This window comes from Rubellimicrobium arenae (genome assembly GCF_017916275.1).
GTDB classification, from domain to species: Bacteria; Pseudomonadota; Alphaproteobacteria; order Rhodobacterales; family Rhodobacteraceae; genus Rubellimicrobium; species Rubellimicrobium arenae.
Genome location: NZ_JAFMST010000007.1, coordinates 279,610 through 334,476, shown reverse-complemented (window position 1 = coordinate 334,476; position 54,867 = coordinate 279,610). Strand labels below are relative to the sequence as shown.

53 protein-coding genes (1 of these 53 only partly in view) are annotated in these 54,867 nt (G+C 71.1%); 28 read left to right on the top strand and 25 right to left on the bottom strand.

All coding sequences use genetic code 11. The features are described from left to right. Positions 1–91: 91 nt before the first annotated feature. Genes J3P31_RS13450 through J3P31_RS13440 form a run of 3 tightly spaced genes read right to left on the bottom strand, consistent with a single transcriptional unit; the run spans position 92 to position 4,230 of the window. On the bottom strand, positions 92–2,104 hold the full coding sequence (locus tag J3P31_RS13450; protein ID WP_210528980.1) for an acetyl-CoA carboxylase biotin carboxylase subunit: 2,013 nt from the start codon (positions 2,102–2,104) through the stop codon (positions 92–94). A gap of 9 nt (positions 2,105–2,113) precedes the next feature. After that, positions 2,114–3,640: an acyl-CoA carboxylase subunit beta gene (locus J3P31_RS13445; RefSeq protein ID WP_210528979.1), complete on the bottom strand. Its 1,527-nt coding sequence runs from the start codon at positions 3,638–3,640 to the stop codon at positions 2,114–2,116. Next, positions 3,640–4,230, bottom strand: coding sequence for a biotin transporter BioY (locus tag J3P31_RS13440; RefSeq protein WP_210528978.1), 591 nt, complete (start codon positions 4,228–4,230; stop codon positions 3,640–3,642). The genes J3P31_RS13445 and J3P31_RS13440 overlap by 1 nt, the downstream gene beginning before the upstream one ends. A 107-nt stretch (positions 4,231–4,337) precedes the next feature. Here J3P31_RS13440 and J3P31_RS13435 point away from each other — a divergent pair, with 107 nt between their 5' ends. Further along, complete coding sequence (locus J3P31_RS13435; protein WP_210528977.1) at positions 4,338–5,789, top strand: helix-turn-helix domain-containing protein; 1,452 nt, start codon at positions 4,338–4,340, stop codon at positions 5,787–5,789. On the opposite strand, the gene J3P31_RS13430 is transcribed toward J3P31_RS13435, so the two are convergent. Then, entirely contained in the window at positions 5,786–6,673 is an 888-nt protein-coding gene (locus tag J3P31_RS13430) for a cation diffusion facilitator family transporter (protein WP_210528976.1), read from the bottom strand. The two genes, J3P31_RS13435 and J3P31_RS13430, sit on opposite strands and share 4 nt — an antisense overlap. A gap of 250 nt (positions 6,674–6,923) precedes the next feature. On the opposite strand from J3P31_RS13430, the gene J3P31_RS13425 reads away from it, so the two are divergent. Beyond that, complete coding sequence (locus J3P31_RS13425) at positions 6,924–8,249, top strand: Nramp family divalent metal transporter (protein WP_246849481.1); 1,326 nt, start codon at positions 6,924–6,926, stop codon at positions 8,247–8,249. Positions 8,250–8,319: 70 nt separating this feature from the next. Here J3P31_RS13425 and J3P31_RS13420 read toward each other — a convergent pair whose 3' ends face one another. The 4 genes from J3P31_RS13420 to J3P31_RS13405 all read right to left on the bottom strand — a co-directional run bounded on the left by J3P31_RS13420 (position 8,320) and on the right by J3P31_RS13405 (position 11,785). After that, the gene (locus tag J3P31_RS13420) at positions 8,320–8,934 is read right to left on the bottom strand and encodes a VPLPA-CTERM sorting domain-containing protein (protein ID WP_210528975.1); all 615 of its coding nucleotides are present in this window, start codon (positions 8,932–8,934) and stop codon (positions 8,320–8,322) included. 719 nt (positions 8,935–9,653) lie between these two features. Beyond that, entirely contained in the window at positions 9,654–10,577 is a 924-nt protein-coding gene (locus J3P31_RS13415; RefSeq protein ID WP_210528974.1) for an NAD(P)/FAD-dependent oxidoreductase, read from the bottom strand. Positions 10,578–10,671: 94 nt separating this feature from the next. Then, positions 10,672–11,340 (bottom strand): alpha/beta hydrolase, encoded by a 669-nt coding sequence (locus tag J3P31_RS13410; protein ID WP_210528973.1) that lies wholly within the window; start codon positions 11,338–11,340, stop codon positions 10,672–10,674. 88 nt (positions 11,341–11,428) lie between these two features. Next, a complete protein-coding gene (locus tag J3P31_RS13405; RefSeq protein WP_210528972.1) occupies positions 11,429–11,785 on the bottom strand; it encodes a hypothetical protein in 357 nt (118 codons plus the stop codon). 97 nt (positions 11,786–11,882) lie between these two features. Here J3P31_RS13405 and J3P31_RS13400 point away from each other — a divergent pair, with 97 nt between their 5' ends. Beyond that, positions 11,883–12,362 (top strand): HAD family hydrolase, encoded by a 480-nt coding sequence (locus J3P31_RS13400; protein WP_210528971.1) that lies wholly within the window; start codon positions 11,883–11,885, stop codon positions 12,360–12,362. Here J3P31_RS13400 and J3P31_RS13395 read toward each other — a convergent pair. Next, positions 12,299–12,955, bottom strand: a complete 657-nt coding sequence (locus tag J3P31_RS13395; RefSeq protein ID WP_210528970.1) for an SDR family NAD(P)-dependent oxidoreductase — start codon at positions 12,953–12,955, stop codon at positions 12,299–12,301. The genes J3P31_RS13400 and J3P31_RS13395 overlap by 64 nt on opposite strands. A 140-nt stretch (positions 12,956–13,095) precedes the next feature. On the opposite strand from J3P31_RS13395, the gene J3P31_RS13390 reads away from it, so the two are divergent. Continuing rightward, entirely contained in the window at positions 13,096–13,836 is a 741-nt protein-coding gene (locus tag J3P31_RS13390) for an SDR family NAD(P)-dependent oxidoreductase (RefSeq protein ID WP_210528969.1), read from the top strand. 16 nt (positions 13,837–13,852) lie between these two features. Then, positions 13,853–14,677, top strand: a complete 825-nt coding sequence (locus J3P31_RS13385) for an IclR family transcriptional regulator (RefSeq protein ID WP_210528968.1) — start codon at positions 13,853–13,855, stop codon at positions 14,675–14,677. On the opposite strand, the gene J3P31_RS13380 is transcribed toward J3P31_RS13385, so the two are convergent. Both J3P31_RS13380 and J3P31_RS13375 read right to left on the bottom strand, forming a co-directional pair. Continuing rightward, positions 14,628–16,121, bottom strand: a complete 1,494-nt coding sequence (locus J3P31_RS13380) for a DHA2 family efflux MFS transporter permease subunit (RefSeq protein ID WP_368373082.1) — start codon at positions 16,119–16,121, stop codon at positions 14,628–14,630. The genes J3P31_RS13385 and J3P31_RS13380 overlap by 50 nt on opposite strands. A 59-nt stretch (positions 16,122–16,180) precedes the next feature. Beyond that, entirely contained in the window at positions 16,181–17,392 is a 1,212-nt protein-coding gene (locus J3P31_RS13375; RefSeq protein WP_210528966.1) for an HlyD family secretion protein, read from the bottom strand. Between the two features lie 525 nt (positions 17,393–17,917). Between J3P31_RS13375 and J3P31_RS13370 the strand changes: the two genes are divergently transcribed. The 8 genes from J3P31_RS13370 (at position 17,918) to J3P31_RS13335 (ending at position 24,762) form a co-directional block, all read left to right on the top strand. After that, complete coding sequence (locus tag J3P31_RS13370; protein ID WP_210528965.1) at positions 17,918–18,139, top strand: DUF1127 domain-containing protein; 222 nt, start codon at positions 17,918–17,920, stop codon at positions 18,137–18,139. 126 nt (positions 18,140–18,265) lie between these two features. Then, a complete protein-coding gene (locus tag J3P31_RS13365) occupies positions 18,266–19,039 on the top strand; it encodes an L-iditol 2-dehydrogenase (protein WP_210528964.1) in 774 nt (257 codons plus the stop codon). A 119-nt stretch (positions 19,040–19,158) separates the two neighbouring features. After that, on the top strand, positions 19,159–19,608 hold the full coding sequence (locus tag J3P31_RS13360; RefSeq protein WP_210528963.1) for an RrF2 family transcriptional regulator: 450 nt from the start codon (positions 19,159–19,161) through the stop codon (positions 19,606–19,608). 192 nt (positions 19,609–19,800) lie between these two features. Then, positions 19,801–20,811, top strand: coding sequence for a sulfate ABC transporter substrate-binding protein (locus J3P31_RS13355; RefSeq protein WP_210528962.1), 1,011 nt, complete (start codon positions 19,801–19,803; stop codon positions 20,809–20,811). After that, positions 20,808–21,659: a sulfate ABC transporter permease subunit CysT gene (gene cysT / locus J3P31_RS13350; protein WP_368373081.1), complete on the top strand. Its 852-nt coding sequence runs from the start codon at positions 20,808–20,810 to the stop codon at positions 21,657–21,659. Before J3P31_RS13355 ends, cysT begins: the two co-directional genes overlap by 4 nt. Before the next feature lie 14 nt (positions 21,660–21,673). Further along, positions 21,674–22,564: a sulfate ABC transporter permease subunit CysW gene (gene cysW / locus J3P31_RS13345; RefSeq protein WP_210529004.1), complete on the top strand. Its 891-nt coding sequence runs from the start codon at positions 21,674–21,676 to the stop codon at positions 22,562–22,564. Positions 22,565–22,577: 13 nt separating this feature from the next. Further along, positions 22,578–23,297 carry a sulfate/molybdate ABC transporter ATP-binding protein gene (locus J3P31_RS13340; protein ID WP_210528960.1) on the top strand — a complete coding sequence of 240 codons (720 nt, stop codon included), beginning with the start codon at positions 22,578–22,580 and terminating at the stop codon, positions 23,295–23,297. A 19-nt stretch (positions 23,298–23,316) separates the two neighbouring features. Continuing rightward, complete coding sequence (locus J3P31_RS13335) at positions 23,317–24,762, top strand: amidase (RefSeq protein ID WP_210528959.1); 1,446 nt, start codon at positions 23,317–23,319, stop codon at positions 24,760–24,762. Here J3P31_RS13335 and J3P31_RS13330 read toward each other — a convergent pair. The 3 genes from J3P31_RS13330 to J3P31_RS13320 form a co-directional block, all read right to left on the bottom strand. Then, a complete protein-coding gene (locus J3P31_RS13330) occupies positions 24,755–25,924 on the bottom strand; it encodes a lytic murein transglycosylase (RefSeq protein WP_210528958.1) in 1,170 nt (389 codons plus the stop codon). The two genes, J3P31_RS13335 and J3P31_RS13330, sit on opposite strands and share 8 nt — an antisense overlap. Before the next feature lie 12 nt (positions 25,925–25,936). Next, entirely contained in the window at positions 25,937–27,877 is a 1,941-nt protein-coding gene (locus J3P31_RS13325; RefSeq protein ID WP_368373080.1) for a potassium transporter Kup, read from the bottom strand. Positions 27,878–28,012: 135 nt separating this feature from the next. Further along, entirely contained in the window at positions 28,013–28,654 is a 642-nt protein-coding gene (locus J3P31_RS13320) for a TetR family transcriptional regulator C-terminal domain-containing protein (RefSeq protein WP_210528957.1), read from the bottom strand. 206 nt (positions 28,655–28,860) lie between these two features. Between J3P31_RS13320 and J3P31_RS13315 the strand changes: the two genes are divergently transcribed. The 4 genes from J3P31_RS13315 to J3P31_RS13300 all read left to right on the top strand — a co-directional run bounded on the left by J3P31_RS13315 (position 28,861) and on the right by J3P31_RS13300 (position 32,638). Next, positions 28,861–30,111, top strand: a complete 1,251-nt coding sequence (locus J3P31_RS13315) for a Zn-dependent hydrolase (RefSeq protein WP_210528956.1) — start codon at positions 28,861–28,863, stop codon at positions 30,109–30,111. Between the two features lie 83 nt (positions 30,112–30,194). Continuing rightward, positions 30,195–30,623 (top strand): hypothetical protein, encoded by a 429-nt coding sequence (locus J3P31_RS13310; RefSeq protein WP_210528955.1) that lies wholly within the window; start codon positions 30,195–30,197, stop codon positions 30,621–30,623. 45 nt (positions 30,624–30,668) lie between these two features. Beyond that, on the top strand, positions 30,669–32,123 hold the full coding sequence (hydA, locus tag J3P31_RS13305; protein ID WP_210528954.1) for a dihydropyrimidinase: 1,455 nt from the start codon (positions 30,669–30,671) through the stop codon (positions 32,121–32,123). After that, entirely contained in the window at positions 32,120–32,638 is a 519-nt protein-coding gene (locus J3P31_RS13300) for a hypothetical protein (RefSeq protein WP_210528953.1), read from the top strand. Before hydA ends, J3P31_RS13300 begins: the two co-directional genes overlap by 4 nt. A gap of 32 nt (positions 32,639–32,670) precedes the next feature. Here the strand turns inward: J3P31_RS13300 and J3P31_RS13295 are convergent, their stop codons facing one another. Then, the gene (locus J3P31_RS13295) at positions 32,671–33,069 is read right to left on the bottom strand and encodes a cupin domain-containing protein (protein WP_210528952.1); all 399 of its coding nucleotides are present in this window, start codon (positions 33,067–33,069) and stop codon (positions 32,671–32,673) included. 28 nt (positions 33,070–33,097) lie between these two features. Between J3P31_RS13295 and J3P31_RS13290 the strand changes: the two genes are divergently transcribed. The 6 genes from J3P31_RS13290 (at position 33,098) to galE (ending at position 39,940) form a co-directional block, all read left to right on the top strand. Further along, positions 33,098–33,904 carry an ABC transporter ATP-binding protein gene (locus J3P31_RS13290; RefSeq protein WP_210528951.1) on the top strand — a complete coding sequence of 269 codons (807 nt, stop codon included), beginning with the start codon at positions 33,098–33,100 and terminating at the stop codon, positions 33,902–33,904. Further along, a complete protein-coding gene (locus J3P31_RS13285; protein WP_210528950.1) occupies positions 33,904–34,854 on the top strand; it encodes an ABC transporter permease in 951 nt (316 codons plus the stop codon). Before J3P31_RS13290 ends, J3P31_RS13285 begins: the two co-directional genes overlap by 1 nt. Further along, a complete protein-coding gene (locus J3P31_RS13280; RefSeq protein WP_210528949.1) occupies positions 34,851–35,696 on the top strand; it encodes an ABC transporter permease in 846 nt (281 codons plus the stop codon). The genes J3P31_RS13285 and J3P31_RS13280 overlap by 4 nt, the downstream gene beginning before the upstream one ends. A gap of 26 nt (positions 35,697–35,722) precedes the next feature. Then, positions 35,723–36,709 carry an ABC transporter substrate-binding protein gene (locus J3P31_RS13275; protein WP_210528948.1) on the top strand — a complete coding sequence of 329 codons (987 nt, stop codon included), beginning with the start codon at positions 35,723–35,725 and terminating at the stop codon, positions 36,707–36,709. 77 nt (positions 36,710–36,786) lie between these two features. Continuing rightward, positions 36,787–38,796: a hydantoinase/oxoprolinase N-terminal domain-containing protein gene (locus tag J3P31_RS13270; RefSeq protein WP_210528947.1), complete on the top strand. Its 2,010-nt coding sequence runs from the start codon at positions 36,787–36,789 to the stop codon at positions 38,794–38,796. 115 nt (positions 38,797–38,911) lie between these two features. Then, the gene (gene galE, locus J3P31_RS13265; protein WP_210528946.1) at positions 38,912–39,940 is read left to right on the top strand and encodes a UDP-glucose 4-epimerase GalE; all 1,029 of its coding nucleotides are present in this window, start codon (positions 38,912–38,914) and stop codon (positions 39,938–39,940) included. Between the two features lie 46 nt (positions 39,941–39,986). Here the strand turns inward: galE and J3P31_RS13260 are convergent, their stop codons facing one another. Next, complete coding sequence (locus tag J3P31_RS13260) at positions 39,987–40,808, bottom strand: sugar transferase (RefSeq protein ID WP_368373079.1); 822 nt, start codon at positions 40,806–40,808, stop codon at positions 39,987–39,989. A 419-nt stretch (positions 40,809–41,227) separates the two neighbouring features. Between J3P31_RS13260 and J3P31_RS13255 the strand changes: the two genes are divergently transcribed. The 4 genes from J3P31_RS13255 (at position 41,228) to polA (ending at position 45,154) form a co-directional block, all read left to right on the top strand. After that, a complete protein-coding gene (locus J3P31_RS13255; protein ID WP_210528945.1) occupies positions 41,228–41,593 on the top strand; it encodes an HIT domain-containing protein in 366 nt (121 codons plus the stop codon). 4 nt (positions 41,594–41,597) lie between these two features. Then, a complete protein-coding gene (locus J3P31_RS13250; protein WP_210528944.1) occupies positions 41,598–41,894 on the top strand; it encodes a YciI family protein in 297 nt (98 codons plus the stop codon). 76 nt (positions 41,895–41,970) lie between these two features. Further along, entirely contained in the window at positions 41,971–42,333 is a 363-nt protein-coding gene (locus J3P31_RS21870) for a zinc-finger domain-containing protein (protein ID WP_368373078.1), read from the top strand. A 13-nt stretch (positions 42,334–42,346) separates the two neighbouring features. Next, positions 42,347–45,154, top strand: a complete 2,808-nt coding sequence (gene polA, locus J3P31_RS13240; RefSeq protein WP_210528943.1) for a DNA polymerase I — start codon at positions 42,347–42,349, stop codon at positions 45,152–45,154. Positions 45,155–45,253: 99 nt separating this feature from the next. Here polA and map read toward each other — a convergent pair whose 3' ends face one another. The 8 genes from map to J3P31_RS13200 all read right to left on the bottom strand — a co-directional run bounded on the left by map (position 45,254) and on the right by J3P31_RS13200 (position 53,108). Continuing rightward, positions 45,254–46,003 carry a type I methionyl aminopeptidase gene (gene map / locus J3P31_RS13235; protein ID WP_210528942.1) on the bottom strand — a complete coding sequence of 250 codons (750 nt, stop codon included), beginning with the start codon at positions 46,001–46,003 and terminating at the stop codon, positions 45,254–45,256. Between the two features lie 201 nt (positions 46,004–46,204). Continuing rightward, positions 46,205–46,744 (bottom strand): YidB family protein, encoded by a 540-nt coding sequence (locus tag J3P31_RS13230; protein WP_210528941.1) that lies wholly within the window; start codon positions 46,742–46,744, stop codon positions 46,205–46,207. A gap of 66 nt (positions 46,745–46,810) precedes the next feature. Next, positions 46,811–47,065 carry a GlsB/YeaQ/YmgE family stress response membrane protein gene (locus J3P31_RS13225; protein WP_210528940.1) on the bottom strand — a complete coding sequence of 85 codons (255 nt, stop codon included), beginning with the start codon at positions 47,063–47,065 and terminating at the stop codon, positions 46,811–46,813. A 689-nt stretch (positions 47,066–47,754) separates the two neighbouring features. Next, positions 47,755–48,222, bottom strand: a complete 468-nt coding sequence (locus tag J3P31_RS13220; RefSeq protein WP_210528939.1) for an Hsp20 family protein — start codon at positions 48,220–48,222, stop codon at positions 47,755–47,757. A 90-nt stretch (positions 48,223–48,312) separates the two neighbouring features. Next, positions 48,313–49,140 (bottom strand): trypsin-like serine peptidase, encoded by an 828-nt coding sequence (locus tag J3P31_RS13215; RefSeq protein WP_210528938.1) that lies wholly within the window; start codon positions 49,138–49,140, stop codon positions 48,313–48,315. Positions 49,141–49,197: 57 nt separating this feature from the next. Continuing rightward, on the bottom strand, positions 49,198–50,532 hold the full coding sequence (gene glcF, locus J3P31_RS13210) for a glycolate oxidase subunit GlcF (protein WP_210528937.1): 1,335 nt from the start codon (positions 50,530–50,532) through the stop codon (positions 49,198–49,200). A gap of 24 nt (positions 50,533–50,556) precedes the next feature. Beyond that, positions 50,557–51,663 (bottom strand): FAD-binding protein, encoded by a 1,107-nt coding sequence (locus J3P31_RS13205; protein ID WP_210529000.1) that lies wholly within the window; start codon positions 51,661–51,663, stop codon positions 50,557–50,559. An 8-nt stretch (positions 51,664–51,671) separates the two neighbouring features. Then, on the bottom strand, positions 51,672–53,108 hold the full coding sequence (locus J3P31_RS13200) for an FAD-linked oxidase C-terminal domain-containing protein (RefSeq protein WP_210528936.1): 1,437 nt from the start codon (positions 53,106–53,108) through the stop codon (positions 51,672–51,674). 45 nt (positions 53,109–53,153) lie between these two features. On the opposite strand from J3P31_RS13200, the gene J3P31_RS13195 reads away from it, so the two are divergent. Next, positions 53,154–53,909, top strand: coding sequence for a DUF599 domain-containing protein (locus J3P31_RS13195; RefSeq protein ID WP_368373077.1), 756 nt, complete (start codon positions 53,154–53,156; stop codon positions 53,907–53,909). A 9-nt stretch (positions 53,910–53,918) separates the two neighbouring features. Here J3P31_RS13195 and J3P31_RS13190 read toward each other — a convergent pair whose 3' ends face one another. Beyond that, positions 53,919–54,867 carry the end of a hypothetical protein gene (locus J3P31_RS13190; protein ID WP_210528935.1) on the bottom strand. Its footprint extends 1,127 nt past the window's final position, so only the last 949 of its 2,076 coding nucleotides appear in the window; its start codon lies beyond the right edge, outside the window; its stop codon occupies positions 53,919–53,921.

Genomic DNA, 54,867 nt, shown 5'->3' with positions numbered 1-54,867 from the left:
GCGCCATCGACCGAACCCCCTCGCGCCAGGACGAACTCCGCCAACCCCGCCACCCCACTCCCCCCAGGTGAACGCCAGGGCCGGGCCGGGCTCATGCGAACTCCAGGATCACCTGGTCCACGGCCAGCGTCTCGCCCTCGCGCGCGCTTACCCGGGCCACCCGGCCGCGCCGCTCGGCGGTGAGGGTGTTCTCCATCTTCATGGCCTCCACCGTGGCCAGCGCCTGGCCCGCCTCCACCTCCTCGCCTTCGGCCACCCACAGCCGGGTGAGCAGCCCCGGCATGGGGCACAGAAGCGCCCGCGAGGTGTCGGGGGGGCGCTTGGCCGGCATCAGCGCCGCCAGCTCGGCCTCCCGCGGGGTGCGTACATGCGCCCGCAGCTCCGCGCCCTGCGTGCGCAGCCGAAACCCGCCCGGGGCGGGCGCCACCCCCAGCAGAAGGGGCCGTCCCCCCACCCGCAGCCGAGCCAGGCTCTGGCCCGGGGTCCAGCTGCCTTCGACCCGCAGGCGCTCACCGTCGGCAAAGACCACCTCCGTCCCCCCCGCGTCGGCCCGCAGGGTCACGTCCAGTCCCATGCCGTCCAGCTGAACCACCCAGGTCGAGCCCACCTGCCGGGCGTGGTGCCCCAGCCGCCCCGAGATGCGGGCGCGCCGGATCTCCGCCACCCTGTGCAGCGCCGCCGCCGCGGCCGCCACGCGCCGCTGCTCGGGCGCCCCGAGCGTCACCCCGTGGAAGCCCTGGGGCCATTCCTCGGCGATGAAGGCGGTGCTGAGCCGGCCGGCCTGGAAGCGCGGATGCCCCATCAGTGCCGCGAGGAACGGCAGGTTGTGCCCGATCCCTTCGATCTCGAAGTCGTCCAGCGCCGCCGCCATCGCCTCGACGGCCTCCGCCCGCGTCTCCGCCCAGGTGACCAGCTTGGCGATCATGGGGTCATAGAAGCGGCTGATCTCGCCCCCTTCGGCCACGCCGCTGTCCACGCGCACCTGCGCCCCGCCCTCCGCGCCGCCGAGCGGTCCGTCCGCCGGCGGGCGATAGCGCGTGAGCCGTCCCGTCGAGGGCAGGAAGCCCCGCCGCGGGTCTTCGGCATAGACGCGCGATTCCATCGCCCAGCCCCGGAGCGGCACGTCCGCCTGGGCAAAGCCCAGGGGCTCGCCGGCCGCCACGCGGATCATCTGCTCCACGAGGTCGAGCCCGGTGATCATCTCGGTGACGGGATGCTCCACCTGGAGGCGGGTGTTCATCTCCAGGAAGTAGAAGTTGCGCGCCCCGTCGACGATGAACTCGACCGTGCCCGCGCTCTGGTAGCCCACGGCGCGCGCCAGGGCGCAGGCCTGCTCGCCCATGGCCGCGCGCGTGGCGGCGTCCAGAAAGGGCGAGGGCGCTTCCTCGACCACCTTCTGGTTGCGCCGCTGCACCGAGCATTCGCGCTCGTGCAGGTGCACCACGTTTCCATGGGCGTCGGCCAGCACCTGGATCTCGATGTGGCGCGGCTGGTCCACGAACTTTTCAAGAAAGATGCGCCCGTCGCCGAAGGCCGCCTGCGCCTCATTGCGCGAGGCCTGGAAGCCCGCCCGCGCCTCCGCGTCCCCCCAGGCGATGCGCATTCCCTTGCCCCCGCCCCCCGCCGAGGCCTTGATCATCACCGGATAGCCGATGCCCTGCGCGATCGCGACAGCCTCCTCGGCGTCTGCCACCAGTCCCATGTGCCCGGGCACCGTGGAGACCCCCGCGGCCTGCGCCAGCCGCTTGGAGGTGATCTTGTCGCCCATGGCCTCGACCGCCGCCGCCGGCGGGCCGACGAAGGCCACCCCCGCCTCGGCCAGCGCCTGCGCGAAGGCCGCGTTCTCGCTCAGGAACCCGTAGCCGGGGTGGACGGCCTCGGCCCCCGTGGCCCGCACCGCCTCCAGGACCCGCTCGATGCTGAGATAGCTTTGCGACGCCGGCGCCGGTCCCAGGCAATGCGCCTCGTCCGCCATCTGCACATGCAGCGCCCGCGCATCCGCCTCGGAGTACACCGCCACCGTCCGGATCCCCAGCCGCCGGCACGTCCGCATCACGCGGCAGGCAATCTCCCCACGGTTCGCGATCAACAGCTTGGTGAACATGGGATGGCCTCAGAGCGGAAGGTTGTCATGCTTGCGCCACGGGCTCTCGGTTTCCTTGGTGCGGAGAAGGGCGAGGGCGCGGGCGATGCGCTTGCGGGTGTTGTGGGGGCGGATCACCTCGTCGATGTAGCCCCGTTCGGCGGCGACGAAAGGGGACAGGAACCGCTCCTCGTAGTCGCGGGTCCGTTCGGCGATCTCCTCGGGCGGACGGCCGCGGTACAGGATCTCGGCCGCGCCCTTGGCCCCCATCACGGCGATCTGCGCCGTGGGCCAGGCGTAGTTGACGTCGCCGCCGATGTGCTTGGAGGCCATCACGTCATAGGCGCCGCCAAAGGCCTTGCGGACGATGACGGTGACCAGCGGCACCGTGCATTCGCTGTAGGCGAACAGCAGCTTGGCCCCGTGCTTGATGAGGCCGCCGCCTTCCTGCGCCGTTCCGGGCAGGAAGCCCGGCACGTCCACGAAGGTCACGATCGGAAGGCCGAAGGCGTCGCAGAAGCGGACGAAGCGGGCGGCCTTGCGCGAGGCGTCGCTGTCCAGCACCCCCGCCAGCACCATCGGCTGGTTGGCGACCACGCCGACCGTGCGTCCTTCCATCCGGGCGAAGCCCGTCACGATGTTGCCCGCGAACCGTTCGCCGATCTCGAAGAAGTCGCCCTCGTCCACGACCTTCCGGATCAGTTCCTTGACGTCGTAGGGCGCGGCGGGATTGGCGGGGACCAGGGTGTCGAGGCTCGGCTCGGCCCGGTCGCCCGGATCGTGCGACGGCCATTCGGGGGCGCCGTCGCGGTTGTTGGCGGGCAGGAAGTCGATGAAGCGCCGAAGCTCCGCCAGGGCCTCGACGTCGTCGTCCCAGGCGCCGTCCGCGATCGAGGAGCGGGTGGTGTGGACCGTGGCCCCGCCCAGCTCCTCGTGGCTGACGATCTCGTTGGTCACCGTGCGGACGACGTCCGGCCCGGTCACGTACATGTAGCTCGTGTCGCGGACCATGAAGATGAAGTCGGTGAGGGCGGGCGAATAGACGTCGCCGCCCGCGCAGGGGCCCATGATCAGGCTGATCTGCGGGATGACGCCCGACGCGACCACGTTCTGCTTGAAGATCTCGGCATAGCCCGCCAGGCTCGCCACCCCTTCCTGGATGCGCGCCCCGCCCGAGTCGTACAGCCCGACGATGGGGCAGCGGGTCTTCAGGGCGAGGAGCTGGACCTTGCGGACCTTCTCGGCATGGGCCTCGGACAGGGAGCCCCCGAAGACGGTGAAGTCCTTGGCGAAGACGAAGATCCTGCGCCCGTTGACCGTGCCCCAGCCCGTCACCACGCCGTCGCCGGGGATCCTGGTCCGGTCCATGCCGAAGGCGGTCGAGCGATGGGTGACGAAGGTGTCGAACTCCTCGAAGCTTCCTTCGTCGAGCAGGAGCTCGATCCGCTCCCGGGCGGTGAGCTTGCCGCGCCGGTGCTGGGCCTCGATCCGCGCCGCGCCGCCCCCCAGATGGGCCGCGTCGCGCTTGTGCTCGAGTTCCTCGATGACGTCGCGCATCACAGGCCTCCCGGGCGGCGGGTCGGGTGCGGCAAGGCGCGGAGCAGCATCGCGGCCAGGGCGGTCTTGACCGCGCTGCCCAGCAGGAACGGCGCGGCTCCCGTGGCCCAGGCCCCAGGCAGGCCGGTGAAGGTCGCGAGCCAGAGGACACCCGGCACGAAGACCAACGCATGGCCCACCGCCAGAGCCCCGACCAGGGGCAGCCAGTGGCGCGCCGCGCCCCGGTCCACCGCCCAGCCGATCAGCATCGCAGCCAGGAGGAAGCCCAGGAGGAACCCGCCCGTCGGCCCCGTCATGTAGGCCGGGCCACCGCCGCCCGCGAAGACCGGGAGGCCCAGCGCGCCCTGGCCCAGGTAGGCGATCACCGCGGCCGTCCCGAGCCGCCGGCCGAGCCCGCCTGCGACGAGGAGCAGCGCCAGGGTCTGGAGCGTCATGGGCACAGGGACCATCGGGACCGCGACATGCGCCGACGCCGCCAGAAGCCAGCTCGCGCCCAGGACCAGGGCGGCCTTGGACAGCCATGGGCGCGCGGCAGCGGGCGGGAGGGCGGCGATGCCCGGGGCTGCGGAACGGGGGCGATGAGACAACATGCAAATCCTCTGGCAGGACGGCTTGCCGGAGAAGAAGCACAAAACATGTGGAGCGTCGCGGATCTTCGTGCCAATCTGCAAATCTGCGAAGGTCTCTGATCCAGAAAATGCGAAAGCGGAAAGTCTTCTCCGGCGAGGCGGTGCGCAACCTTCGGCAGGGCGCGCGCATGACTCAGGCCGACCTGGCCCGGCGCCTCCTGATCTCCACGAGCTACCTCAACCAGATCGAGCACAACCAGCGGCCCCTCACGGCGGGCGTGCTCCTGGAGCTCTCGCGCGTCTTCCGCGTGGACCCTCAGGCCTTTTCGGATGACGAACAGGACAGGCTCCTTCTGGGGCTCCGGGACGCGCTGGGCGATCCGGCCCTGGGCGGGGGCGACATCCCGGCGGCCGAGATCAAGGCCGTGGCGCAGGCCGCGCCGGGCGTCGCCCGGGCGCTGCTCCGGCTGGGAGCCGAGCATCGGGCCCTCCTCGACCGCTACCAGTCGCTGGACGAGGCGCTGTCCCAGCCCCGCGCCGCTCCGGGCGGGCCGCATCCCGGGGGCGCGCCCAACCTGCCCTATGACGAGGTGCGGGACTTCTTCCACAAGATCGGCAACTATGTCGGCGCTCTCGATGTCCTGGCCGAGGGGCGGGCGGGGCGGCTGTCCCCCGGCGATCCGGCGGCGGCCCTGGCCCGCGCCCTCGAGCAGGATCACGGGGTGGCGGTGACGCTGGACCGCAGCCTCGACACGCGGCGCCCGATGCGCCGCTTCGATCCCCGCGCCGGGACGCTCGTGCTCGACGCCTTCCTCGAGCCCGCCTCGCAGCGGTTCGCCATGGCGCACCAGATCGCGCTCCTCGAGGCGGGGGAGGTCATCGAGGAGGTGGTGGCCGGGGCGGGGTTCGCCAGCGCGGACTCGGGCGCGATCTGCCGCATCGCCCTGGCCAACTACTATGCCGGGGCGCTCGTGCTGCCCTACGGGGCGTTCCAGGAGGCCGCCTCGCGGCTGCGCCATGACGTGAGCGCGCTGGCGGCCAGCTTCGGCGCGAGCCTCGAGCAGGTCTGCCACCGGCTGTCCACCCTGCAGCGCCCGGGGCAGGAGGGCATCCCCTTCTACTTTCTCCGGGTGGACCGCGCGGGCAACATCACCAAGAGGCACAGCGCCACCCGCGTCCAGTTCGCCCGGTACGGCGGGGCCTGCCCGCTCTGGAACGTCCACGAAGCCTTCGAGCAGCCGGACCGGATGCTCGTGCAGATGGCCGAGATGCCGGACGGCACGCGCTACCTGTCCATGGCGACCTGCGTGACCAAGGCCGCCGCCGCCTACGGAGAGCCGCGCCGCCGCTACGCCATCGGCTTCGGATGCGAGCTCGCCTACGCCGACCGGCTCGTCTACGGCGACGGGCTGGAATGGAAACGGCCCCGGGCGCTCACGCCGATCGGGGTGAGCTGCCGGCTGTGCGACCGCCCCGACTGCGCGCAGCGGGCCTTCCCCCCGGTGGGCCGCCGCCTGTCCGTCGATCCGAACCTTCGGGGCGACGTCCCCTACGAGCTGCCGCCCACCGGGCGCCCCTAGAGGACGATGATGCCCGAATGCTTGGCCTTGTTCTCGGGCTCGACATGGATGGTGATGAGGACGGGCTCGATCTCGGCGCGGATCGCCTGCTCGATGCGGTCGCAGATGTCGTGCGCCGTCGAGACCGTCATGTCGCCGGGCACCACCAGGTGGAACTCCACGAAGGTCAGGGGCCCCGCGTTGCGCGTCCGCAGGTCGTGCGCCTCGATCGCGCCGTCGGCGTTGGCCGAGATCACGCCCCGGATCTGCGCCAGCATCGACTCGGGCAGCGACACGTCCATCAGCCCGCCCACCGACTCGCGCATGAGCTGCCAGCCCGACCACAGAATGTTGAGCGCCACCAGCGCCGCCAGGGCGGGGTCGAGCACGGCCCAGCCGGTCGTGATCGCCAGCAGCACGCCCAAGAGCACCCCGGCCGAGGAGATCACGTCGGTCAGCAGGTGCCGTCCATCCGCCACGAGCGCCGGCGACCTGAGCCGCCGCCCGCGGTGGATCAGCACCCAGCACCAGACGGCGTTGACCGCACCCGCGAGGCCGTTGACCAGGAGGCCTTGGGGCGCGGCCACGAGCGGTCGGGGGTTGCGGTAGCCGTGCCAGGCTTCGCTCAGGATCAGGAGCGCCGCGACGACGATGAAGACCCCCACGATCACGGCCGAGAAATACTCGACCTTGCCGTGCCCATAGGGGTGGGCGGCGTCGGCCGGCTTGGCGCTGGTCCGCACGGCCAGCAGGGCGACCACGGCGGTCACGACGTTGACGATGCTTTCCAGCGCGTCCGAGTAGAGCGCGATGGAACCCGTCAGCCAGAAGGCCGCGAACTTGAGGCCGAGGACGAGGAGGCCGACCCCGATGCTGCCGGCCGCGATCTTCTGAACGCCGTTCATGGAACCTGTCGCCTCATGCCGTTCCCCGTGTCGGTCACAGGCGGGGCCTGCGGGCCGCTCCCTTAATCGAGCGGGACACGATGTGCGAGTCCCGGGGCCGCCCCGGGCGGTTTCCGACGCACCTTTGCCCAAGGGACGGGGCCCAATGGGACGTGGAAAGGTTTTCCTGGCCCGATCTCAACGGGGAGATTGACGAACCGCCCCGGCCGCCCCAGCTTGCACATGATAATCATTCGCAGGAGTGGACGGAATGTCCCTGATGAACGGCTGGCGTCAGGACCGCGAGGCCCCCTCCCTGTCCGAGGTTTACCGGACGGTGTCGGTGGGGCTGGGCGGCACGCGCCTGCGCCGCTTCCTGGCCTTCGTGGGGCCGGGCTACCTGGTGGCGGTGGGCTACATGGACCCGGGCAACTGGGCCACGTCGCTGGCCGGAGGGGCGGCCTTCGGCTACGCGCTCCTGTTCATCGCGCTGTTGTCCAACATCATGGCGATCCTGCTCCAGTCGCTTTGCGCGCGGCTTGCCATCGCCTCGGGGCGGGACCTCGCCCAGGCCTGCCGGGACGCGTTCCCGGCCTGGGTGGCGCGCCCCCTCTGGATCCTGGCCGAACTCGCGATCATCGCGACCGACCTGGCCGAGGTAATCGGGACGGCCATCGGGCTCAACCTCCTGTTCGGCATCCCTCTCGAGATCGGGATCTTCATCACCGCGGCCGACGTGTTCCTGATCCTGTGGCTCCAGAACAAGGGTTTCCGCTGGGTCGAAGCCCTGATCATCGCGCTCCTTGCGGTCATCGCGGTCTGCTTCGGCCTGCAGATCGCCATGGCGGACCCGGACTGGGGCGCGGTCATCGCCGGCTTCGCCCCCACGCGCGAGATCGTGCTGGACCAGCAGATGCTGTATCTCGCGCTCGGCATCATCGGGGCCACGGTGATGCCTCACAACCTGTACCTGCATTCCGGCATCGTGCAGACGCGCGACTTCGGGCGGGACGCGGCATCCCGGCGCGAGGCGCTGACGCTCGCCACCTGGGATTCGACCATCGCGCTGATGTTCGCCCTGACCATCAACGCCTCGATCCTGATCCTGGCCGCGGCCACCTTCCACCGCGCCGGCGTGACCGAGATCGCCGAGATCGACCAGGCGCACCTGCTGCTGGAGCCGCTGCTGGGGTCGGCGCTGGCCCCCATCCTGTTCGGCGTGGCGCTGCTCTGCTCGGGGCTCAATGCGACCGTCACGGCGACCATGGCGGGGCAGATCGTGATGGAAGGCTTCGTGGCGCTGCGGATCTCGCCGGTGCTGCGGCGGCTCCTGACCCGCACCCTGGCCATCCTGCCCGCGATCATCGTCATCCTGATCTGGGGGAACGAGGGGACCGGAAAGCTCCTGATCCTCAGTCAGGTGGTCCTGAGCTTCCAGTTGCCCTTCGCCATCGTGCCCCTGGTCATGTTCACCGCGTCGCGGTCCAAGATGGGGGGCCTCGTCGCCCCGTCCTGGCTGACCGTGGTCTGCGCGATGATCGCGGTGCTGATCGTCGGGTTGAACGTCAAGCTGCTCTACGACGTGGCGCTCGGCTGAGCCGGTCGATCCGGCCGAAAACGACAAGGGGCAGCCGAACGGCTGCCCCTTTCCGCATCCAGGGTGCGGCTCAGGCGGTCTTGCGGCGGCGCAGCGCGCCCAGTCCGCCCAGCGCGCCCAGGAGCAGGACGCCCGCTGCCGGGACCGGCACGGGCGCCGGCGGGGGCTCGGGCGCATCCACGAGCCGCGCATAGACGTTGACGTGCGACAGCGCGTTCTTGCCGGTGGTCGCCCAGGTCCCCGAGGTCACGCCTTCGGGCAGCAGGAAGGCGGCCCAGGTCGAGATGCGGCTGCTGTTGCCGCCGGTTTTGAAGGCGATGATCAGGTCGGTGTACATCTTGCCGGCCGGCGCCATGAGCGATCCGATCGACCAGGCGCCGCCCAGGGTTCCGTTGGCCACCGTGAGCGCGAGCGGGTTGCTGCCGTCGGTGCTGTTGTCCGACTTGTCGACGAGTTGGAGGCCCGTGCCGTAAAGGCCGAAGATCGGGTCGGGGTTCGCCCCGTTCGGATTGCCCGAGATGTTGCTGCTGCTGGTGGTCGCCGTGGCGAAGCAGGTCGCGTCGGGCGTCGTCGTCAGCGTGAAGGTTTGCCCCGTTCCCACGCAGGTCGCAGCCGAGGCCGCGCTGATACCCAGACCCAAGGCGGAGGCCATGGCAACACCGGCAACGATCGAAACAAGTCTCATTTTGGTCCCCTTTAGGCTTAATTGTGGCCTTATGGGTGACACATTTACGGCAGGATTGTGGCTCCCGCAATTCTAAAGTCGTGGGATTGTGATCGGATGGTAAACGCTCGCTCCGCCGTTCGGTCAGCGCGGTCATCAATCGACAGGAGTAGCCTCAGGCCCCAGCCCCCGGGCATCGGCGCATCTCCCCATGCCTGACCGGCAAAGACAGTCTTACAAACATCTGTATTGGTTATGTTATTGGGTTGATGCTTGGATTGGCGCTGGTGGGCCGGTGCCCGGATGCCTCAAAGCCCTTTGCTGAACTCCAGGTTTTCGGGAGGCTGGAACTCTCTCGCCCGAGTTGTCTGTAGTTGATGAAATGCAGACAATTGGAACGATCTACGGATCGACCGGAAAGTCGAAAATTGATCAACCAGTAAGCGAATGAGTTTCGTAATGTCGGACCCAATTCCGGGCCCATCGGCACCCTGGAGCGAGGCTCTGTCCCCTGTGCTGCGCCGGTCGGCGCGCAAGGTTCGACACTCCCCCCGAATCAGTCCGAAGTGTCAGCCGCGGAAACAGGCCGCACCGGCGCGGCCTGGCGTGCCCGGGACGTCCTCGGGCCGAGGCATCACGGCCGGGAAGCCCGGACGCCGCGCCGGAGCGGGGCGGCAACGCCGGCCTGCGTCAGCCCCGCAGGTGCCTTCGGGGAACGACGTCCCGGACGTGGCCGGCGCTCAGGCCGGCAGGCACAGCCCTTCGGCGCGCCGCAGGGCGTTGTGGATGTCCACGGCGGCGACCTCGGCCTGTGCCATGGCCACCGCGATCTGGTTCAGGCCGGTCACCGCGTCGCCTGCGGCATAGACCCCGGGCGCCGAGGTGCGCTGATGGGCGCCGGTGACGATGCGGCGGTCCTCGGTCAGGTCCACCCCCAGCGACGCCGCCAGATCGGTGCGCGGCTCGATCCCGAGCCCGCTATAGGCCGCCTCGAACGCCAGGGTCGTCCCGTCCTCCAGGTGGATCTCGACGTCGCCGCCCTCGCAGAGAAGTCGCCGGACCGGGGTCTCGATGAGCCGGACGCCCGCGGCCTCGAGCTGGCTCCGCGCCGCGCCGTCCACGTCCAGCGGCATTCCCAGGGTCACCAGGGTGATGTCGCTCGTGTAGGTCCGCAGGAACAGGGCCTCGCCCGCCGCGCAGGGCAATGCGCCCAGGACGGCGATGCGGCGGCCCGTGACCTCGTAGCCGTCGCAGATGGGGCATTGCCGGATCGTGCCCTGGCGGACATGGCCCACGGCGTCCTCGACCGGGGGGAGCCTGTCCTGAACCCCGGTGGCCAGGATCAGGTGGCGGGCCCGGAGATCGCCGGCCGAGGTGGTCACGCGGAACCGGCCGTCCGCCTCCCGCTCGACGGCGCTGACGGTGCCGTCCCGGCGCAGGCCGCCGAACTCCTCGAGCTGCCGGCGCATCCGGGCCAGCAGATCCTCGCCGTTGATCCCGCCCGGAAAGGCCGGATGGTTGTGCGACCGCGGAATCCACGAGGCCCGGCTGTCGCCGCCATCCATCACCACGAAGCGCCGCCGGAACCGCGCAAGGAAGATGCCCGCCGTCAGACCCGCCGGGCCACCGCCGATGATGCAGCAGTCGAGATCCTGTTCGGCCATGCCCACTCCACGTCGTTGAGGTTCCGCCCGGCCCTTGCGACCGGCCGGAACGGATGAAGCGCCGGACCCCGCCGTGGTTCCCTGCGCCGTGAGGTCACGGCGTCGCCGCCAGCACGCCCTCGATCCACGCCAGGAGATCGCGGTCGAGCGCATCCCTGCACTGGTCGAGCCCGTGCCGGCAGCCCGGATAAAGGATCAGCGACCTGGGCTCGCCCGCCCGCGCATGAAGATCGCGCGAGCAGGCGGCGGGCAGGATCTCGTCCGCCTCGCCATGGATGAACAGGGTGGGGCGGGGGCTCAGCCGCGCGACGGCCGAGGTTCCGGCGGTCTGGCTGCTCAGGGCCGCGACGGCGATCACCCGATCGCTCAGCGCGCCCGCGCCGATCACCACCGCCCCGCCGAAGGAATGCCCGACGAGCACCACGCGGCGCTGCCCCAGGCTTTCCAGCCAGGCAAGGCCCACCAGCACGTCCATCACGCAGCCCTGCAGTTCGCCCGGACGCCGATAGTCGAGCTCCAGCGACGTGACGCCCGCGGGCTGGAGGCGCTCGGCCAGACGGCTGTAGAGGCCGCCCGCCGGGCCGCCCAGCCCGCCGCCCGAGCCGAAGACCCACAGGACGGCCGCGTCGCCCTGGGCCGGGTGGAGCCGCCCCACGAGGGAGCCTTGGGAGGTGACCAGCTTCACGAGGTCCGACTGCTCGTCTTCCGGATGTCGGACGACCTCCGTCAGGGTCAGGGAGGCGGCGGGACCGGTTCGGGGCATCAGGGGTCTCCGGGCGGAAACGGCATCGACGGGGGATCCGTCGGACCGGCGACCGAACCCGATCGCGGCGCTGTTGTTCCGGCCCCCGTCAGGACGCGAAGCGGTGAACCCCGCCATTCACGGCGATCCGCGACACGGTGGCAAGGTTGATCGAGCGCGGCCCCCGGGCGCGCACGTCCCAGACGGGCAGGAGGTGTGGGTGACGCTCCTGCCGGGTGAAGGTCGCGCGCCGGGCGGCGTCGCTGGCGGCCTCGCCCTTGAGCCGGTGGCGCAGGGCCGCGGGCTGGACCTGCATCAGGCGCTCGCTGCCGTCCTTCTTGGTGAAGGTCACGGCGCAGAAGCGTCCTCCGGCCGAGGCGATGAGGTCGCGCTTGGCGGCAAGGTCGGGGGGAAGGGGCCACGCGGCGACAGCCGGGGCCCGGCGGTCGGTCCGGAGGCGGGCCATGATGGGACTCCAGGTTGGGATAGGGTGGATATGGGGATCTGGACAGGGCTTTTCAACGGCTTAGCTCTGTCCCGACCTCCCTGTTCGGATCATGGCGATGCCCCGGCTCTTTCTGGATTGCGATGGCGTTCTGGCCGACTTCGACAGCTACGCGACCGAGCTTCTGGGCATGCCCCCGCGCGAGTTCGAGGCCCGCCAGGGCTCCCGCGCGTTCTGGCGGCGCATTGCCGGGCACGAGGACTTCTTCTACCGCCTGCCGCTCATGCCCGACGCGCGCGAACTCTGGGACGCGGTCGCGCATCTTCACCCGGTGATCCTGACGGGCCTGCCGCATGGCGACTGGGCCGCGCCGCAGAAGATGCGCTGGGCGGCGCGGCATTTCCCGGCCGCGCGGATGATCACGACCATGGCGCGGGCCAAGCGCGACCACATGGAGGCGCCGGGGGACGTGCTCGTGGACGACCTGCTCAAGTACCGGTCCCTCTGGGAGGAGGCGGGCGGCGTGTTCGTCCATCACCGCGACGCGCGCGGGACGCTCGGGGCGCTCCGGGCCCTGGGCTTCGACGTCCGGTCCTGAGCCAGGTTCAACCCGCCCGGTCCGGTGCGGGGACAGGCTCGGGCGGGGCGGGAGCCATGCCGTGAAGCCGGAGGTTCGTCCGGTTGCAGGAAGATGACGTCGATCAGCGGGTCGATCCAGGCGACGAACGCGTTCAGGATCACCAGGGTAGGGACCGGCGGCAAGGCCAGGGGGAGCGCGATCCGCCGCAGCATCTGCACGTCGTTCGCGCCGTCGATGATCGCGGCCTCGACGGCTCGACGGCCATCGACGGCGTGAGCGCGATGACCCTGGCCCTGGCGGCGTCGCAGGACCCGTCGCACCCCGGGACCCGAAGCCCTGGACCGAGGCGACATGGACATCCGCCCGCCGCCGGCCCGGACCATGTGCGGGGCCACGAGCCTCGTTCCCATGTAGACCGCATCCAGGTTCACCGAGATCGTCCGGCGCCACTCCTGCGGGTCGTCCCCAGGGATCGTCAGGGCCGGAGGGTTGATCGCGGCGTTGCTCACCAGCACGTCGATCGGCCGGCGCGCGGCGACATCCGCCACCAGGGCGCTCATCCCGGTCGCGGGCCCGTCCCGATGGGCGAGGCCGGTGCGGTCATCTGCCATCTTTTCACGATTCCGGTATTTCGGAATTGCCTCCGGAATGTCGGAAACTGTAGGTTCGGGTCGGAATGCCTGTCAAGCATGGTGGCACAGGCCACCGGCGAAACCGCCGGGCTATGGGCCGACCCTAGGGGAGGAAGCAGATGAATCAGTACGATTTCTCGGGCCGGGTCGCGGTCGTCACCGGCGGCGCGCAGGGCATCGGCCTCGCGGTCGCGCAACGCTTCGCCGCCGCAGGCGCCCGCGTGGCGATCTGGGATCGCGACGAGGATCTGGCCCGGGACAGCGCGGCCCGGATCGGCGGGACGGCCTATGCGGCCGACGTGACCGACACCGACGGCATCGCGACCGTGGCCGCCCGGACCGCGCAGGACCTGGGCCCGGTGGCGCTCCTGGTCACCTCGGCAGGGATCGCGGGCTCGAACGGCAAGGTCATGGACTACGACCCGGCCGAATGGCGGCGCATCATCGACATCAACCTGACCGGCACCTTCAACTGCTGCCGCGCGGTGCTGCCGCAGATGGTGGCGGCCAACTACGGACGGATCGTCACCATCGCCTCCATCGCCGGCAAGGAGGGGAACCCCAACGCGGGCGCCTATTCGGCCTCCAAGGGGGGCGTCATCGCCCTGACCAAGTCGCTGGGCAAGGAACACGCGGGCCAGAACATCGCAGTCAACTGCGTGACCCCCGCCACGGCCAAGACCCGCATCCTCGATCAGCTCAAGCCCGAGTTCATCGACTATATGCTGAGCCGCATCCCCCGAGCGCGCTTCCTCGAGGTCGAGGAGGCTGCCTCCATGATCGCCTGGCTCTGCTCCGAGGAGAACAGCTTCACCACCGGGGCCGTGTTCGACCTCTCGGGGGGACGGGCGACCTACTGAACGGGGCGACCGGGCCATGGCCGAACGGGACGGGTCCAGCGGGCGGAGCCTCCGGCGGGCCATCGCGATGGTCGAGCTGCTCCATGAGCGGGGCAAGCCGCTCAGCGTGGCCGAGATGGTCGAGGCGCTGGGCATCCCCAAGTCCACCGCCTACGAGCTCGTGGGCGTGCTGACCAAGGCCGGTTGGCTCGCTCCGGCGGGGGGCGGTGCCCGGCTCGCGCTCGGGCGGCGGCTCCACGAGATCGGGCAGGGCTACGGACAGGAATCCGACCTCCTGCGCGAGGGCGGGCGCGTCGTCCGCGCGCTGCGCGACGAGACCGGCGACACCGTGCAGCTGTCCGTCCTGGACGGCGACCTGATGATGGTGCTCCTCAAGGAGGAGGGCCTGCGGGCGTTGCGCATCGTCTCCCAGGCCGGGTCGCGGGTCCCGGTGAACTGGGCGGCGGCGGGGCGGCTCCTGGTCTCCGACCTCGATGACGCGGCGCTCGTCCGTCTCCTTTCGGCGACGGTGGCGCCCTCTCCCACGGGGCGGGCAGAGACGGACGTGGCCCGGCTCGTGCAGGAGATCCGCGCCGTCCGCGCCCGCGGCTACGCGACCGAGCTGGGCCAGGCCAACGAGCATGCGGGTTGCGTGGCGGCTCCGGTCGTCGACGCCCAGGGCCGCTGCGTGGCCGCTCTCAGCGTGGCCGCCCCCGAGCAGAGGCTCCAGCCCCCGCACCTCCAGACGCTTGTCGAGGCGGTCATCCGCAGCGCGGCGGACCTGTCGCAGGCGATCGCCCGGACGGCGGGGGCTAGTGAACCGCCGGCCCTTCGCCGCCGGCGGCCTTCGGGCGGTGCATGAGCCAGAGCAGCGGAACGAGGGCGATGGACTGGATCGCCAGCAGGTCGAAGACGAAAAGGAACCCCTGCAGTGACGCCTGCGTCGCCAGCACCTGCTCGATCATGGCCGCGCCCTGCGCGCTTTCGGGGGACAGGCCCAGCGGCTGGAGGTAGGCGCGCGCCGCCTCGGAGTAGGGTGTGACGTTCTCGCCCAGCCGGGCGGTGGCCACGCCCGTCGCATGGGTGAGCAGCGCCCCCACCACGGCGATCCCGATCGACGAGCCGAGCTGCCGCGTCACGCCGTAGAGCCCGGAGGCCTCGGTCTGCCGCTCGCGCGAGATGCTGTCGAAGGCCATCGTGGACATCGGCACGAAGACGAGCCCCATGCCGAGCCCCGCGACGACCCCCGGGAGGGCCAGGTCCCAGAACCCCACCTCGAGCGTCAGCCGGCCGGTGAGCCAGTTCCCCGCCGCCGTGAGCGCCAGGCCCACGGTGGCCAGCAGCCGCGGATCGAAGCGGCGCGACAGCACCGAGCCCGTGATCACCATGGAAAAGCCCGCCGCCAGCCCGCGCGGGATGAAGAGGTAGCCGGCCAGCATCACCGGGTAGCCGATCAGGCCCTGCACGAAGAGCGGCAGGATCGCGATCCCGCCGAACATGGCCACCGCGAAGCCCGCCATGACGACGTTGGCCAACGCGAAATTGCGGTCCTTGAAGAGCGACAGGTCGATGACCGGGGCCGGGTGGTCGAAGCGCAGCAGCAGGAAGGCGAAGGCCGCCCAGGCCGACGCCGCCACCGAGGCCTGGACCAGGGGGGACTCGAACCAGTCGCGCTCGGCCCCCTGGTCGAGCGTGAACTGGAGCGCCCCGATCGCCGCCGCCATCAGGATCAGGCCGGGCCAGTCGATCGGTGCGGGCTGCCCTTCGTCATGCGGAAGTTGCGCCGCGAGGACCGAGAGCGCCAGGCCCGCCACCGGCAGGTTCACGAAGAAGACCATCCGCCAGGAGAAGTATTCGGTCAGCAGCGCCCCCAGCGTCGGCCCGAGGACCGGCGCCACGACCACGCCCAGCCCGAACAGCGCCATGGCCTGCCCGCGCTTTTCCTTCGGGAAGGCATCGAACAGGATGGCCTGCGACAGAGGGATCAGGAAGGCGCCGAACAGCCCCTGGCCCATGCGGAAGACGACCATTCCTTCCAGGCTGGTGGCGAGCCCGCAGGCCGCCGACATCAGCGCGAAGCCCCCCACCGCCGTCAGGAGGAGCCGCCTGCGCCCAAGCCTCCGCGCGAGCAGCCCGGTCAGCGGCATGACCACGACGGCGGCCACGATGTAGCTCGTGAGGACCCAGGTGATCTGGACGTTCGTGGCCCCGAACGCCGCCTTGATATGCGGGATCGCGACGTTGACGATGGTGCTGTCCAGCACCTCGAGCACGGCGCTCAGCACCACCGCGACGACGATGGCCACGCGGACCTGCCCGCCGGTGGTTCCTTGAGCCGGGGGCCCGGCGGGATCGGCGGCGGCGCTCACGGCGCGGCGGCCCCAACCGCAGCTCCGGCCGCGGCCCCGGTTGCGGCCCCCGGTGCCGTCCCTGTCGCGCCCGTGGCGCCGGGGGCAGGGCCATCCGCCGCGCTGGGCGCGCCCATGTCGGCGCCCGCGCTGCCCGGCAGGGCGCCTGTCGCGACGGCATCGCCCACCGCCCCGCCGTCCCCGCCCGAGGCCAGGGCCGGCGGCGCGTCCTCGCCGGCCGGCGTGCCCGGCTCTGCGACCTCGCCCTGGGTGTCCACGGTCACCGTGGAGCTGGCCCCCGCGCGCAGGTCGACGCCCGGATCGTCGAGAAGGACCCTCACCGTGAACCGCTGCGCGACCTTGACCCAGTTGCCGCTCGCGTTCTGCGGGGGCAGCAGGGCAAAGACCGACCCGGATCCGGCGCCGATGGTGGACACGCGGCCGCTCAGCTCGACCCCCGGCAGCATGTCCACCTCGATGGTGGCGGGCTGGCCGGGGCGCAGGCGGGGCAGGTCGGTTTCCTTGAAGTTGGCGTCGACCCACCAGTGTCCGGCCCGGACGATGGAGAACAGCGGCTGGAACGCCACCACCGTTTCTCCCACGGGAAGCGAGACGTTGGACGCCCGCCCGCGCATCGGGGCCGTCACCTGGGTGTAGGAAAGCTGGAGCTCTGCGTTGGACACCGCCGCCTGCGCCCCCACGAGCTGCCCGCGCAGGGTCTCGAGCGAGGATCGGGCGGACGCCCGCTGCGCCCCGGCGGCGTTGACGGCGGCGCGGGCCTGGGCCTCGGTCGAGGTCGCCTCGTCCAGCCGGGCCCGGGGCAGGTCGCCGGACGCCACCAGGGAGGTCGTCCGCTGGAGCGCCGCGCGCGCCGCGATCTCGGCCGCCTCGGCCCCCTGGACCTGGGCCTCGGCCGCCTGGAGCGCCTCCTCGGCCGCCCGCTGCGCGGCGGTGAGCGCTTCGAGCTCGGCCCGCGCGCTTTCGACGTTGTTGCGGAAGGTGCGATCCTCGATCCGGAACAGCAGCTGTCCCTGGTCCACGAGCTGCCCCTCGGACACCGCGACTTCGACCACCTGGCCAGAGATCTGCGGGGCGACCGACAGCACGTCGGTTCCGACATAGGCGTCGTCCGTGGAGGGATAGCGCGCGCTGCGCTGCCACCACCAGGCCAGGCCGATCCCGATCCCGGCCAGGACAACGAGAAGGATCACGATGCGAACGATCTTCATGACGGCCCTCGTGGAACTCGGGGCGTAACCGCCGCCCTCGGGCGGATGTTCCCAGCCGATCCGGGCCGCGGTCGTGCAGGGCCGGAGGGTTCCCGGGCGGCGCCCCATCCACCGCCGGCCGGACGTCCCCGTCCGGGCGGGCACGTCATGGAAAAAGGGGGTGATTCTCCCGCCGTCCCCAGTCCGGCCGGGCTTTCGGGACACAGGACCCGTGCGGCCCGCGGCGCCTCACTTGACACAGATGCGGCGGTTTCGTCCCGGGCACGACCATGGATTGGGCAGGACGGTCCGGATCTGCCGGGAAGAATGTCGGGCACATGGCGCATCCAAGGCCGCCGCCCGTCCTTTGGGCAGAATTGTTGAGAAAACGTTAGATTTTTCCATGCTCTTGCTGCATGGCAGCATTGTCCGGACGTCCATTGTGCAGCTGCAGCAATTGGCTATCTCTCCTCCCGAGAGCGCTAACATCGCGCGTTGTCCGGAGCCCGCCGAGCCGCGGGCAAGCATCATGAAAAGGGGCATGTCATGGCCTACACGACCCAAGATACCCGCAGCCTGTCCGCCGGTTCGGTCCGCACCTCCGTCGGTGGCCTCCGCGCCGAGTTCGCGCGCCGTCTCGCGCAGTACCGCCTGTATCGTCAGACCGTCAGCGAACTGGCGTCCCTGACCGACCGCGACCTCGCGGATCTGGGCATCCACCGCAGCCGCATCCAGGAGATCGCGGCGCAGGCCGCCGCCCGCGCCTGATCCTGCGACGGAGGGCGGGCGCCGTCTTGACGGCGGCGCGGCCCACCCCTCATGGTCGCGCCGGGCTGGGGCGGGCCGGATGGCCAACCTGCCCGCAGTGACAGGCTGGCGCGGGACGGCGAGGGAATGGATCGACTCAGGGGCAAGTCCGCCCTCATCACAGGGGCCGCGCGGGGCATCGGCGCGGCCTTTGCGCATGCCTATGCCCGCGAAGGCGCCACCGTCGCCGTGGCCGACCTCGACCTCGAGGCCAGCCGCCGGACGGCCGAAGCCATCGGCCCCTCGGCCTATGCCGTCCAGGTGGACGTCACCCGGCAGGACAGCATCGACGCCGCCCTGGCCGCGGTGCTGGACCGTGCCGGCGGCCTCGACATCCTCGTGAACAACGCCGGCGTCTACGACATGGACCCGGTGACCGCCATGACGCGGTCGAGCTTCGACAGGCTCTTCTCCGTCAATGTCGCCGGCACCCTGTTCATGCTCCAGGCGGCGGCGCGGGCGATGATCGCCCAGGGGCGGGGCGGCAAGATCATCAACCTGGCCTCGCAGGCCGGGCGGCGGGGCGAGCCGCTGTCCCCCATCTACTGCGCCACCAAGGCCGCGGTGATCAGCCTCACGCAGTCGGCCGGGCTCGACCTGATCCGGCACCGCATCAACGTGAACGGCATCGCGCCCGGCGTGATCGAGAGCGACATGTGGGATCATGTCGATGCCCTGTTCGCACGCCACGAAGGCCGCCCCCTGGGCGAGAAGAAGCGCCTTGTCGGCGAGGCCGTCCCCTTCGGGCGCATGGGCGTGCCCGAGGATCTGGCCGGCATGGCCGTGTTCCTCGCCTCGGCCGAGGCGGACTACATCGTCGCCCAGACCTACAACGTCGACGGCGGCAACTGGATGAGCTGACGCCGCAGGGGCGCGGCCCAGGGACTTCCGGCAACAAAAATGGCCGGTCCGGGCCTGTTCACGCAAATCGCAAGTGGATGCGCGTTGAAGCGCAGCGCGGCTTGGGCTAGGCCCGATCCATGATCAGCCAGAAGATGAAGTACGCCCTGAAGGCCCTCATGGTCCTCGCCGATGAGCGCGAGGGCACCGGCCAGGCGTTGCGCATCGAGGAGATCGCCAAGCGGGCCGGCGTGCCCAAGCGCTTTCTGGAGCATATCCTGCTCGACATCCGGAACGCGGGCATCATCGCCTCGATCCGGGGGCGGTCAGGGGGCTACGTGCTGGTCCAGGAGCCGGCGTCGGTCCCGATCTCGGAACTGCTTCGGCTGATCGACGGTCCCATGGCCCCGCTGCCCTGCCTGTCGCGCCGCAGCTACGAACGCTGCGAGGACTGCGTCGACGAGGAGACCTGCCGCATCCGCAAGGTCTTCGCCGAGGTCTTCTGGAGCTACCTCCTGCTGATCGAATCACTCACGCTGGCCGACATGGTGCGGTCGAACGACAAGGCCGCGCAGATTTTTGCCGCCTGACGCACCCCGTCCTGGGGTGTTCAACATGTTCCTTAACAATGTGTTAGGCCTCTCCTTCGGTGCTCTGTCCGCCAGTCCGAAATCTTGACAAAGTCAGGCGTGATTTTGCGCTTGCAAAACACGACTAGCCTCGTCGATATTCCTCACGAAGCGGTCACCCGGCCGCGACAGGATACCGACAGGAGGTCATCGATGCCGTTCCGCACCACGATCGCGTTCGCTTCGGCCACGACTTGGGCCGTGCTGGCCATGACGGCCCCGCAGATCGCGTCGGCGCAGGGAATGCTCAACGTGTCCTACGACCCGACCCGCGAGCTCTACCGCGACATCAACGAAGCCTTCAACGAATACTGGCAGGCGCAGGGCCACGAGGCCGTCGACATCGAGATGAGCCATGGCGGTTCGGGCGCGCAGGCCCGCGCGGTGATCGACGGGCTCGGGGCCGACGTGGTCTCGCTGGCGCTGGCCGCCGACATCGACGCCATCGCCAAGAACACCGACCTGATCCCCGACGACTGGCAGACCCGCCTGCCGCACAACTCCTCGCCCTACACCTCGACCATCGTGTTCCTCGTCCGCGAGGGGAACCCCAAGGGCGTCCAGGACTGGGACGATCTCCTGCAGGACGGCCTCGAGGTGATCACGCCCAACCCCAAGACCTCGGGCGGGGCGCGCTGGAACTACCTCGCCGCCTGGGCCTGGGCCGAGAAGAACGGCCAGGACCCCAAGGAGTACGTGCACCAGCTCTACCGTCACGTCCCCGTGCTCGACTCGGGCGCCCGCGGCGCGACCACCACCTTCGCGCAGCGCGGCATCGGCGACGTGCTCCTCGCCTGGGAGAACGAGGCCTACCTCGCCCTCGAGGAGCTGGGCGAGGACCAGTTCGACATCGTCGTCCCGAGCGTCTCGGTCCTGGCCGAGCCTCCGGTCTCGATCGTGGACGGCAACCTGGCCTCCGACGAGGAGCGCCAGCTGGCCGAGGCCTACGTGAACTTCCTCTACACCCCCGAGGCGCAGGCCCTCGTCTACAAGCACTACTATCGCGGCTGGGACACCTCGGCGGCCGATCCGGCGGATGTCGAGCGTTTCCCCGAGATCCAGCTGGTCTCGATCGGTGACTTCGGTGGATGGGCCAAGGTCCAGCCCGAGCACTTCGGCGACGGCGGCATCTTCGACCAGATCTACCAGGAGGGTGGTCAGTGACCCGAACCGGAGCCTGGAGCTTCCGTTCCCCCTCCCCCTTGCCGGGGTGGGGGCTTTCGCTTGGCGTGACGGTCACGCTGCTGTCGCTGGTGGTGCTCCTGCCGGTCGGCGCGCTGGTCGTGCGCGCGGCCGGCATCGGCCCGGCCGAGCTTTGGGCCACCATCGGCTCCGAGCGGGTGCTCGCGGCGCTGCTGCTGTCCTTCCGGGCCGCGCTGATCGCCGCCCTGTTCAACCTGGTATTCGGGCTGGCGCTGGCCTGGGTGCTCGTCCGCTACGAGTTCCCGGGGCGCAAGCTCGTGGACGCGATGGTGGACCTGCCCTTCGCGCTGCCGACGGCGGTCGCGGGCATCGCGCTCACGGCCCTTTATGCGCCGAACGGCGCCCTGGGCGGCCCGATCCAGGATCTCTTCGGGGTCCGCGTGGCTTATACCGAAGTGGGGATCTGGATCGCCCTCGTGTTCGTGGGGTTGCCCTTCGTGGTGCGCACCGTGCAGCCCGTGATCGCCGAGATCGAGCAGGAGGTCGAGGAGGCCTCCGCCACGCTGGGCGCGTCGCGGACGACGACCTGGCGGCGCGTGATCCTGCCCATGCTCACGCCGGCCCTGCTGACGGGCTTTGCGCTCTCGCTCGCCCGCGCGGTGGGGGAATACGGGTCGGTCATCTTCATCGCCGGCAACCTTCCCTTCAAGACCGAGATCGCGCCCCTGCTGATCGTCATCCGGCTCGAGGAGTTCGACTATGACGGCGCGGTCGCCATCGCGGTCGCGATGCTCGCCATCTCCTTCGTCCTGCTGCTGCTCATCAACCTGATCCAGGTCTGGAGCCGCCGCCACACCGCCGGAGCCTGAGAGCCATGGCCGACATGACCGTATCGACATCCGCCCTGGGGCCGGCCACCCGCGCCGCCCGCTACCGCCGTTGCACCGACGAGCCGCGCTGGCTCCGCTGGACGGTGACGATCGTGGTGCTCGCGCTCCTTGCGGTGCTCGTGCTGATCCCGCTGGGCTCCGTCTTCGTCGAGGCGCTGCGCGACGGGCTCGCCATGGCCGTCGAATCGTTGGGCGACCGCGACGCGATGGCGGCCATCCGGCTCACGCTGATCGTGGCGGCCGTCGCCGTGCCGCTCAACGCCCTGTTCGGCGTCGCCGCGGCCTGGGCGCTGACCAAGTTCCAGTGGCGTGGCAAGGCCGTGCTGCTGACGCTCATCGACCTGCCGTTCTCGGTGTCGCCGGTGGTGGCGGGCCTTTGCATCATCCTGCTGTTCGGCGCCAACTCCTCGCTGGGCGGCTGGCTGGTCGCCAACGGCCACCCGATCGTCTTCGCGGTGCCCGGCATCATCCTGGCCACGATGTTCATCACCTTTCCCTTCGTCGCCCGCGAGCTCGTGCCGCTGATGACCGAGCAGGGAAAGTCCGAGGAAGAAGCCGCCCTGACGCTGGGCGCGTCGGGCTGGCGCATGTTCTTCACGGTGACGCTGCCCAACATCAAATGGGCGCTGCTCTATGGGGTGCTGCTCTGCAACGCCCGCGCGATGGGCGAGTTCGGGGCCGTGGCCGTCGTGTCCGGCAAGATCCGGGGCGTGACCGCGACCATGCCCATCATGATCGAGATGCTCTACAACGAATACCTCTCGGTGGCCGCCTTCTCGATGGCCGCCGTCCTGACGCTGCTCGCGCTCGTCACGCTGACGCTCAAGACCCTGCTCGAATGGCGCTACGCCGACCAGCTCGCCGCCTCCGGCGGACGGCACTGAGGGAGACCCCGACATGCATATCCAGATCGACGAGATCGCCAAGGAGTTCGGGGCCGCCACGGCGCTCCATCCCGTTTCGCTGAACGTTCCCTCGGGGGCGCTGGTCGCCCTCCTGGGGCCGTCGGGCTCGGGCAAGACCACGCTGCTCCGCATCCTCGGCGGCCTCGAGGAGCCGACCTCGGGCCGCGTGCTGTTCGACAGCATGGACGCCACGGGGATGCGCGTGCAGGACCGCCGCGCGGGCTTCGTGTTCCAGCATTACGCGCTGTTCCGGCACATGACGGTGTACGAGAACATCGCCTATGGCCTGCGCGCCCGTCCGCGGGCCACGCGGCCCTCGAACCCCGAGATCGCCCGCCGCGTGGGCAAGCTGCTCGACCTGATCCAGCTTCCGGACATCGCCAAGCGCTACCCCTCCCAGCTTTCGGGCGGGCAGCGGCAGCGCGTGGCCCTGGCCCGCGCGCTGGCCATCGAGCCGCGGATGCTCCTCCTCGACGAGCCGTTCGGCGCGCTGGACGCCAAGGTCCGCAAGGAGCTGCGCCAGGGCCTGCGCGACATCCACGACGCCACCGGCCTGACCACCATCTTCGTGACCCACGACCAGGAGGAGGCGATGGAGCTGGCCGACCTCGTGGTGGTCATGTCGATGGGCCGCATCGAGCAGGTCGGCAAGCCGGCCGAGATCCGGGCGCGGCCGCAGACCGACTTCGTGCGGGATTTCATCGCCGCCTGAGCCGGGCTAGGGAGGGGGCATGACCCCCGACGATTACCGATCCCAGGATGGCGTGGGCCTTGCGCAGCTGATCGCGCGCGGCGAGGCCAGCGCCCCCGAGGTGGCCGAGGCGGCCATCTCCCTCCTCGAGACGCTCAACCCCCGTCTCAACGCCGTGGTGCGGACGCGTCTTGGCCCTGCCCGGACCGAGGCCGCGCAGGCCCTGCCGCATGGGCCCCTGGCCGGCGTGCCGTTCCTCCTCAAGGACGTCAACCTTTTCTCGCGCGACCTGCCGACCCGCTTCGCCTCGCGCTTCTTCGCCGATGCGCCCCCGGGCGGGGAGGAAAGCACCATGGTCCGGCGCTGGCGGGAGGCGGGCCTCCTGATCCTCGGCCAGACCAACACGCCCGAGTTCGCGGGCGACTTCATCACCGAACCCACCGCCCACGGCCCGACGCGGAACCCCTGGAACGACGGCGTCACCGTTGGCGGATCGAGCGGCGGGGCAGGGGCGGCGGTGGCCGCGGGCCTGGTGCCCCTGGCGCATGGGACCGACCTCGGCGGGTCGATCCGGATCCCGGCCGCCTGTTGCGGCGTCTTCGGCTTCAAGCCCTCGGTCGGCCTCAACCCGCTCGGCCCCCGGTGGGAGGAGATCGCGGGCGGGCTCGACGCCGATCATGTCCTCACCCGGACGGTGCGGGACAGCGCGGCGTCCCTCGACGCGACGGCGGGACCGGAGGCGGGAACGCGCCTCGGCGGGCGGCCGCCCCCGGGGGGCTTCCTGTCCGGCCTCGTGGCGCCGTTGCCGCGCCTGCGGATAGGGGTGACGGTGGAGGACCCGTCGGGACGCCGCGCCGGCTCCGCCCAGGTCGCCGCGGTGGAGCGCACCGCCCGGCTGCTGAGTGGCCTGAGCCATCGGCTGGAGCCCTACGCCTACCCGCCCGAGGCCGTGCCCGGCCCCTGGTTCGATGCGCTCTGGACGACGGACATCCTGCACCTCGTCAGGGAACGGGCCGCGCAACTGGGCCGCGAGCCCCGCGAGGACGAGCTGGAAGGGCTGACCTGGGCCGCCCTCCGCCATGCCCAGGGGCTGAGCGCGGCGGACTACCTCGACGCCCGGCTCGCCATGGTCCGGGCGGCGCAGGCGCTCGGCCGGTCCATGGAACGGTTCGACATCGTCCTGACGCCCACCCTGGCCGAGGACCCGCCCGCGCTGGGCACGCTGAACTTCGAGGCGAACGGCCATGACCTCGAGGGCTGGAACGCCCGGGGCTATGGCTTCGCGCCCTTCTCCACGCCCGCCAACCTCGCGGGCCAGCCCTCGGCCTCCTGCCCGGTGATGATCGGGGCGCAGGGCATTCCGCTGGCGGTCCAGATCACCGGCCGGCCGGGGGCCGACCTCCTCGTGCTCCAGCTCGCGCGGGAGCTGGAGGAGGCCACGGAATGGGCGCGGACCTACGCGGGCCTCTGGAAGCGGCTCATCTGAGGGCGTCCAGGAGCGCGCGCGTGGGCCAGGCGTCGGCGGGCAGGCCCAGGCGGACCTGCTCGGCCTGGATGGCAACGCGGGACTTCGCGCCCAGGATGCCGTCCGCCTGGCCGACGTCGTGCCCGCGCGCCGCGAGTCGCTCCTGGAGGAGCTTCACCTCCTCGCCCGACAGGGCAGGGTCCGGGTCGCCGGCCAGGTAACGCTCGCCCCCCATGATGCGGTTCGCGAAATACGCCGCCGTGAGGACGTAGGTCAGGCTCTGGTTCCACTCGGTCAGGATGCTGAAGTTCGGATAGGCCAGGAAGGCCGGCCCCTTGCGCCCCAGGGGCAGCACCAGCGCCGCCGGGAGGTCGCCCGCGATCGTGCCGTCGCGGGCCTCGACGCCCCGGGCGGTCCAGTCGGCGCCCGGGCGCGGCGACTCAAGGCCGCTCAGGCTCCAGTCGAGGTCGGCGGGCACCGTGACCTGCTGGAGCCAGGGCTGCCCGGCCTGCCAGCCCAGCCCGGCCAGCATCCGCGCGCCGGACAGAAGCGCGTCGTCCGACGAGCCCTTGAGGTCCACGATCCCGTCCCCGTCGCCGTCCGCCCCGAATTCGAGGATGTCGCGGGGCAGCATCTGGACCTGCCCGATCTCGCCCGCCCAGGCGCCGGTCACGTCGGTGTCCCACCGGCCCTCGGCGTAAAGCCGCATCGCGCCCAGGACTTCGGGCCGGAACAGCTCGGGCCTCCGGCAGTCATGCGCCAGCGTGGCCAGGGCGTTGGTGGTGTCGTAGTCCCCCTGGACCTGCCCGAAGTCCGTCTCGAAGGCCCAGAAGGCGAGCAGGATGCCGCGCGGCACCCCGACCTCGGCCTCGATGCGGTCGAGGATGGCCCGATGCTCGCGCGCCAGCCGGGCGGCCCGGTCGACCCGATCCTGCGAGATCAGGCGCCGCGAGAAGGTGATGAAGTCCGCCTGGAAATGCGTCTGGGAGCGGTCCGCGCGCAGCACCGCCTCGTCCGGGCGCAGGTCCGACAGGAACCGGTCGGCCACCTCGGCCGGGATGCCGGACGCAGTGGCCTCGGCCCCGAGGCCCCGGAGGAAGGCGTCCCAGTCGCCCCCGCACTCCTGCGCCGTGACGGGCGTGGCGAACCCCGCCACGAGGGCGAGCCGTGCAAGGAGGCGCATGGGGGAGGTCCTTCAGATGATGATCTGCTGCCCGAGCTCGATCACCCGGTTGGTCGGGATGCGGTAGAAGTCGGTCGCGTTGGCCGCCGACTTGGTCATCGTGATGAAGAGCGACTCCTGCCAGGTGGGCAGGCCCTGCGTCTTGGAGGTGCGGAAGGTCCGGCGGTTCAGGAAGAACGAGGTGGACATGATGTCGAACTTCTCGCCCTGCTTGCGGGCCAGGGCCAGCGCCTTGGGGACGTTGGTTTCTTCCATGTAGCCGAAGCACATGTCGATCCGGGTGAAGCGGTCCGACAGCTTGGCGATCTTGATCCGGTCCCCGTCGGGCATGAAGGGCCGGGTCGCCACGCTCACGCAGACGATGATGTTGCGCTCGTGCAGGACGTGGTTGTGCTTGATGTTGTGCATCAGCGCGGCCGGCGCGATGTCGGGGTCCGAGGTCAGGAACACCGCCGTCCCCGGCACCTCCTTGAGGCGGCTCGACTTGGCCAGCATCTCGATCAGCGCCTCGATGGTCGTGGCCCCGCGCCGGGCCTGCGCCTGGACGTGCCGCGTGCCGCGCACCCAGGTGTACATCAGCAGGATCATGACGCTCGACATCAGGATCGGGACCCAGCCGCCGTCCGGGATCTTCAGGATGTTCGCGCCCAGGAAGATGATCTCGATGGCGAAGATGGGCACAAGGATCGCCGCGACCAGCGCGGGGTGCCACTTCCAGGCCCGCAGGAACACGAACGAGGCCAGGATCGTGGTGATCACCATGTCGCCCGTGACCGCGATGCCGTAGGCCGCCGCGAGGTTCGAGGACGAAGCGAAGACCAGCACCAGGATGATGACCCCGGTGGCCAGGATCGCGTTGACCTTGGGCAGGTAGATCTGCCCTTCCTGCGACTCCGAGGTGTGCAGGATCTCGAGCCGCGGCAGCAGCCCCATCCGGACCGCCTGCTTGACCATGGAGAACGCGCCCGAGATCACCGCCTGCGAGGCGATCACCGTGGCCATCGTCGCCAGGATCACGATGGGCAGGAGCGCCCAGGGCGGCGCCATCAGGAAGAAGGGGTTCTCGGCCGCCTCGGGGTGCGACAGCACCAGCGCGCCCTGGCCCAGGTAGCTGAGCGTCAGGGCGGGCCAGACGAAGAAGACCCAGGCCAGGCGGATCGGGCGGCGGCCGAAATGGCCCAGGTCCGCGTAAAGCGCCTCGGCCCCCGTGACCGCGAGGAAGACCGACCCCAGCGCCACGAGCGACGCGAGCCCGTTCGCCACCACGAAGCCCGCGGCGTAGGCCGGATTGAGCGCCCGCAGGATCGTCAGGTCGTCGCTGAGATGCATGATGCCCAGGACGCCCATGGTCAGGAACCAGGCCGCCATGACCGGCCCGAAGAAGGCCGAGACCGCCCCCGTCCCCCAGCGCTGCACCACGAAAAGGCCGGCGATGATGGCCAGCGTGATCGGCACCACATAGGGCGTGAAGGCGGGGGTCACGAGGCTCATCCCTTCGACGGCGGACAGCACCGACATGGCCGGCGTGATCATCGCGTCCCCGAAGAACAGCGAGATGCCCACCATCCCCAGCCCCAGGAGCCAGACCGGCCGCTTTTCCAGCGCCTGCTGCACGAGCGCCACGAGGCTCAGGGTGCCGCCTTCGCCCCGGTTGTCGGCGCGCAGGATCAGGACGACGTACTTGAAGGTCACGATCAGGATGATCGTCCAGATCAGCAGCGAGATCACCCCGATCACGTCCGCCGGCGAGAGCCCGTCATACGAGGCCGCATGGAGCGACTCCCGCATCGCATAGAGCGGCGAGGTGCCGATGTCGCCATAGACCACGCCGATGGCGCCCATGGTCAGGGCGACCAGGCTCCCGGTCCCGTGCTGGCCCGGCGTGGGAAGGTCGGACGGGGTCTGGGCGGCCGAAAGGGCCTCTCCCGCCGTCTGTCCTTCACCCTGGGGCACGGCGGGCAGTGCTGTGCCCCCGTTCGGTTTTTCGCTGTCGCTCATCGCCATAATGGGGGCCCGCCGTCCGTCCGCCCGTCATATAGCGCGCGGCGGTCTTCTGCAATGCGGCGACAAGAGGGCGGGTTTCTGGCCTCAGGGGGCGACCAGAAGGCGCCGGAACAGCGTGTCCAGGAACTCCCCCGCTTCGGCGAAGGGGTCGTGGCCCTCGCCCAGCACGGCGCGGACCTGCGTCTCGAAGTCGGCGTAATGCTGGGTCAGCGCCCAGATCGAGAAGACCAGGTGCTTGGCCGGCATCCGGGCGATCCGGCCCTGCTCCATCCAGCCTTCCAGCACCGCGGCCTTTTCCTCGACCAGCGCGGCCAGCTCGCCGCCCAGCACGCCGGACAGGTGCGGCGCGCCCCGCAGCACCTCGTTGGCGAACAGCCGGCTTTCCCGGGGGTAGTCGCGGGCCAGCTCGAGCTTCCGGCGCACATAGGCCAGCACCTCCTGCTGCGGCTCGCCCGCGGGATCGAGCGCGCGGAGCGGGGCCAGCCAGGCATCGAGCAGGTTCTCGAGGAGGGCCGTGTGGACCGCCTCCTTGGACGGGAAGTAATAAAGCAGGTTCGGCTTGGACAGGCGCGCCTCGCGGGCGATGCGGTCCAGGGTGGCGCCCGAGAACCCGGTTTCCGAGAACACGGCCAGCCCCGCCTCCAGGATCGCCGCCCGATTCCGTTCCTGGATGCGGGTGCGGCCCGCGGCGGGGCGCTGGCCGTCCTGGGTCTGGTCCACGCTCATCCCCGGCTCGTCCCCATTCTGGCGCGTCTCCTGGCATTCTGCCGGCCGGTTGCCCGATTCTTCGGCAGGTGCCTGAATGCCGCGCGAAATCCTTGACTGGTCTTGGCCCTTTGCTAGCGTGGCTTTGACCGCTTGGTCAAATCAAGGCCTGCCGCGGGGGCGTTCCGACCGGTCTCCCGTGGCCCCCAACTGAACGGAGTTCCGCCATGCCCGCAACCGGGGCCAACCTCAGGATCTCGGGCGAACGGCTGTGGGACAGCCTCATGGAGATGGCCCAGTGCGGACCGGGCGTCGCCGGGGGCAACAACCGCCAGACGCTGACCGATGCCGACGCCCAGGGCCGCCGCCTGTTCCAGTCCTGGTGCGAGGCCGCGGGCTGCACGATGGGCCTCGACACCATGGGCAACATGTTCGCCCGCCGCGAAGGCGCGGACCCGTCCCTCGATCCGGTCTACATGGGCTCGCACCTCGACACCCAGCCCACAGGCGGCAAGTACGACGGGGTCCTGGGCGTGCTGGGCGGCCTCGAGGTGCTGCGGACGCTGAACGACGCCGGGATCCGGACCCGCCGCCCCATCGTGCTGACCAACTGGACCAACGAGGAGGGGACCCGCTACGCCCCCGCCATGCTGGCCTCGGGCGTCTTCGCCGGCATCCACACGCAGGACTACGCCTACGGCCGCGTCGATGCGGACGGCAAGGCGTTCGGCGACGAGCTGAAGCGCATCGGCTTCGTCGGCGACGAGCCGGTGGGGGCGCGCAGGATCCACGCCATGTTCGAGCTCCACATCGAGCAGGGCCCGATCCTCGAGGCCGAGAACAAGGAGATCGGCGTCGTCACCCACGGCCAGGGCCTCTGGTGGCTCGAGGTGCGCCTGACGGGGCGCGAGGCGCATACCGGCTCCACCCCCATGAACATGCGGGTCAACGCCGGCCTCGGCATGGCCCGGATCATCGAGATGGTCCACCGCGTCGCCATGGACCACCAGCCCGACGCCGTGGGCGCGGTGGGGCAGGCCAATGTTTGGCCCAACTCCCGGAACGTGATCCCGGGCCGGGCCGTCTTCACCATCGACATCCGCTCGCCCGAGCAGGCCAAGCTCGACTCCATGCGCGCCATCATCGAGGCCGAGGCGCCGAAGATCGCGCAGGAGCTGGGCCTCGGCATCGATATCGAGGCCACGGGCCATTTCGATCCGGTGACCTTCGATCCCGGCCTCGCCGACAGCGTGCGGCGCGCGGCTGATGCACTGGGCTACTCGCGCCGGGACATCGTGTCGGGGGCGGGCCACGACGCCTGCTGGATCAACCGGGTCGCCCCGACCGTCATGATCATGTGCCCCTGCAAGGATGGCCTGTCGCACAACGAGGCCGAGGAGATCACGCCCGACTGGGCCGCCAAGGGCACCGACGTCCTCCTTCATGCCGTGATCGAGGCCGCCGAGGTCGTGGCGTGAGGCTGGAAAAAACCTCGCCGGACGCCTCCCGCCCGGCACGGGGCCGCGCTACGCTCCGCCTCGACCTTGCGACCGGAGCCAAGATGAAACGACTGTCCTTCCTTCTGCTGCCCCTGCTGGCCGCCTGCGCCGCCCCCGGACCCGACGGGACGCGGCCCGACGGCCTCGCCGGGCTCTTCCAGCGCCCCTCGGCCGAGCCCGAGGCGCCCCCGCCGCTGCCGCCGCAGGTCGTGGCCGCCCTGCCGCCCGGCGTGCCGCAGTCGGTCGTCGTGCGGAACGGGGACGGCTGCTACCTCCTGTCGGTCGAGGTCACCGACCCGCCCTCGGGCTATCCGCTGCGCGACGCCGCCGGAAACCCGGTCTGCGACGGCAGCCCGGTCCCGGTCGTGCCGGTCGACGCCGCCGCCGTCGGTGGCGTGGGCACCGACGGACCCGGCCCCGACACCGCGCCGCCGCTCGTGCCGGGCTCCATCACGCCGCCCGCGCCGATCGCGCCGCTGGACCCGACCTGACCGGCCGGGCCACCCAACAACGACCAACAGGGAGACAGGGACATCATGGCCAGCACAGTCATCAAGGGCGGAACGGTCGTCACGCATGACCTGACCTACCCGGCCGATGTCCTGATCGAGGGCGGCCGCATCATCGACATCGGCCCGAGACTCCAGGGCGACGAGGTGCTCGATGCCACCGGCTGCTTCGTCATGCCGGGCGGCATCGACCCCCACACCCACCTCGAGATGCCCTTCATGGGCACCTACTCCTCGGACGACTTCGACTCGGGCACCCGCGCGGCGCTGGCGGGCGGGACGACCATGGTGGTGGACTTCGTGCTGCCGAACCCCGGCCAGTCCCTGCTGGACGGGCTGCAGATGTGGCACAACAAGTCCACGCGGGCCCATTGCGACTATTCCTTCCACATGTCCGTGACATGGTGGGGGGAGCAGGTCTGGGACGACATGCCCAAGGTGATCGGCAAGGGGATCACCACCTTCAAGCACTTCATGGCCTACAAGGGCGCCCTGATGGTCAACGACGACGAGATGTTCGCGTCGTTCCGCCGCCTGGGGGAGCTGGGCGGCACCGCGCTCGTCCATGCCGAGAACGGCGACGTCGTGGCCGAGCTTCAGCGCAAGCTGCTGGAGGAGGGCAACCGCGGCCCCGAGGCCCACGCCTATTCCCGTCCCCCGCAGGTCGAGGGCGAGGCCACCAACCGCGCCATCATGATCGCCGACATGGCGGGCGTGCCGCTGTATGTCGTCCACACCTCCTGCGAGGAATCGCACGAGGCCATCCGCCGCGCCCGCGCCCAGGGCAAGCGCGTCTGGGGCGAGCCGCTGATCCAGCATCTGACGCTCGACGACAGCGAATACCGGCACCCCGACTGGGATCACGCCGCCCGCCGGGTCATGTCGCCGCCCTTCCGCGACAAGAGGCACCAGGACTCGCTCTGGGCCGGGCTGCAATCCGGGTCGCTGTCGGTCGTGGCCACCGACCATTGCGCCTTCACGACCGCGCAGAAGCGGACGGGCCTGGACGACTTCACCAGGATCCCGAACGGGACGGGCGGGCTCGAGGATCGGCTCCCGATGCTCTGGACCCATGGCGTGAACACCGGGCGGCTGACGCCCAACGAATTCGTGGCCGTGACCTCCACCAACATCGCCAAGATCCTGGGCTGCTACCCCCGCAAGGGCGCGGTCCGCGTGGGTGCCGACGCCGACCTGATCGTCTGGGACCCCGAGAAGACCAAGACGATCACCGCCGCGTCGCAGCAGTCCGCCATCGACTACAACGTCTTCGAAGGCCACGAGGTGAAGGGCCTGCCGCGCTTCACGCTCAGCCGCGGCTACGTCGCCGTCCACGACGGCGAGCTTCGCCCGCGCGAGGGCCACGGCGAGTTCGTCGCCCGCGAGGCCAACACCCCGGTCAACCGCGCGCTTTCGACCTGGAAGGAGCTGACCGCCCCCCGCCCCGTGACGCGGGCGGGCATTCCGGCCAGCGGCGTGTGACCGCCATGGTGCCCGCCCGGCGGACGTCCCGGCGCGATCCCGTCTTCGACGAGTTCGTCTGGCTGGCCCCGCCCCTGAGCGCGGGCGCCTGGGTGGCCTTGGTCGCCGTGGCGGCCGGCCTGGACCGGGCCGTGCATGAGGGGCTCGTAGCCGGGCTTGGCACGTCAGCCGGCCTGATGCTCCTGGGGCTGCTCGGATCGCTGCCCGTGATCGCTGTCAACATGGTGCTGGCATACGGGCCCTCGGCCGTCGCCTGGCATCTGGCGCGTCGCGTGGCGCGCGCCTGGCTCGGGGAACGCGTGGCCGTCCGGGTGGCGGGCGCCTGCGCGGCCCTGGTGGCCAGCCTGATCCTGCTGGGGGCGATCCTGGCCGTCGTCCCGCCCGGCCTGGACGGGGCCACGATCCTGGCCGGGCTCGCCATCGTTCCGGTCTCGGTGGCGGTTTCGGTCCATGCGGCCGCCGACGCGCTGGCGCGCGAGTCGGCGCGGCATTCGCGCCCAGGGAACGCGGCATGACTCGCCCGGTCGTCCCCGCAGCCTTGCGCCGCTCAGGCCACCAGCTCTTCCAGTTCCGGCAGCAGCACCACGCTCTCCTGCTCGTGCGGGTCGGTGCGGGCGATCACCGCCGTCGCGGGGGCGGGGCCGGGGTTCCAGGGCAGGTGCGGCATGTCGGCGGGGATATAGAGCATCTCGCCCGCGCCGATCTCCATCCGGTGCTCCAGCCGCTCGCCCCAGGCCATCATCGTGGTGCCGGACAGCACGTAGATCGCCGTCTCGTGGGTCGCGTGCTTGTGCGCCCTGGCGCGGCCGCCCGGCGGTATGGTCAGCAGGTGCATGCAGATGGCCTGCGACCCGGTCGTCTCCCGGGCGATGCCTTCGAAGTAACTGAACCCCTGTTTTCCCGCGTAGGCCGTCGCGCCCGGCGCGATCTTCTGGCATGAGGCCATGGTTATGTCTCCCGATGGATCCACCGTGATGGCGAACGCCGCCAGCTTCTCACAAACCGCCGCCCCGGTCATCGACGCGCAGGGCGTCAACCTCGTCTTCCAGACCGCCGACGGGCCGGTGCAGGCGCTCAAGGACGTGAGCCTCAGCATCCCGAAGGGCGAGTTCGTGTCGTTCATCGGCCCCTCGGGCTGCGGCAAGACCACCTTCCTGCGCTGCGTCGCCGCCCTCGAGACGCCCACCTCCGGCACGCTCACCGTCAACGGCATGAGCCCCGACGCCGCCCGCCGCGCCCGCGCCTACGGCTACGTCTTCCAGGCGGCGGGCCTTTATCCCTGGCGCACCATCGCCGGGAACATCCGCCTTCCGCTCGAGATCATGGGCTTTCCGCGCGCCGAGCAGGACGCCCGCGTGGACCGGGTGCTCAAGCTCGTCGACCTCGCGGGCTTTGGCCGGAAATACCCCTGGCAGCTGTCGGGCGGGATGCAGCAGCGGGCCTCCATCGCCCGGGCCCTGGCCTTCGACGCGGACATCCTCCTCATGGACGAACCCTTCGGGGCGCTGGACGAGATCGTGCGCGACCGCCTGAACGAGGAGCTGCTGAACCTCTGGGCCCGCACCCAGAAGACCACGCTCTTCGTGACGCACTCGATCCCCGAGGCGGTGTACCTGTCCACCAAGATCGTCGTCATGTCCCCCCGCCCGGGCCGGATCACCGACATCATCGACAGCCCCCTCCCGCGCGAGCGTCCGCTCGACATCCGCGAAAGCCCCGAGTTCCTCGCCGTCGCGCACCGCGTCCGCGGAGGGCTCCGCGCGGGGCATGTGGAGGTCTGATGCGCCGCACGGTCCTTCCCGTCCTGGGCGTGGTCCTCGCGATCCTGGCCTTCTGGTACGTCGCGGCCATTCCCATGAACATCCGCGAGGTCGTGACCGAGGCCGAGCGTGCCGGCGCCTCCGTCTGGGGGGGCCCGGCCACCGAACGGCAGGGGCGCTCGGCCTGGGCGCTGGCCGTCAACAACGCGCCCATCGCCCTGAACGGCTGGTCGCAGGAGCGTCCGCGCCTGCCCGCCCCCCACCAGGTCGCCCAGGAGCTCTACCAGAGCACCATCGGCGAGGAGGTCTTCTCCCGCCGCGGCATCGTCCAGAAGGGCGAGTTCTCGAACCGCGGCCTGGTCTACCACGCCGGGGTCACGCTGGGCGCGACGATGGTGGGCTTCCTGATCGGAGCCGCCGCCGGGGTGCTCCTCGCCGTCGGGATCGTCCACAACCGCGCCATGGACATGAGCGTGATGCCCTGGGCCATCATCAGCCAGACCATCCCGATCGTCGCGCTCGCCCCCATGATCATCGTGGTCATGAACTCGGTGGGGGTGCAGGGGCTGCTGCCCAAGGCCGTGATCTCGGCCTACCTGTCGTTCTTCCCGGTGGTGGTCGGCATGGTCAAGGGGCTGAGGACGCCCGACCAGATGCAGCTCGACCTCATGCACACCTGGAGCGCGTCCACCTCCGAACGCCTCTGGAAGCTGCGGCTGCCCGCCTCGGTCCCCTATCTCTTCGCCTCGCTCAAGGTCGCCATCGCGGCCTCGCTGGTGGGCACCATCGTGGGCGAGCTGCCGGTCCAGCGCGGCGGCCTGGGCGCCCGGATGCTTGCAGGCAGCTATTACGGCCAGACGACGCAGATCTGGGCCGCGCTCCTCATGGCGGCGGTGCTGGCGGCGTTCCTTGTCTGGTTCATGGGCTGGCTCGAACGGCGCACCCTGCGCGCCATGGGGGTGCCGGCATGACGCTCGTTCTCCTGGCCGCCCTGGTCTGGGTCGGGGGCTGGGCGCTCAACACTTGGCTGACCCGGGGCGCGCGCGCCCGCAGCCGCGCCGTCCGCACCGCCGTGCCGCTGATCTTCGGCGCGACCGTCCTCCTCTGCTGGGAGCTGATCGTGCGCGGCCTGAACGTGCCGCCCGCGATCCTGCCCCCGCCGTCGCGCATCGGGCAGACCTTCGTGGCGAACCTGCCGCTCCTGTGGGGGGACTTCGTGCAGACGATCCTCAAGGGGGCGTTCTCGGGCCTTGCCATCGGGGTCGCCGCCGCTCTGGTCGTGGCGGTGCTGGTCGACCGCTTCGACGTGCTGCGGCGCGGGCTGCTGCCGGTGGGCAGCTTCATGGCCGCGCTGCCCATCGTCGGCGTGGCACCCATCATGGTCATGTGGTTCGGCTTCGGCTGGCAGTCCAAGGCCGCCGTCGTGGTCCTGATGGTGTTCTTTCCCATGCTGGTGAACACGGTCGCGGGGCTCCAGGACACCACCGCCATGCAGCGCGACCTGATGCGGACCTATGGGGCGGGCTACTGGCCCACGCTCCTCAAGCTACGGCTTCCGGCGGCGCTGCCCTTCATCTTCAACGGCCTCAAGATCGCGGCCACCCTGGCGATGATCGGCGCCATCGTGGCCGAGTTCTTCGGCTCGCCCACGCAGGGGATCGGCTTCCGCATCTCGACCTCGAACGGGGCGCTGCAGCTCGACATGGTGTGGTCGGCCATCCTGGTGGGGGCGCTGGCGGGCAGCGCGGTCTACGGCCTCATCACCTTCCTCGAACGCTGGGCGACCTTCTGGCACCCGTCGCAACGAACATAACAAACGATCCAACAAGGAGACTACCAATGAAGAACCTGCTTCTGGCCTCGGCCCTGGGCACGCTGGCCGTCCCGGCCTTCGCCCAGGACGCGGTCACGCTCCAGCTCAAGTGGGTCACCCAGGCCCAGTTCGCCGGCTACTACGCCGCGCTCGACCAGGGCTTCTACGAGGAAGAGAACCTCGACGTCACCATCCTTCCGGGCGGCCCGGACATCGCGCCCACGCAGGTGATCGCGGGCGGCGGGGCGGACGTGGTCGTGGACTGGATGCCCAGCGCGCTCGCGGCGCGGGAACAGGGCGTGCCCCTCGTCAACATCGCCCAGCCCTTCAAGGCGTCGGGCATGCAGCTCACCTGCTGGGCCGATTCGGGGATCACGGCGCCGGCCGACTTCGCGAACCACACGCTGGGCGTCTGGTTCTCGGGCAACGAATACCCCTTCCTGTCCTGGATGTCGCAGCTCGGCCTCAAGACCGAGGGCAAGGCCGCCGACGGGGTCGAGGTGCTCAAGCAGGGCTTCAACGTCGACCCGCTGCTCCAGCGCCAGGCCGATTGCATCTCGACGATGACCTACAACGAATACCACCAGATCCTTGAGGCCGGCGTCACGCCCGAGGAGCTCGTGAACTTCAAGTACGAGGATCAGGGCGTCGCCACCCTGGAGGACGGCCTCTACGTCCTCGAAAGCAACCTCCAGGACCCGGCCTTCGTGGACAAGATGGCCCGCTTCGTGCGCGCCTCGATGAAGGGCTGGCAATGGGCCGAGGAGCATCCCGAGGAGGCCGCCCAGATCGTACTCGACAACGACGAGACCGGCGCCCAGACCATCGAGCATCAGACGACCATGATGACCGAGGTCGCCAAGCTCGTGGGCGATTCCACCGGCGAACTGGACCCCGCCGCCTACGAGCGGACCGTGGCGACCCTGATGGCCGGCGGATCGGACCCCGTCATCACCAAGGAGCCCGAAGGCGCCTGGAGCCATGCCGTGACCGACGCGGCCCTGGCCCAGTAAGCCGGCCCAGACGATCGCGGGCGCGGGGGAGCGATCCTCCGCGCCCGTTCCTTTGACCCCCCGCACCCGGATCTCCCATGCCCGTCCTTCTCGGCGTCGACACCGGCGGCACCTACACCGACGCGGTCCTCCTCGATGAGGGGGAAACCCGGGTGCTCGCCAAGGCCAAGGCCCTGACCAGCCGGCCCGACCTGTCGCAGGGCGTCGGGGCCGCCATCGACGCCGTGCTGGCCCAGGCCGGTCTCCCCGCCTCCGAGGTCGCCATGGTGGCGCTGTCCACCACGCTGGCCACCAACGCCCTCGTGGAAGGGCAGGGGGGCCGCGTCGCCCTGATCGCCCTGGGCTTCGAGGAAACCGACCTCGCCCGCGACGGCCTGGCCGAGGCGCTGCGCGGCGACCCGGTGATCCGGCGCCCCGGCGGCCACGACCATGCCGGCCACGAGATGGCCCGCCTCGACCTGGCCGCGCTCGAAGCAGACCTTCGCGCCCTGCCCGAGGGGCTGTCGGGACTCGCGGTCGTGGCCCGCTTCGCCACCCGCAACCCCGCGCACGAGAATGCGGTCCGGGACCTCGCGCGGCGCGTCACCGGCCTTCCGGTCACCTGCTCCCACGAGCTGTCCTCGGGCCTTGGCGGCCCGCGACGGGCGCTGACGGCGGTGCTGAACGCCCGCCTCATCGGCCTCATCGACCGGCTCGTCGCCGCCTGCGAAGGGCATCTGCGCGCGATCGGCATCCAGGCGCCGCTCATGGTCGTGCGCGGCGACGGCGCGCTGATGGCCGCGCAGGTCGCCCACGAGAAGCCCATCGAGACGATCCTGTCCGGGCCTGCCGCCTCGGTCGCCGGCGCCGCCTGGCTCGCGCGCGAGCCCATCGCCCTCGTGTCCGACATCGGCGGCACGACCACGGATGTCTGCCTCCTGCGCGACGGCCGGCCCTCCATCGACCCGGACGGGGCGCGCGTCGGCCCCTGGCGCACCATGGTCGAGGCCGTGGCCATGCGGACCTGGGGCCTGGGCGGCGACAGCGAGGTGCATCTCCTGCCCGGGCTCGACGGCGGGCTGAACCTGGGGCCGCGCCGCGTCATGCCCGTGTCGCTCCTGGCCCGGGACCACCCGGATCTGGTGCATCGCGCCCTCGACACCGCCCTGTCCGCCGACCGCGCCCCCGAGGAGGCCGGACGCTTCGTGCTGCCGCTCTGGCGCGGCGGGCTGCCCCCGGGGCTCGACGGCCGCGAATCCGCGGTCGCCGCCCGGCTGGCCGCCGGGCCGCTGCCCCTCGCGCGGGCCGTCGTCGCCCGGCCCGAGGGCGCGGCGCTGAACCGGCTGGTCGGGCGCGGGCTCGTGATGGTCTCGGCGGCGACGCCGACGGACGCCGCCCATGTCCTCGGCCTCCAGGCCGACTTCGACGGGGACGCCGCCCGCAAGGCCTTGACCCTCCTGTCCCGCCGCCGCACCGGCGCGGGCGACCGGTTCGCCCCCGACGCCGAGGCCATGGCCCGCGCGGTCCTGGCCCGCGTCACGCACCAGACCGCGCTCGCCCTGCTCGAGACCGCCTTCGCCGAGGACTCCCGCCGCTGGGGCGAGCCGCCCGACGCGCTCGCCCGCCATGTCCTGACCCAGGCGGGGCTCGACGGGCACCAGGGGATCGTGACCACCCGCCTGTCCCTGGGCGTGCCCGTGGTCGCCCTGGGCGCCTCGGCCCGCACGCATTACCCGGCGGTGGGCGAACGGCTGGGCACCCGCGTCGCCATCCCCGATCACGCCGAGGTCGCCAACGCCGTGGGCGCCGTGGTGGGCCGCGTGGCCGCCTCGGCCGAAGGCTCGGTCACGAGCCCCGCCCCCGGCGCCTTCGTGGCGCACCTTCCCGCCGGGCCGCAGCGCTTCGGCGACCCGGACTCCGCGCTGGCCGCGCTCGCCTCGGCGCTGGAGGAGGAGGCCGCCGCCCGGGCCCGCGCCGCGGGAGCCGGCGAGGTGGAGCTGCTCCGCGCCACCGATCTCCGGGAGGCCGAGGTCGAGGGCAGCCGGATGTTCGTCGAGGCCCGGCTCCGCGTCACGGCCCAGGGCCGCGCGCGGCTCGCCCGGGGATGAGCCTCGCGTCCAGGGGCGTCGGCGCGCGGCCTCCCGGCCCGGCCGCGGCGGTCGGGAACCGGCCGCCCGGCTGGATCGCTATGCCAGTCCAGATCGAACCGGAAACGAGGACTTCATGCGCGTATTGGTGACAGGCGGAGCGGGCTACATCGGCAGCCACACCCTGGTCGAACTGCTGGGGCAGGGGCACGAGGCGCTGGTGGTGGACAGCTTCTCCAACAGCTCGCCCCAGGCGCTCGACCGCGTGCGCGAGCTCACCAACGGCTGGTTCGAATCCGAGGAGGCCGACATCCGCGACACCGACCGGCTCACGGCGGCGGCCCGGCGGTTCCGGCCGGAGGCGGTGATCCACTTCGCGGGCCTGAAGTCCGTCGGCGAAAGCGCGCGCCGGGCGGTGGACTACTACGACGTGAACGTCGCGGGCACCGTGTCCCTGCTGCGGGCGATGGATGCGGCGGACTGCCGGAGGATCATCTTCTCCTCCTCGGCCACCGTGTACGGCGAGCCTCAGTACCTGCCCTTCGACGAAAGCCACCGGATCGCGCCCACGAACGTCTACGGCCAGACCAAGGCCATGGCCGAGCAGCTCCTGACCGACTGGGCCCGCGCGGACGAAGGGCGGGCGGCGCTCCTCCTGCGCTACTTCAACCCCGTGGGCGCCCACGCCTCGGGCCGGATGGGCGAGGATCCCCGCGGCGTGCCCGAGAACCTGATGCCCTTCCTCGCCCAGGTGGCGGCGGGGCGGCGCGATGCCCTGCGGATCTGGGGCGACGACTACCCCACCCCGGACGGCACCGGCGTGCGCGACTACATCCACGTCACCGACCTTGCCCGCGCCCACGTCGCCGCGCTGGCCCGCGCCCAGGCCGTCACGGGGGCCGAGGCCTACAACATCGGCACCGGCCACGGCGTTTCGGTCAGGGAGATGCTGGGCGCCTTCCAGCGCGTCGTGGGCCGCGACCTCCCGCACGAGATCCACCCCCGCCGTCCCGGCGACGTGGCCGAGATGCGGGCCGACTGCTCCCGCGCGAACCGCGATCTGGGCTGGCGCGCCGAATACGACGTGGACGACATGGTGCAGAGCCTCTGGGCCTGGCAGTCGGCCAACCCTTACGGCTACGGCGCCCCGCCCCAGGAGGGCTGAGCGCGCAACGGTCCCACGAGACCGCGGGCCCGGACGACCTCGCCGATCACTCGGCGGGGTGGGCGGTGGGGGCCGGGGCGGGCGTCGAGCTGCGGGCGGCGGCCAGGGTGGCGCGGGACACGCGCGGGATCCGGACGGCCTTGCGCGCCGACATGCGGGGCAGGGGGAACTGGTTGCGGCTGTGCACCCGCCAGAAGGGCTTGCGGGCGGTCTGCATGACCAGGACGATGTCCATGCCCAGCGTGCGCTGGCTTTGGTAGATCAGGTCGAGCCGCGCCTTGCGGGGGATGCAGCGGCGCCGGTAGACGGCCTCGGTCTCCCGGTGGGTGCGGCAGGCGGCAAGGAGCCGCTCCTCGTGCTGGTGGAACCGCAGGGTGGCCAGCCCCGTCACGCCGGGGCGGCTCTGGAGCACCTGGTTGTAGATCTCGGGAAAGGCCTCGACATAGGACCGCATCGGCGGGCGCGGCCCCACGAGGCTCATCTCGCCCTTCAGCACGTTGATGAGCTGCGGCAGCTCGTCGGCGCGGGTGCGCCGCAGGATCCGATGCAGCGGCGAGATCGAGTTCGCCTTGTCGCCCCCGGTGACGCCGCCCACGGCGTCCGCGCCCACCCGCATGGTGCGGAACTTGATCTGCTTGAAGGATCGGTCGGGGGAGCACATGCGTTCCCCCAGGTAGAAGATCGGCCGGCCTTCGGTGATGAGCAGCAGCAGCATCGTCGCCAGAAGCACCGGCCACAGCAGGAGAAGCAGCAGGAGCGAGACCACGACATCGAAGACGCGCTTGCTGACCGGCATCGGCGGCAGCGCCGCCTTGCGCCTGAACCTCGGCCGCCAGCTCGACGCCGCCAGGGCGGCCGCGCTCGGCATGGGCCCTTTCGAGCCTGAGCCCTCGAACGAAGGTGCTGTGGGATCAAGGTTCGTCATGAACAAAGACTTAGAATCTTCGGGCTTAGGGGATCAAGCTGATCCTGCTCAGGCCCCTTCGGGGCCCCCCGGGGGCGCAGGGCCGCGACAGCCCCCCCCTCGGCACCCGGAAGCGCCTTGTTTCTTTATGTTTCCGGCTGAAAAGGGACGTTTCTGGGGCAGTACCTGCCGTGGCGTCCAAGCCACAGGTGGCCGGCCAATGCGCGAAGGCCTGCCCATGCGCCCCGCCCGCCGCCCTTGACCGCAGGGCCCCGCGCCCTGTCCCGCGCCGCCCCGGACCCTCTGGCGCGGACCGCGTCGCTGGGTCAGGATGCCACCCGGGGGCCATGGCGGGCCCCTGGGGGCAGGCCAGGAGGTATCCCGTGGATTTCGACTATGATTCCAGCAACATCTTCGCGCGCATCCTCCGGGGCGAGATCCCGGCCAAGGTCGTCTTCGAGAACGAGCACGCGCTCGCCTTCCATGACGTCCGGCCGCAGGCGCCCGTCCACCTCCTGGTGATTCCCAAGGGCCCCTACATGAGCCTCGACCACTTCGCCGCCGAGGCGACGGCGGTCGAGCAGGCGGGCTTCCTTTCCGCCGTGGCCGCCGTCTGCGGGATGGAGGAGCTGGGCCAGGGCTTCCGCGCCATCGCCAACACCCGGACCCATGGCGGGCAGGAGGTGCCGCACTTCCATGTTCACATCCTGGGCGGCCGTCCCCTGGGACCGATGCTGTCGCAGGCCTAGCGCCATGGCCACCTACGCCTACCGCATCCTTCCGCCCCGCCCGGACTTCGCGGCCACGATCCAGCCCGCCGAGATGGAGGTCATGGGCCGCCACTTCGCCCATCTCCAGGACCTGCATGGCCGGGGCGTGATCCGCTACGTGGGCCGGGCGGCGAACGGCGACTACGGCTTCTGCGTCTTCGACGCCGAGGACGACGATGCGGCCCGCGCGGTCGCCGGGTCCGACCCCGCCGTGGCCGAGGGGCTGATGACGCTGGAGCTCCATCCCTTCATGGTCGTGTTCGACGCCCCGGCTAGATAGGGGCCATGCTTTCCTCCTCCGCCGCGCTCGGCTAAGAACGGCGCGACCGCCGCTCAGCCCCAAGGGACCGCTTCCCATGACCCAGCTCATGATCCGCCGCACGGACCACCCCGCGCCCGACGGCCTCCCCCCGCCCGAGGTCAAGGTCGTGACCTCCTGGCGCGTGTCCTGCGACGGCGGCGAAGGCGCGCTGGGCCATCCCCGCGTCTGGTACGAGATCCCGCGCGAGCAGGGCTTCATCGACTGCGGCTACTGCGACGCCCGCTTCGTCCATGCCGACTCGCAGTCCCAGCACCAGCATCCGGCGACCCCGGGCCTGGCCGACCACGCCCAGCCCGCCGACCTCGAAGGCACCGTGCGCGGCAAGCAGCCGGGCGGCGACAGCAGCGATCCGTTCCGGGGCAACGACGGCGGCTCGGGCGAGCATCACGGCGCATAAGGGGGCCTGACGGATGGCATTCGGCAAGGGGTGCCACCTGCACCTGATCGACGGCTCGGCCTTCATCTTCCGGGCCTACCACGCCCTGCCGCCGCTCACGCGGAAGTCCGACGGACTGCCCATCGGGGCGGTCGCGGGCTTCTGCAACATGCTCTTCCGCTACATCGAGGGGAACACCGGCCCCGACGCTGCGACCCATGTCGCCGTGATCTTCGACTTTTCGTCCAAGTCCTTCCGGAACGAGCTTTACAGCGACTACAAGTCCCATCGCCCGCCCCCGCCCGAGGAGCTGGTTCCGCAGTTCCCCCTGACGCGCGAGGCGACGCGCGCCTTCGGCGTGTCCTGCCACGAGATCGAGGGCTTCGAGGCCGACGACATCATCGCGACCCTGACCTGCAAGGCCCGCGACGCGGGGGGCCGCGTGACGATCGTGTCCTCGGACAAGGACCTGATGCAGCTCGTGGGCGGCGGGGTCGAGATGCTCGACCCCATGAAGAACAAGCGCATCGACCGCGAGGGCGTCTTCGAGAAGTTCGGCGTCTATCCCGAACGCGTCATCGACGTGCAGGCGCTCATGGGGGATGCGGTGGACAACGTGCCGGGCGCGCCCGGCATCGGGGCCAAGACCGCCGCCCAGCTCATCCAGGAATACGGGGACCTCGACACGCTCCTGGCCAGCGCCGAGGGGATCAAGCAGGCCAAGCGCCGCCAGACGCTGATCGACTACGCCGACCAGATCCGGCTGTCGCGGGACCTCGTGTCGCTGCATTGCGACATGCCGCTCGACTTCGACCTCGACTCGCTCGAGGTGCGCGATCCCGACGCGGCGCAGCTCCTCGACTTCCTCGGCCGGATGGAGCTGCGGTCGCTGTCCAAGAAGGTGGCGCAGCGCATGGGCGTGGACGCCCCCGCCGTGCCCGAGGATTCGGGCCAGATGCGGCGCGAGCTTCCCGCTCCCGAGGAGACTGCCCTCCCGCCCATCGACCGCGCCCTCTACGAGACGGTCCGCACGCGCGACCAGCTCGATGCCTGGATCGCCCGCATCCGGGAGGCCGGGCACGTCGCCGTGGACACGGAAACCACCAGCCTCAACGAGATGGTGGCCGAGCTTGCCGGGATCAGCCTCGCCACCGCGCCGAACGTCGCCTGCTACATCCCGGTGGGCCACCGCGCCTCGGCCACCGCCGACCTGTTCGGCGGCAACGACCTCGCGCCGGACCAGCTCCCCCTCCAGGAGGTGCTGGACGCGCTGAGGCCGGTGCTCGAGGCCGACGACATCCTCAAGATCGGCCAGAACATCAAGTACGACTGGAAGGTCCTCGCCCGCTACGGGGTCGAGGTCCGCCCCTTCGACGACACCATGCTGATGAGCTATGCGCTCCATGGCGGGTTGCACAACCACGGCATGGACGAGCTGTCCGAGCGCTACCTCGGCCATCTCCCCATCCCCATCAAGGAGCTGATCGGCACCGGCAAGTCGCAGGTCACCTTCGACCGCGTCGCCATCGAGAAGGCCACCCCCTACGCCGCCGAGGACGCCGACGTCACGCTCCGCCTCTGGCTCGCGCTGCGGCCGCGCCTGCACCGGGTCCGCGTCACCACCGTCTACGAGACGCTGGAACGGCCGCTCGTGCCCGTTCTCGCCCATATGGAAATGGCGGGCGTCAAGGTGGACCGCGACACCCTGTCCCGCATGTCCGGCGCCTTTGCGCAGAAGATGGCGCAGCTCGAATCCGAGGTGCAGGAGATGGCGGGCCGCCCCTTCAACCTGGGCAGCCCCAAGCAGCTCGGCGAACTCCTCTTCGACGAGCTGAAGCTTCCGGGCGGGGTCAAGGGCAAGACCGGCGCCTACGGCACCGACGTCAACGTCCTCGAGGATCTGTCCACCATGCACCCGCTGCCGGGCCTGGTCCTCGACTGGCGGCAGGTCTCCAAGCTGAAGAGCACCTACACCGACGCGCTCCAGCAGGCGATCAACGCGGACACGGGCCGCGTCCACACCTCCTATTCCATCGCCGGAGCCAACACCGGGCGCCTCGCCTCGACCGACCCGAACCTCCAGAACATCCCCGTCCGCACCGAGGAAGGGCGCCGCATCCGCGAGGCCTTCGTGGCCGAGGAGGGCAAGGTGCTGGTCTCGCTCGATTACTCCCAGATCGAGCTGCGGCTCCTGGCCCACATGGCCGACCTGCCCGAGCTCAAGACCGCCTTCCGCGAAGGCCAGGACATCCACGCCATCACCGCGTCCGAGATGTTCGGCGTGCCGCTGTCCGAGATGACCTCCGAGCTCCGCCGCCGGGCCAAGGCGATCAACTTCGGCATCATCTACGGCATCTCGGGCTTCGGCCTCGCGCGGAACCTGCGCATCCCCAAGGATCAGGCGCAGCAGTTCATCGACCGCTACTTCGTCAAGTTCCCGGGCATCAAGGCCTACATGGACAGCGTGGTCCAGGGGGCCAAGCGCGACGGCTACGTCAAGACCCTGTTCGGCCGCAAGATCCACACGCCCGAGATCAACGCCAAGGGGCCCGGCGCCGCCTTTGCCCGCCGCGCCGCGATCAACGCGCCCATCCAGGGGACGGCGGCCGACATCATCCGCCGCGCCATGATCCGCATGGAGCCCGCCATCGACGGCCTCCCCGCCCGGATGCTCCTCCAGGTCCACGACGAACTCCTGTTCGAGGTGGAGAAGGAGGCCGAGGACGCGCTGATCCAGCGCGCCCGCGAGGTGATGGTGAACGCCCCCGACCCGGCGGTGAAGCTCACCGTGCCGCTGGAGGTCGAGGCCGGCACCGGCCACACCTGGGCCGCCGCGCACTGAGCCGAAGCCGGGTCCCGGCGCGACCGGCGTTCCCCGCCGGGGACGCCCCTTCCCCTTCGTGCCAAGCGGTCCCCGCATCCAGTAGGGCCGCCTGCGCCGTCACCCCGGCAGCGTGACGATGATCGCCTCCCGCTCCGTCGCGACGACGGTGTGCTCGTACTGCACGACGGGGGCGGGGGGCTGGCTGTAGAGCGTCCAGCCGTCCGCGCCGTCCGTCGCCCAGATCCCGCCCCGGGAGAGGAACGGCTCGACCGTCAGCACGAGGCCCCTGTGCATCCGCCGCCGGTCGCCGCGCGTGGGCCAGGTCGCGATCTCCTCGGGGTGTTCGTGGAGCGACCGGCCGACCCCATGGCTGGCGAGGTTGCGGATCAGCGTGTAGCCGCGCTCGGACGCAAAGCGGCCGATGGCCGCCCCGATCCCGGCCAGCGGCCTGTCATGGCCCACCTGCGCGATGCCGACCTGCATGGCGCGGCGGCCGTCCCGGCACAGCCGGTCGAGCGTGGGCCGCACCGGCGGCACGCGGAACGTGGCCCCGGTGTCGGCGAAGGTGCCGTTCCACGAGGCGGACACGTCGATGTTCACGAGGTCGCCGGCCCGGATGACCCGGTCGCCCGGGATGCCATGGGCGATCTCCTCGTTGACGCTGATGCAGGTCGCGCCCGGAAAGTCGTAGGTCGACTCGGGGGCGGGGGTCGCGCCCTCGCGCTCCAGCAGCGCGCGGCCGATCCCGTCCAGCTCCCGCGTCGTCATGCCGGGCTCCATCGCCCGGCCCATGGCCTGGAGGGTGTTGGCCACGATGCGGCCGATCGCCTTCAGGTCCTCGAGGTCGTCCTCGTTGGTGATGGTCATGCGGGGCCTCGTTCATCGCGTGCGGACAGGTCCGCGCGGGACTAGCACGGGCAGGCGGCCTTGTCCCGCGGCCCGCCCGCACCGCCGGGCCGGACCCCGGATGCGACAAGGGGCGCCTCCGCATGGAGACGCCCCCGATGGCTACGCCGTGGGGCCAGGCTCTGGGGCCAAGCTCTGGGGCCAGGCTCCGGGGCCGGGGCCTCAGAACATGTTGCGGTCCGGGATCCGTCCGTCGGGCGTGTACTGGTCCACCGCGTGGGGCAGCTCCCGCGACAGGCGCGACAGGATCTCGCTCCGCGACAGGCCGGTGTGCTCCTCGAGGTCCTGGAGCACGTCGGGGCCGAGCGCGGCCTCCAGGTCGTGCGGCTCCATGGAATGGTTGGGACCGGTGCCGACCCAGGAATCCATGACCTCGCCGCGCCCGTTCTGGCGCATGTGGCCGTCCAGTTCGTTCAGGCCGCCGCCCAGCAGGCCGCCCAGCCCGCCCCCGGCCGCGCCACCGCCCAGCCCGGCCAGCAGCCCGCCCAGGCCGCCCCCGGCGCCGCCCTGGCCGCCCAGCCCGCCCAGCAGGCCGCCAAGCCCGCCGCCCGAGGCACCGCCCATTCCGCCCATGCCGCCGCCCATGCCACCGCCGGCGCCACGGTTGTTCAGCATCTCGGAGATCTTGTCGCGGTTCTGGTAACCGGCGACAGCCAGAAGCCCCAGAAGGGCCGTCATCGAAGGAAAGCCGCTACGAGCCATGGATATGTCCTCCTGTTGGTCGCGTCGCTGTTGATGGGCGCGGGCCGGGGCCCGCCGCCAAAGGGGTCAGACGTTCCGCCGGCCGCGCAGGGCGCCCCAGATGAGGAGCACGATGATGGCCCCCACGACGGCGCCGATCAGCCCCGCGCCTTCGCCGGGCGCGTACCAGCCCAGCGCCTGCCCGAGCCAGGTCGCCACGAAGGCGCCCACGACGCCCAGGAGCATCGTCACGATGATCCCGCCGCCCTGCCGGCCGGGGATGATCAGCTTGGCCAGCGCGCCCGCGATGAGTCCGATGATGAGGGTCCAGATGAAGCCCAAGGCCGTCTCCTTTGGTTGGCGGACGGGCCGGGCCGTCGCGCAATGATGCCGCAGCGTCCCACGGGTCGCGGGGCCAGACGCCGGGACAATGTAGGACGGGGCCGATGGTTCCCGGTCCGGGTCCCGACAGACCCTGGACTGGCTCCGGACTGGCGCCCGACAGGGGGCGTTGCGCGCCCGGATGGCCCGCCGTCCGGTGCCGTCAGGGGCCGTTAACCTTCGCCTGCGACCTTCTGCGCCACGAGATCCGGACAGGTCCTCCGTTCGCCACCCCGGCCTTGCGGCCCCCATCGGGGGCAGGCCATCGCGGGCCACGCCCGCCCGGCACGGGAGCCGCCTGTCCCCCTGGGACGGCCCGAGGAAGGGCCAGCCGTCCCGCGCGGCTCGGTCCATTGGCCACTCCATGCCCGAGGCTCCGGTTCCGGAGACAGGCTTCGCGGGCAAGAGCTGTTTCATGGGAACGCGCAGGCCCCGTTCCCCCTGGGAGGTCCCCGGTCCGGGGCCGCAAAGACCCAGCCGCCGCGCGTCGAGCACGCGCCCCCCGCGCCGTGGCCTGGCCTCCCGGCGCGGCTCCGGAGTCCGTCCCCGCAGGGCAGGGGCTACGCTCCGCACACGAAAAAGGGCGTGGACCCTGCGGTCCACGCCCCCGATCAACTCCGTCCGGCCGGTTGCCCTTGCGGGCCCGCGCCTCAGTTGACGGCCTTGGCTTCCACGAGGTTCGCGTCCTGCACGCCGGCCTTCGCGATCTCGATGCGACGGGGCTTCAGGGCCTCCGGCACTTCCTTCACGAGGTCGATGTGCAGCATCCCGTCCACATGCGACGCGCCCGTCACGCGGACATGGTCGGCCAGGTGGAACCGGCGCTCGAAGGCGCGGGTCGCGATGCCGCGGTGCAGGAACTTGCGCTCGGTCGAGTCGTCCGCCTTCTTGGCGGTCACGATCAGGGCGTTCTCGCGCACTTCGGCGAACAGCTCGTCGCTGGCAAAGCCGGCCACGGCGATCGAGATGCGCCAGGAGCCGTCGGCGAGCTTCTCGATGTTGTAGGGCGGGTAGTTGGTTTCGGACGCGGTGGTCGCAAGCACGCGGTCCATCAGGTCGGCGATCTGGTCAAAGCCGACGGTCGCCCGGTAAAGCGGGGCAAGGTCAAAGCTGCGCATGGTCATCCTCATTGAGCGATAACGGTGGGACCATCCCACGGGGGGACTGGCCTGTCGTTCCGGGACCCGGCATCGGCGCCCCGGTAAGCGTTATCTGGGAAGCGTGGCCTGCGCGTTCAAGTCCCCCTGCGCGGTGACGAAGCTTGCTTTCAGGGCGGCCGTCCCCTCGGCCCGCGCCGTCCGCACCGGCGCGTCGCCCCCGGACGCCTCGAAGGCCGCCTCGAGCTCGGCCAACGGCTCGGTCAGCGAGGTGCCGAGCGCCACCTGGCGTCCCCCCAGCTCCCCCTTGGCCGACACGACCGAGACGATGCGGGCGATGCTCCCGTCCATCTGGAAGATGGGTGCGCCAGACGCGCCGAAATCGACGTCGCAGGTCAGGACGAAGACGCCCCTCTGCTGGCCCAGGACGCCGCAGGAATCCTCGCGCGACGGAGCCTCGGCCCGGCCCAAGGCGTAAGAGACGACGCTCACCTCCGCGCCGGCCTGCACCTCGGGGGCGGTCTCGAAGGGCCGGATCGCTCCGTCGTCGATCGGCTGCGCCAGCTCCACGAGGGCGAGGTCGTTCCGGCTTTCCGACGCGCCGGCCGAGGGGTCGAAGCGGTAGGCGGGATGCGCCACGGCCCGCAGCGCCATCCCCGACGCGACCGAATGGCCGTTGACCAGGCCGGCCCGGAACTCGATGGCGGACGGATCGACCGGAGCGCCGGTGCGCTTGTCGTAAAGGCAGTGGGCGGCGGTCAGCACGAGGTCGGGCGCGATCAGCGATCCGGTGCAGAACCCCTTGCCCCCGATGTCGAGCCGCCCGACCGCGTCCCAGGCTGCCGCCTCGGCGGTCGTGGCGAGGCTGTGAAGCCCCGTGTCCTGCGCAGCCGCCGGCATAGCCAGCGCGAGCGCCAGCAGCCAGCCTGCCACGCGCATCCGTTCTCTCCGCTGTCCCTGGGGACGGGCGTTGACCGCCGTCCCTTGGGTGCAGCGTTACGCGGCTGGTGTGGCCAAACTAGGGCGCAGGTCCTGACCTGTCATTATTCCGTCAAGTGTTGCAGGGCGGGGACCCCCATATGCCCAATCCAGAAGCTCGACTGTGTGGCAAACGGGCAGGTTCGTCTTGCCGCCGATCTGCATCAGGCAGCCGATGTTCCCGGCGACGATGACGTCGGGCGTGGTGGCCTCCAGCGTGGCGGCCTTGCGCCGTCCCAGCTCGCCCGCGATCTCGGGCTGCAGGAGGTTGTAGGTGCCCGCCGACCCGCAGCAAAGATGCGCCCCCCTGGGCTCGGCCACCCGGAAGCCCGCCTTCCGGAGAAGCGCGACCGGCTCCACCTTCACCCGCTGCCCATGCTGGAGCGAGCAGGCCGAGTGGTAGGCCACCTTCACGTCCCGCTCGGGCAGCTCGGGCAGGTCCAGCCGGGCCAGCACCTCGGTCACGTCGCGCCCGAGCGCCCCCATCGCCTCCGCCGCCCCGGAGTCGGGCGTCCCGGCCAGCAGGTGCCCCCAATCCTTCACCGTGGTTCCGCATCCGGAGGCGGTGACGATGATGGCATCAAGCGGCTCCCGCGCGTGCTCGGCGGCAAAGGCGCGGACGTTGCCCGCCGCCATCGCTTTGGCCTCATCCTCCTTGCCCATGTGGTGGGTCAGCGCGCCGCAGCAGCCCTGGCCGCGCGGGATCACCACCTCGGCCCCGGCGCGCTGGAGGAGCCGGATCGCCGCCTCGTTGATGCCGGGGTTCAGCGCCCGCTGCGCGCAGCCCGTCAGCAGGCCGATCCGCATCCGCCGCTCGCCGCGGGCGGGGTGGGTCTGCGGGTCCTCGGCGCGGCTCACCGGCGGGATCGCCCGGGGCGCCATCCGCACCATCGCCCGCAGCCGTGGGTCCGGCAGCAGGCCCGCGAAGGGTCGCCCGATCTTGGCGCCGAGCAGCGCCAGCCGGAACCGCGTCGGATGCGGCAGCACCCAGGCCAGCAGCCGCCGGATCGCACGGTCCGACCAGGGCCGCTTGTAGCGTTCCTCGATATAGGCCCGCGCGTGATCCACCAGATGCCGGTAATGCACCCCCGACGGGCAGGTCGTCATGCAGGCGAGGCAACTCAGGCAGCGGTCGATGTGCTTCACCGTCGCCGGATCGGGGTCGCGCCCGGACTCCAGCATGTCCTTCATCAGGTAGATGCGGCCGCGCGGGCTGTCCAGCTCGTCCCCCAGCACCTGGTAGGTGGGGCAGGTGGCCGTGCAGAATCCGCAATGGACGCAGGACCGCAGGATCTTGTTGGCCTCGGCGGTGCCGGGGTCCGATAGCTGCTCGGGCGAAAAGAAGGTCTGCATAAGGTCACCTGTCGGGGCGGCACGTCACGCCGCCCGGGCCTCCATGAGGCCGGGATTGAACAGGCCGCGCGGGTCGAACCGTTGCCGCAGCCGGTGGGACAGCATCGCGACGGCGGGCGTCTCGGGCGGGAAGGTGCCCAGGGCGGCCCGCGTCTCGGGCGCGGCGCGGACCAGCACGGCCCGCGCGCCGAACGCCCCCAGCCGCCCCCGCAGGTCCGTGCCCTCCGGCACGAGGACCCAGGCCCGTCCGCCGCCCCAGTCGATCCGCTGCGCCCCTCCGGCCAGAGCCAGGGCCTGCCCCATCGCCGACGGGCGCACCGACAGCCGCCAGACATCGCCCGCGCGCCCGGCAAAGTCGGTCACGTCGCGGATCGCCGCCCAGGGGCCGGGTCCCTCAAGGACCTCGGCGGCGCCCCAGGCCTTGAGCAGCTTCGCCAGCCGCTCGGCCCGCACCGCCACCGCCTGGGCAAAGCCCTCCAACCGCAGCCGCGTCACGCCCGCCTCGGCGTCGTGCGCGGCCCCCGCGACCTCGAAGGGCGAGCCCAGCGCCGCCGACAGGCAGGCCACCGCCTTGGCGGGGTCATGCCCCCCGAACGCCAGCGTCAGCGTCGCCTCGGGCGCGGGCAGCACCTTCAGCGCCACCTCGGTAATGACGCCCAGCGTCCCATGGCTTCCGGCGAGCAACCGCGCGAGGTCGAGGCCGGTCACGTTCTTCATCACCCGCCCGCCGTTCGACACCACGGTCCCGGTCCCGTCGACAAAGCGCAGGCCCAGCACGACGTCCCGCGCCGCGCCCGCCTGCACGCGGCGGGGGCCCGAGCCGTTGGTGGCGATCACCCCGCCCAGCGTCGGCTCGCCCTCGGTGCCCAGCAGGGGCCGCAGGTCCATCGGCTCGAAGGCGAGGCGCTGCCCCGCCCCGGCCAGCACTCGCTCCACCTCGGCGACCGGGGTCCCGGCCCGGGCCACCAGCGTCAGAGCGCCGGGCTCGTGCAGCACGATCCCCGACAGCCCGGCGGTGGAGACCGGCGTCCCCTCGGGTGTCAGCCCACGGGTGAAGCCGCCGCCCAGCGCCAGCGGCCCGCGCGCCTCGCGCACCAGCGCCGCCAGCTCGCCTTCGTCGCGGGGGGTCAGCACGCCGTTCACGCCGCCCGCCTCCGGCTTTCGCTGACCTGCAGCGGGAACACCTTGGCCGGGTTCAGCAGCCACTCCGGGTCGAAGGCGTCCTTGACGCGCATCTGCGCCTCCAGGTCCTCGGGGCGGTACTGGTCCGTCATCAAGTCGCGCTTCTCGACGCCGACGCCATGCTCGCCGGTCAGGCAGCCGCCCATCTCCACGCACAGCCGCAGGATGTCCGCGCCCAGCGACTCCGCCTTGTGGAGCCCGTCGGCGCTGTTGGCATCGAACAGGATCAGCGGATGCATGTTGCCGTCGCCCGCGTGGAAGACGTTGGCCACCTTCAGCCCATAGCCGTCGGCCAGCTCCTCGATCCGCGTCAGGACCGGGGCCAGCGCCGACACCGGGATCGTCCCGTCCAGGCAGATGTAGTCCGCCATCTGCCCCATGGCGCCGAAGGCCGACTTGCGGCCCAGCCAGATCCGCGCCGCCTCGGCGCTGTCCCGGGCCTCGCGGATCTCCAGCGGCTGGAAGGTGCGGGCGATGGCGGTGATGCGCTGCAACTGGTCGGCGATCTCCGCCTCTGAACCCTCGACCTCCACGATCAGCAGCGCCTCGCAATCCGGGTAGCCCGCCTTGGCAAACGCCTCGCAGGCGACGATGCAGGGGCGATCCATGAACTCGATGGCGACAGGGACAAGGCCCGCCCGGATCACCGCGCTCACGCATTCGCCCGCCGTCTCGTTGCGGTCAAAGGCGATCATCACCGGCCGCGCCCCCTCGGGCCGGGGCAGGATGCGCAGCGTGGCCTCGGTCACCACGCCCAGCTGCCCTTCGGACCCGCAGACCACCGCCAGCAAATCAAGGCCCAGCGCCTCGCCCTCGGGCCCGCCCAGCTCCACCACCGTGCCGTCCATCAGCACCATCGTCACGCCCAGGAGGTTGTTGGTCGTGACGCCGTATTTCAGGCAATGCGCGCCGCCGGAGTTCATCGCGATGTTCCCGGCGATGGCGCAGGCCAGCTGCGAGGACGGGTCGGGCGCATAGAAGAAGCCGTCGGCCTCCACCTCCATGCTGACCGACAGGTTCGTCCGGCCCGTCTGCACCCGGATGAAGCGGTCCTCGAACGAGGTTTCCAGCACCTCGGTCATCCGCGCCACGCCCAGCACCACCGCGTCCTCGGTGGGCAGGCTGCCCCCGGCCAGTGAGGTCCCCGCGCCGCGCGGCACGACCGGAACGCCCTCCTCGTGGCACAGGCGCAGCACCGCCGACACCTCGGCCGTCGAGGTCGGCAGCACCACGCAGAGCGGCGGGCAGCGATACGCGGTCAGCGCGTCGCATTCATAGGCCCGCGTCTCGGCGGGGTCGTCGATCACGCCACCCGGCGGCAGCACGAGCCGCAGGCGGTCGACGATGGCGCCCTTGCGCGCCAGGATCGCGGGGCTGGGAGCGGGCATGTCCATCGGGAACGTCCTCCAAGGCCCGACGTGGATAGGACGGCGCCCCCCGTGCTGGCAAGTGACGCGGACGTGACCTACTGTGGTTCCATGCCTGCGACCGTCCTCGATGGATTCCTGCCCGCCACCATCCTTTCGGCGCTCCGCTGGGGCGACGTGCTGGCGCTGCTGCTGCTGGTTGCCGCCTGGGGGGCGATGGGCTGGGTGACCGAGCATCCGCCGCCCGGACGGCCGTCGGTCACCGTGCTCATGTCGCAGGTCCGGCGCGAATGGATGCGCGAGTTCCTGACCCGCGACAACCGGATCTTCGACGCCCAGATCATGGCGTCGCTCCGGCAGGGCACGTCCTTCTTCGCCTCCACGGCGATCCTGGCGGTCGGCGGGGTGCTCGCGCTGATCGGCAACGTCGCCCCGCTGGCGGGGCTCGCCGAAGAGATCGGCCGCGAGGAGACCACGGCCCTGCAATGGCAGATGCGGCTTCTGCCCTGCGCGCTGCTGCTGACCCACGCCTTTCTCAAGTTCGTGTGGTCTAACCGGGTCTTCGGCTACTGCTCGGTGATGATGGCGGCGATCCCCACGGACCCTGGCGACCCCCGGTCGGCGCCCCGCGCGTCCCGGGCGGCCGAGCTCAACATCCGCGCCGCCTACAACTTCAACCGGGGGCTCCGGAGCATGTACTACTCCCTCGCCTCGCTGGGCTGGCTCGCGGGGCCGGGGGTGCTGGCCGTGGCGGTGGCGGTGGTCACCGCCATGCTGATCGGACGGGAGTTCGCGTCCGTCCCCCACGACATCCTGGCGGAACGGTAGAAGGGCGGCCTAGCGCCGCCCCTCGCGCACCCAGGCCCCCAGGATCAGCAGCGCCGACAGGAGCAGGAAGGCCCAGGCCGGAAGGATTGGAGCGATGCTGATGTCGGCGGTGACATAGGCCTCGCGCGGGGTGATGCCGATCCAGCCGCGTCCCGAGGCCGGCCGGCCCTCGCGCACGTCGCGCAAGGAGGGCAGCCCGTCCTCGATCCGCAGGATGCCGCCGTTCGTGGGCTCGACCGCCGGGGCCAGCACGTCGCCCGTGGCGATCGTCTGCTCGAACTCCCGCGGGGCCGAGGGGCCAAGCGCGATCACGGCGCTCTTGTCCCCGTCGGTCAGGCGGTAGAGCCCGATCTCGGGCGCCTCCCATTGCAGCTCGAAGCGGCCGGGCGACACCTCCTGGAGCTGGACCGTGGTCTCGGTGCCGTCCGGGCCCGTGATGGTGACGGGCGGGACCGTTTCGCCCAGCGTGCGCCGGATGATCCGCATGGTCTGGCCCGCAGGCTCGACCCAGAGAGCCTCCTCCTCCAGCTCGGGCTCCTTCATGAGCCAGTGCGCCAGCCGCCGGAGCAGCTCCATCTGCGGCCCGCCCCCCTCGAAGCCCCGGTCCCAGAGCCAGGCCTGGTCGGTGGCCAGGAGCGCCGCCCGCCCTTCGCCCACCCGGTTGAGGAGAAGGAGCGGACGGCCGTCGGGACCTTCCATGACGTTGGTCGCGTCGGGCGAGGGCGTCACCTCGATGGCCCGGAACCACCGGCCCCAGCCGGGGGTGCCGTCCTCGGCCGGGGGCCGGGGCGCGAGCGATTCCAGCCCTTCGGTGACGGGATGCCGCTGGCCCAGCTCGCTCAGGAGGGGCGTGAAGCCCTCCTCCAGGACCCGCGCGCTGGGCGCCCCGGGCAGCACCGCGCCCAACGGGGACCGGTAGACGGACTCGGCGCTCGCGTATTCCGGGCCTGCCGTCACC

Bases quoted from the DNA above. Each gene is read 5' to 3' on its own strand.
- J3P31_RS13450 (WP_210528980.1), bottom strand. From the start codon at position 2,104: ATGTTCACCAAGCTGTTGATCGCGAACCGTGGGGAGATTGCCTGCCGC.
- J3P31_RS13445 (WP_210528979.1), bottom strand. From the start codon at position 3,640: ATGCGCGACGTCATCGAGGAACTCGAGCACAAGCGCGACGCGGCCCAT.
- J3P31_RS13440 (WP_210528978.1), bottom strand. From the start codon at position 4,230: ATGTTGTCTCATCGCCCCCGTTCCGCAGCCCCGGGCATCGCCGCCCTC.
- J3P31_RS13435 (WP_210528977.1), top strand. From the start codon at position 4,338: ATGCGAAAGCGGAAAGTCTTCTCCGGCGAGGCGGTGCGCAACCTTCGG.
- J3P31_RS13430 (WP_210528976.1), bottom strand. From the start codon at position 6,673: ATGAACGGCGTTCAGAAGATCGCGGCCGGCAGCATCGGGGTCGGCCTC.
- J3P31_RS13425 (WP_246849481.1), top strand. From the start codon at position 6,924: ATGTCCCTGATGAACGGCTGGCGTCAGGACCGCGAGGCCCCCTCCCTG.
- J3P31_RS13420 (WP_210528975.1), bottom strand. From the start codon at position 8,934: ATGAGACTTGTTTCGATCGTTGCCGGTGTTGCCATGGCCTCCGCCTTG.
- J3P31_RS13415 (WP_210528974.1), bottom strand. From the start codon at position 10,577: ATGGCCGAACAGGATCTCGACTGCTGCATCATCGGCGGTGGCCCGGCG.
- J3P31_RS13410 (WP_210528973.1), bottom strand. From the start codon at position 11,340: ATGCCCCGAACCGGTCCCGCCGCCTCCCTGACCCTGACGGAGGTCGTC.
- J3P31_RS13405 (WP_210528972.1), bottom strand. From the start codon at position 11,785: ATGGCCCGCCTCCGGACCGACCGCCGGGCCCCGGCTGTCGCCGCGTGG.
- J3P31_RS13400 (WP_210528971.1), top strand. From the start codon at position 11,883: ATGCCCCGGCTCTTTCTGGATTGCGATGGCGTTCTGGCCGACTTCGAC.
- J3P31_RS13395 (WP_210528970.1), bottom strand. From the start codon at position 12,955: ATGGCAGATGACCGCACCGGCCTCGCCCATCGGGACGGGCCCGCGACC.
- J3P31_RS13390 (WP_210528969.1), top strand. From the start codon at position 13,096: ATGAATCAGTACGATTTCTCGGGCCGGGTCGCGGTCGTCACCGGCGGC.
- J3P31_RS13385 (WP_210528968.1), top strand. From the start codon at position 13,853: ATGGCCGAACGGGACGGGTCCAGCGGGCGGAGCCTCCGGCGGGCCATC.
- J3P31_RS13375 (WP_210528966.1), bottom strand. From the start codon at position 17,392: ATGAAGATCGTTCGCATCGTGATCCTTCTCGTTGTCCTGGCCGGGATC.
- J3P31_RS13370 (WP_210528965.1), top strand. From the start codon at position 17,918: ATGGCCTACACGACCCAAGATACCCGCAGCCTGTCCGCCGGTTCGGTC.
- J3P31_RS13365 (WP_210528964.1), top strand. From the start codon at position 18,266: ATGGATCGACTCAGGGGCAAGTCCGCCCTCATCACAGGGGCCGCGCGG.
- J3P31_RS13360 (WP_210528963.1), top strand. From the start codon at position 19,159: ATGATCAGCCAGAAGATGAAGTACGCCCTGAAGGCCCTCATGGTCCTC.
- J3P31_RS13355 (WP_210528962.1), top strand. From the start codon at position 19,801: ATGCCGTTCCGCACCACGATCGCGTTCGCTTCGGCCACGACTTGGGCC.
- cysW (WP_210529004.1), top strand. From the start codon at position 21,674: ATGACCGTATCGACATCCGCCCTGGGGCCGGCCACCCGCGCCGCCCGC.
- J3P31_RS13340 (WP_210528960.1), top strand. From the start codon at position 22,578: ATGCATATCCAGATCGACGAGATCGCCAAGGAGTTCGGGGCCGCCACG.
- J3P31_RS13335 (WP_210528959.1), top strand. From the start codon at position 23,317: ATGACCCCCGACGATTACCGATCCCAGGATGGCGTGGGCCTTGCGCAG.
- J3P31_RS13330 (WP_210528958.1), bottom strand. From the start codon at position 25,924: ATGCGCCTCCTTGCACGGCTCGCCCTCGTGGCGGGGTTCGCCACGCCC.
- J3P31_RS13320 (WP_210528957.1), bottom strand. From the start codon at position 28,654: ATGAGCGTGGACCAGACCCAGGACGGCCAGCGCCCCGCCGCGGGCCGC.
- J3P31_RS13315 (WP_210528956.1), top strand. From the start codon at position 28,861: ATGCCCGCAACCGGGGCCAACCTCAGGATCTCGGGCGAACGGCTGTGG.
- J3P31_RS13310 (WP_210528955.1), top strand. From the start codon at position 30,195: ATGAAACGACTGTCCTTCCTTCTGCTGCCCCTGCTGGCCGCCTGCGCC.
- hydA (WP_210528954.1), top strand. From the start codon at position 30,669: ATGGCCAGCACAGTCATCAAGGGCGGAACGGTCGTCACGCATGACCTG.
- J3P31_RS13295 (WP_210528952.1), bottom strand. From the start codon at position 33,069: ATGGCCTCATGCCAGAAGATCGCGCCGGGCGCGACGGCCTACGCGGGA.
- J3P31_RS13290 (WP_210528951.1), top strand. From the start codon at position 33,098: ATGGCGAACGCCGCCAGCTTCTCACAAACCGCCGCCCCGGTCATCGAC.
- J3P31_RS13285 (WP_210528950.1), top strand. From the start codon at position 33,904: ATGCGCCGCACGGTCCTTCCCGTCCTGGGCGTGGTCCTCGCGATCCTG.
- J3P31_RS13280 (WP_210528949.1), top strand. From the start codon at position 34,851: ATGACGCTCGTTCTCCTGGCCGCCCTGGTCTGGGTCGGGGGCTGGGCG.
- J3P31_RS13275 (WP_210528948.1), top strand. From the start codon at position 35,723: ATGAAGAACCTGCTTCTGGCCTCGGCCCTGGGCACGCTGGCCGTCCCG.
- J3P31_RS13270 (WP_210528947.1), top strand. From the start codon at position 36,787: ATGCCCGTCCTTCTCGGCGTCGACACCGGCGGCACCTACACCGACGCG.
- galE (WP_210528946.1), top strand. From the start codon at position 38,912: ATGCGCGTATTGGTGACAGGCGGAGCGGGCTACATCGGCAGCCACACC.
- J3P31_RS13260 (WP_368373079.1), bottom strand. From the start codon at position 40,808: ATGCCGAGCGCGGCCGCCCTGGCGGCGTCGAGCTGGCGGCCGAGGTTC.
- J3P31_RS13250 (WP_210528944.1), top strand. From the start codon at position 41,598: ATGGCCACCTACGCCTACCGCATCCTTCCGCCCCGCCCGGACTTCGCG.
- J3P31_RS21870 (WP_368373078.1), top strand. From the start codon at position 41,971: ATGACCCAGCTCATGATCCGCCGCACGGACCACCCCGCGCCCGACGGC.
- polA (WP_210528943.1), top strand. From the start codon at position 42,347: ATGGCATTCGGCAAGGGGTGCCACCTGCACCTGATCGACGGCTCGGCC.
- map (WP_210528942.1), bottom strand. From the start codon at position 46,003: ATGACCATCACCAACGAGGACGACCTCGAGGACCTGAAGGCGATCGGC.
- J3P31_RS13230 (WP_210528941.1), bottom strand. From the start codon at position 46,744: ATGGCTCGTAGCGGCTTTCCTTCGATGACGGCCCTTCTGGGGCTTCTG.
- J3P31_RS13220 (WP_210528939.1), bottom strand. From the start codon at position 48,222: ATGCGCAGCTTTGACCTTGCCCCGCTTTACCGGGCGACCGTCGGCTTT.
- J3P31_RS13215 (WP_210528938.1), bottom strand. From the start codon at position 49,140: ATGCGCGTGGCAGGCTGGCTGCTGGCGCTCGCGCTGGCTATGCCGGCG.
- glcF (WP_210528937.1), bottom strand. From the start codon at position 50,532: ATGCAGACCTTCTTTTCGCCCGAGCAGCTATCGGACCCCGGCACCGCC.
- J3P31_RS13200 (WP_210528936.1), bottom strand. From the start codon at position 53,108: ATGGACATGCCCGCTCCCAGCCCCGCGATCCTGGCGCGCAAGGGCGCC.